The sequence below is a fragment of the Enterococcus sp. BWB1-3 genome, assembly GCF_016745275.1.
In the GTDB taxonomy this organism is placed as follows: domain Bacteria; phylum Bacillota; class Bacilli; order Lactobacillales; family Enterococcaceae; genus Enterococcus_L.
In genome coordinates this window covers 1-57,671 of sequence record NZ_JADOEP010000024.1, presented here as the reverse complement: position 1 = coordinate 57,671, position 57,671 = coordinate 1, and the positions used below count along the sequence as shown (strand labels likewise).

General features: G+C 38.3%; 44 protein-coding genes and 1 riboswitch (1 of these 45 running past the window's edge). Of the genes, 5 read left to right on the top strand and 39 right to left on the bottom strand.

All coding sequences use genetic code 11. The annotated features are described in order from the left end of the window. The 19 genes from IW492_RS14450 to IW492_RS14360 all read right to left on the bottom strand — a co-directional run. Positions 1-102: the beginning of a D-alanyl-D-alanine carboxypeptidase family protein gene (locus tag IW492_RS14450; protein ID WP_202068453.1), read on the bottom strand. It extends 486 nt beyond the left edge of the window; 102 of the gene's 588 nt are visible here — the first part of the coding sequence; the start codon lies at positions 100-102; its stop codon lies beyond the left edge, outside the window. Continuing rightward, positions 99-1,142: a D-alanine--D-alanine ligase family protein gene (locus IW492_RS14445; RefSeq protein WP_202068451.1), complete on the bottom strand. Its 1,044-nt coding sequence runs from the start codon at positions 1,140-1,142 to the stop codon at positions 99-101. Before IW492_RS14445 ends, IW492_RS14450 begins: the two co-directional genes overlap by 4 nt. Positions 1,143-1,575: 433 nt before the next feature. Further along, entirely contained in the window at positions 1,576-2,514 is a 939-nt protein-coding gene (locus IW492_RS14440) for a D-alanyl-D-alanine carboxypeptidase family protein (protein WP_202068449.1), read from the bottom strand. 85 nt (positions 2,515-2,599) lie between these two features. Beyond that, the gene (locus tag IW492_RS14435) at positions 2,600-3,706 is read right to left on the bottom strand and encodes a sensor histidine kinase (protein WP_236671934.1); all 1,107 of its coding nucleotides are present in this window, start codon (positions 3,704-3,706) and stop codon (positions 2,600-2,602) included. Then, complete coding sequence (vanR, locus tag IW492_RS14430; RefSeq protein WP_202068448.1) at positions 3,699-4,379, bottom strand: VanR-ABDEGLN family response regulator transcription factor; 681 nt, start codon at positions 4,377-4,379, stop codon at positions 3,699-3,701. Before vanR ends, IW492_RS14435 begins: the two co-directional genes overlap by 8 nt. 927 nt (positions 4,380-5,306) lie before the next feature. Next, positions 5,307-6,482, bottom strand: coding sequence for a cation:proton antiporter domain-containing protein (locus IW492_RS14425; RefSeq protein WP_202068447.1), 1,176 nt, complete (start codon positions 6,480-6,482; stop codon positions 5,307-5,309). A 129-nt stretch (positions 6,483-6,611) separates the two neighbouring features. After that, positions 6,612-6,686: riboswitch (Fluoride riboswitch) on the bottom strand. Positions 6,687-7,157: 471 nt separating this feature from the next. Then, a complete protein-coding gene (gene rpiB, locus IW492_RS14420; protein WP_330928176.1) occupies positions 7,158-7,604 on the bottom strand; it encodes a ribose 5-phosphate isomerase B in 447 nt (148 codons plus the stop codon). Positions 7,605-7,624: 20 nt separating this feature from the next. Beyond that, positions 7,625-8,485: a PTS system mannose/fructose/sorbose family transporter subunit IID gene (locus IW492_RS14415; RefSeq protein ID WP_202068445.1), complete on the bottom strand. Its 861-nt coding sequence runs from the start codon at positions 8,483-8,485 to the stop codon at positions 7,625-7,627. Beyond that, a complete protein-coding gene (locus IW492_RS14410) occupies positions 8,485-9,255 on the bottom strand; it encodes a PTS mannose/fructose/sorbose/N-acetylgalactosamine transporter subunit IIC (RefSeq protein ID WP_202068444.1) in 771 nt (256 codons plus the stop codon). The genes IW492_RS14415 and IW492_RS14410 overlap by 1 nt, the downstream gene beginning before the upstream one ends. A 28-nt stretch (positions 9,256-9,283) precedes the next feature. Then, positions 9,284-9,757 carry a PTS sugar transporter subunit IIB gene (locus tag IW492_RS14405; RefSeq protein ID WP_202068442.1) on the bottom strand — a complete coding sequence of 158 codons (474 nt, stop codon included), beginning with the start codon at positions 9,755-9,757 and terminating at the stop codon, positions 9,284-9,286. 14 nt (positions 9,758-9,771) lie between these two features. Next, positions 9,772-10,197 (bottom strand): PTS sugar transporter subunit IIA, encoded by a 426-nt coding sequence (locus IW492_RS14400; protein WP_202068440.1) that lies wholly within the window; start codon positions 10,195-10,197, stop codon positions 9,772-9,774. 426 nt (positions 10,198-10,623) lie between these two features. Further along, on the bottom strand, positions 10,624-11,385 hold the full coding sequence (locus IW492_RS14395) for a DeoR/GlpR family DNA-binding transcription regulator (protein ID WP_202068438.1): 762 nt from the start codon (positions 11,383-11,385) through the stop codon (positions 10,624-10,626). Positions 11,386-11,400: 15 nt separating this feature from the next. Then, positions 11,401-12,477, bottom strand: a complete 1,077-nt coding sequence (locus tag IW492_RS14390; RefSeq protein WP_202068436.1) for an alcohol dehydrogenase catalytic domain-containing protein — start codon at positions 12,475-12,477, stop codon at positions 11,401-11,403. Between the two features lie 168 nt (positions 12,478-12,645). Next, complete coding sequence (locus IW492_RS14385; protein ID WP_202068434.1) at positions 12,646-15,246, bottom strand: sigma-54-dependent transcriptional regulator; 2,601 nt, start codon at positions 15,244-15,246, stop codon at positions 12,646-12,648. A gap of 327 nt (positions 15,247-15,573) precedes the next feature. Continuing rightward, positions 15,574-17,565 (bottom strand): transketolase, encoded by a 1,992-nt coding sequence (tkt, locus tag IW492_RS14380; RefSeq protein ID WP_202068432.1) that lies wholly within the window; start codon positions 17,563-17,565, stop codon positions 15,574-15,576. A 229-nt stretch (positions 17,566-17,794) separates the two neighbouring features. After that, a complete protein-coding gene (locus tag IW492_RS14375) occupies positions 17,795-20,506 on the bottom strand; it encodes a cation-translocating P-type ATPase (RefSeq protein WP_202068430.1) in 2,712 nt (903 codons plus the stop codon). Positions 20,507-21,150: 644 nt separating this feature from the next. After that, the gene (locus tag IW492_RS14370) at positions 21,151-21,912 is read right to left on the bottom strand and encodes a tRNA 2-thiocytidine biosynthesis TtcA family protein (protein ID WP_202068428.1); all 762 of its coding nucleotides are present in this window, start codon (positions 21,910-21,912) and stop codon (positions 21,151-21,153) included. Between the two features lie 64 nt (positions 21,913-21,976). Then, complete coding sequence (locus IW492_RS14365) at positions 21,977-23,830, bottom strand: LTA synthase family protein (protein ID WP_442896357.1); 1,854 nt, start codon at positions 23,828-23,830, stop codon at positions 21,977-21,979. Between the two features lie 841 nt (positions 23,831-24,671). Beyond that, the gene (locus tag IW492_RS14360; protein WP_202068426.1) at positions 24,672-25,562 is read right to left on the bottom strand and encodes an ABC transporter ATP-binding protein; all 891 of its coding nucleotides are present in this window, start codon (positions 25,560-25,562) and stop codon (positions 24,672-24,674) included. A 195-nt stretch (positions 25,563-25,757) separates the two neighbouring features. On the opposite strand from IW492_RS14360, the gene IW492_RS14355 reads away from it, so the two are divergent. Then, positions 25,758-26,456 (top strand): TIGR00266 family protein, encoded by a 699-nt coding sequence (locus IW492_RS14355; protein WP_202068425.1) that lies wholly within the window; start codon positions 25,758-25,760, stop codon positions 26,454-26,456. 76 nt (positions 26,457-26,532) lie between these two features. On the opposite strand, the gene IW492_RS14350 is transcribed toward IW492_RS14355, so the two are convergent. The 7 genes from IW492_RS14350 to IW492_RS14320 form a co-directional block, all read right to left on the bottom strand. Next, positions 26,533-27,495: an LCP family protein gene (locus IW492_RS14350; RefSeq protein WP_202068424.1), complete on the bottom strand. Its 963-nt coding sequence runs from the start codon at positions 27,493-27,495 to the stop codon at positions 26,533-26,535. A gap of 337 nt (positions 27,496-27,832) precedes the next feature. Beyond that, positions 27,833-28,219: a hypothetical protein gene (locus IW492_RS14345; RefSeq protein WP_202068423.1), complete on the bottom strand. Its 387-nt coding sequence runs from the start codon at positions 28,217-28,219 to the stop codon at positions 27,833-27,835. Between the two features lie 553 nt (positions 28,220-28,772). Next, on the bottom strand, positions 28,773-29,738 hold the full coding sequence (locus IW492_RS14340; protein WP_202068422.1) for a DUF975 family protein: 966 nt from the start codon (positions 29,736-29,738) through the stop codon (positions 28,773-28,775). Between the two features lie 271 nt (positions 29,739-30,009). Further along, the gene (locus IW492_RS14335) at positions 30,010-30,717 is read right to left on the bottom strand and encodes a hypothetical protein (RefSeq protein WP_202068421.1); all 708 of its coding nucleotides are present in this window, start codon (positions 30,715-30,717) and stop codon (positions 30,010-30,012) included. A 97-nt stretch (positions 30,718-30,814) separates the two neighbouring features. After that, positions 30,815-31,051 (bottom strand): hypothetical protein, encoded by a 237-nt coding sequence (locus tag IW492_RS14330; RefSeq protein WP_202068420.1) that lies wholly within the window; start codon positions 31,049-31,051, stop codon positions 30,815-30,817. Between the two features lie 1,152 nt (positions 31,052-32,203). Next, positions 32,204-32,533: a nucleotide pyrophosphohydrolase gene (locus IW492_RS14325; protein WP_202068418.1), complete on the bottom strand. Its 330-nt coding sequence runs from the start codon at positions 32,531-32,533 to the stop codon at positions 32,204-32,206. A gap of 212 nt (positions 32,534-32,745) precedes the next feature. After that, the gene (locus tag IW492_RS14320) at positions 32,746-34,350 is read right to left on the bottom strand and encodes a hypothetical protein (RefSeq protein ID WP_202068416.1); all 1,605 of its coding nucleotides are present in this window, start codon (positions 34,348-34,350) and stop codon (positions 32,746-32,748) included. Positions 34,351-34,876: 526 nt separating this feature from the next. Here IW492_RS14320 and IW492_RS18550 point away from each other — a divergent pair. Then, positions 34,877-35,302, top strand: coding sequence for a restriction endonuclease subunit S (locus tag IW492_RS18550; RefSeq protein WP_330928182.1), 426 nt, complete (start codon positions 34,877-34,879; stop codon positions 35,300-35,302). A 438-nt stretch (positions 35,303-35,740) separates the two neighbouring features. Here IW492_RS18550 and IW492_RS14310 read toward each other — a convergent pair whose 3' ends face one another. The 12 genes from IW492_RS14310 to IW492_RS14255 all read right to left on the bottom strand — a co-directional run bounded on the left by IW492_RS14310 (position 35,741) and on the right by IW492_RS14255 (position 52,463). Then, positions 35,741-36,457 carry a Fic family protein gene (locus tag IW492_RS14310; RefSeq protein WP_202068414.1) on the bottom strand — a complete coding sequence of 239 codons (717 nt, stop codon included), beginning with the start codon at positions 36,455-36,457 and terminating at the stop codon, positions 35,741-35,743. A 342-nt stretch (positions 36,458-36,799) separates the two neighbouring features. Then, on the bottom strand, positions 36,800-38,290 hold the full coding sequence (locus tag IW492_RS14305; RefSeq protein WP_202068412.1) for a hypothetical protein: 1,491 nt from the start codon (positions 38,288-38,290) through the stop codon (positions 36,800-36,802). 87 nt (positions 38,291-38,377) lie between these two features. Then, positions 38,378-38,578 (bottom strand): hypothetical protein, encoded by a 201-nt coding sequence (locus IW492_RS14300; protein ID WP_202068410.1) that lies wholly within the window; start codon positions 38,576-38,578, stop codon positions 38,378-38,380. Positions 38,579-38,659: 81 nt separating this feature from the next. Then, positions 38,660-39,247 carry a hypothetical protein gene (locus IW492_RS14295; RefSeq protein WP_202068408.1) on the bottom strand — a complete coding sequence of 196 codons (588 nt, stop codon included), beginning with the start codon at positions 39,245-39,247 and terminating at the stop codon, positions 38,660-38,662. Between the two features lie 624 nt (positions 39,248-39,871). Further along, positions 39,872-40,825: a LacI family DNA-binding transcriptional regulator gene (locus IW492_RS14290; protein WP_202068406.1), complete on the bottom strand. Its 954-nt coding sequence runs from the start codon at positions 40,823-40,825 to the stop codon at positions 39,872-39,874. 84 nt (positions 40,826-40,909) lie between these two features. Continuing rightward, on the bottom strand, positions 40,910-42,562 hold the full coding sequence (locus IW492_RS14285; protein WP_202068404.1) for a glycoside hydrolase family 13 protein: 1,653 nt from the start codon (positions 42,560-42,562) through the stop codon (positions 40,910-40,912). Between the two features lie 14 nt (positions 42,563-42,576). Then, a complete protein-coding gene (locus IW492_RS14280) occupies positions 42,577-44,247 on the bottom strand; it encodes a glycoside hydrolase family 13 protein (protein WP_202068403.1) in 1,671 nt (556 codons plus the stop codon). 947 nt (positions 44,248-45,194) lie between these two features. Then, positions 45,195-47,489 carry a glycoside hydrolase family 65 protein gene (locus tag IW492_RS14275; protein WP_202068402.1) on the bottom strand — a complete coding sequence of 765 codons (2,295 nt, stop codon included), beginning with the start codon at positions 47,487-47,489 and terminating at the stop codon, positions 45,195-45,197. A gap of 26 nt (positions 47,490-47,515) precedes the next feature. After that, entirely contained in the window at positions 47,516-48,340 is an 825-nt protein-coding gene (locus IW492_RS14270; protein ID WP_202068401.1) for a carbohydrate ABC transporter permease, read from the bottom strand. Then, positions 48,340-49,203 (bottom strand): carbohydrate ABC transporter permease, encoded by an 864-nt coding sequence (locus IW492_RS14265; RefSeq protein ID WP_229441993.1) that lies wholly within the window; start codon positions 49,201-49,203, stop codon positions 48,340-48,342. Before IW492_RS14265 ends, IW492_RS14270 begins: the two co-directional genes overlap by 1 nt. A 356-nt stretch (positions 49,204-49,559) precedes the next feature. Continuing rightward, entirely contained in the window at positions 49,560-50,870 is a 1,311-nt protein-coding gene (locus IW492_RS14260) for an ABC transporter substrate-binding protein (protein ID WP_202068399.1), read from the bottom strand. Between the two features lie 732 nt (positions 50,871-51,602). Beyond that, positions 51,603-52,463 (bottom strand): DegV family protein, encoded by an 861-nt coding sequence (locus IW492_RS14255; protein WP_202068398.1) that lies wholly within the window; start codon positions 52,461-52,463, stop codon positions 51,603-51,605. A gap of 1,034 nt (positions 52,464-53,497) precedes the next feature. Here IW492_RS14255 and IW492_RS14250 point away from each other — a divergent pair. After that, positions 53,498-54,913: a gluconokinase gene (locus IW492_RS14250; RefSeq protein ID WP_202068396.1), complete on the top strand. Its 1,416-nt coding sequence runs from the start codon at positions 53,498-53,500 to the stop codon at positions 54,911-54,913. 364 nt (positions 54,914-55,277) lie between these two features. Continuing rightward, a complete protein-coding gene (locus IW492_RS14245) occupies positions 55,278-56,699 on the top strand; it encodes a helix-turn-helix domain-containing protein (protein ID WP_202068394.1) in 1,422 nt (473 codons plus the stop codon). Positions 56,700-56,803: 104 nt separating this feature from the next. Here IW492_RS14245 and IW492_RS14240 read toward each other — a convergent pair whose 3' ends face one another. Further along, the gene (locus IW492_RS14240) at positions 56,804-57,175 is read right to left on the bottom strand and encodes a DUF7006 family protein (protein ID WP_202068392.1); all 372 of its coding nucleotides are present in this window, start codon (positions 57,173-57,175) and stop codon (positions 56,804-56,806) included. A gap of 205 nt (positions 57,176-57,380) precedes the next feature. Here IW492_RS14240 and IW492_RS14235 point away from each other — a divergent pair. Continuing rightward, positions 57,381-57,671 (top strand): hypothetical protein (locus tag IW492_RS14235; RefSeq protein WP_202068390.1); only part of this gene is annotated, 291 nt, incomplete at its 3' end.

The window sequence follows — 57,671 nt, the reverse complement described above, 5'->3', positions numbered from 1 at the left end:
AGAAAGAGGAGCCTGCACCAGGTCAGCAGGAATGAAATCCGGCTGCAGTTGGTTCTCACTATTTACCAAAATCGGAAAATCGATAGTTAGTTTATTTCTCATTTTCCTCCCTCCTCAGCCAGTTGAATCAGGCGTTCAACAATTTCTCTATAGGACAGCCCCATATTCATCAGCATACTTGGATAACGTGAATGTTCCGTAAATCCCGGTAATGTATTGATTTCATTTAACAAAATTTCACCGTTGTGTGTAAGAAAAAAATCAATACGTGCCAAGCCTCGACACCCCAATAGTCGATATAATCTTTCTGCCTGAAATTTAATTTCACCTTTTAACGTTTCGTTGATACGAGCAGGCATGTGAATCGTCGACGAAATCAACTGATACTTTTCTGTATAATCGAAGAAGCCGCTTGCCAGTTCAATCTCATCAACTTCACCAATAACCAGCTGTTCATTCCCAAGGATTCCACAGCCAACCTCAAAGCCATTCACTCCCTTTTCCAAAATAAAATGAGTATCAATTTCTTTTACTGAAGCAATCGCTTTGGAAAGCTCTTCCAGTTCATTCAGCTTACTGATCCCTTTCGATGAACCGCCTCTCAATGGCTTGATAAACAGGGGAAAGCCTTCTTTACGAATGAATTTCTTTATAGCATTCATATCCAGTTCTGCAAGCGAACATTGTATTGATGGCGCTGTTTTTATTCCAATACTGTTGGCAAAGCGATGTGTCAGCTTTTTATTCATACATACAGCAGAGGAAGCAACTCCGCAGCCAACATAAGGAACCTCCATCCATTCAAAGACTCCCTGAATTCGTCCATCCTCCACAAATTCACCATGCATCACAGGAAAAAGAACATCCACAGGCAGCGGTTCCTGATTTTCCAGTAAAGTAAATCCTTTCCAGCTTTCGCCAATTGCCGGAGTCAGCTGTCGGCAATTTTCTTCCAGCCAGCAATCCGCCGAAATTGATTCATTATCGCCGATATACTGATACCACTCTCCGCTTTTTGTTATGCCGATTTTAATGACTTCATATCTTTCCTGATCCAATGCATCTAAAACTGCTGTTGCAGATTGCAGCGATACCTCGTATTCTGATGATTTCCCTCCAAATAATACTGCAATTGTTTTCATTGTTCTTCCTCCCTGTTCTTTAAAGCAACTCAAAATATATTCATCTCTCCCTCCAAATCCTTGATATGAAAAGGGTTATAACCTGTTATTGTTCTCCTCCTTTTTATGTTATCTTAGGCGGCGAAGCGAACACGTTACAATGAGCAGTATTGAGCTTCAATAGTTGTTCCAGCCTATTTCTTTGCTGCACTTTTATTGCTGAAGTGCTCAACGATGGCAGCTCTTTGTCACGTGCTCTGATTATTTAATCAGGTCAGTTTTTCATAGATTCTTTTGAGTTGTCCTCTTTAATTAGGACATGTCTGAAAATTCAAGCGGCGAATAGTTTGATGATTTTTATCGAACTCATCGTCATAAATACTCGCTTATGATCCACATAAGCTGTGTTTTCTTCCTTGATTTCAACAAAAATCACTGAAAAATTCGAATGCCACTAACTTTTCAGACACGCCCTAGTAAACTTCTGATAGATAAATCGGCTTTCACGAATATTTAACTGATCGCTGCCTGGACTTCCTTCTGCACCAAGTAAAATCATAATGTATTCTTTTCCGTTCACAACTGCAAGACTGGCCAGACATTGTCCAGCATCAAGTGTATAGCCTGTCTTTCCGCCAATAATCTCCCCCTGCTCCCAACCTAATGCTTCTCCAGTCATCAATAAGGTACTATTCAATTGAAGTCCTTCCGGTTGTAAAGCCGTTGATAGCGTACGATACGTCAAGGTGGTAAACAATCGATAAAATGTTGGATTTTCAAGTGCATACTCAACCAGCTTCACCAAGTCCGAAGCTGTTGAAAAATGACTTGTGCTGTCCACACCGGTTACATTTGAAAACTGTGTCTGGTTCATTCCCAACTCTTTCGCCTTTTGATTCATCCATTCAACAAAAGCCTGCTCTGTTCCTGCAGCATAGATTGCTCCGGCAAGGGCGGCTTCAGCCCCGGAAGGCAGCATAATTCCATAGAGAACAGCCTCCAGAGAAACAACTTCATTCTGCTGGAATCCGGCTGTTGCCAATTCCTCCTCCCAAATATACGGGAAAATATCTGATGGAATAATTACTTGCTGGTGTGTATCTGGAAAAGCCTCTATCAGACATACAGCTGTCATAATTTTAGTCAATGAAGCAATCGAGGTTTTCTGTTGACTGCTTCTATCATATAAAACTGCTCCCCCGCGTTCTTTTAAAAGAATCTGCTTCGCAGTAATTCCTTCGATTCCTTCTTTGTTTTGTGAATAGACTTCTTTTATATGAGACTGAAGAAATGGTAAATGATTTATAGTAAGAACATCGGCTTTCACTAATAACCCGATAACGCTTAAAAGAAAAATCCAGAAACCCAGCTTTCTACTTCTTTTTTTGTACATAAAAAACTCTCTCCTTTATGGTTCCATTAAACCAATAAAAGAGAGAGCAGATTTTAATTTATACTTAGGTTCATCTTAAGCTTTCTTAAGACTTGGGTAAAATGACTTCAAACGTTGTAATGCTGTTCTCACTGCCAGCTGATATTTTCCCGCCATGCGCTGTTACAATTTCTTTCGCAATTGCCAGCCCCAGCCCGGCGCCGCCTGTTTTTGCAGAGCGGGCATGATCCAGCCGGTAAAATTTATCAAAAATCATTTCCAGCTGTCGTTTTGGAATTGTCGGTCCTTCATTTTTGATTAGCAGCTTAATTGTAAATTCCGCTTCACGCAATTCCATTTGAATCACTGAATCCGGATTTCCATAGGTCAATGCATTCTTCAACAAATTATTAAATACACGTGCCAACTGTTCACTATCAGCTTCTATTGATAGGCTTTCAGATCCTTCAAAGCTGATTTCCTGATTCTTGTCGCTCAACAAGGGATAAAACTCTTCGATCATCTGCTGACTGAGCAGTACCAAATCCATCCTCGTTTTATACAGATGGATTTCCTGTAGACTGAACCTTGTAATATCAAAAAATTCGTTTATAAGCTCTTCCAGGCGACCGGCTTTATCCAAAGTAATCTGCTGATACTTTGCTCGTTGAGCAGTTGTTAATTCAGGAGAATCAATCAGTAAATTCAAATACCCAATGACTGAAGCCAACGGTGTCTTTAAATCATGAGCCAAATAGGTAATCATATCCTTCGTTCGCTGTGTTTCACGTTTCAGCAGTTCTTCATTTTTCATGTTCTCTGCCTTAATTTTCAACAATTCATTGTCCAATGACAGATCACCGGTTGTAGATACATTCTCTGTTTTTAAAAACTTAGGAATCTTTTCTGACAGTTTTTTTACTTCCATAGTCACTGCCCGTCTGGAAATTAAATAGCTGAGTACGGCAACAAGAATGACAAGGAAAATAAATGCCGCTGTTAAAAGCAGCTTAAGTGCACTCAGGTTTACCATCGTCTCATTATAGATCATACCGTCCTGCTGATAACTGCGATTGTAGACAAGATATTCATAAAAAAGAGTTCTAAATATCTGGCTGAAGCTGCTTTGAATAAAGAGAAAAAACAGCATCAGAATAGCCAAACTGATCAGACTGATTCTAAACAGTAATTTACGGTTTTCTATTTTACTCAATTTTATACCCCACTCCCCAGACTGTTTTTATATATTTCGGTTTCTCTACAGAATCCTTCATCTTTTCTCTGAGATGGCGAATATGCACCATAATCGTATTGTTTGAGCTAGTATAATACTTTTCACCCCAAATTGTTTGAAATATTCCCTCCGAGCTGACTGCCTGCCCTTTATTTTCACAAAGCAGCTTTAAAATGGAAAATTCCAGCGGCGTCAAATAGATTTCTTCATCATCTAAAAGGACTTTCCGTCTATCCAAATCAATAAACAACCCACGAATACTCATTACAGAGTCTGTGCCGCCATTATAGGTCGTCACCCTCCGCAACTGTGCTTTCACACGGGCAATCAGCTCCAGCGGCTTGAATGGCTTCGTCATATAATCATCCGCACCGATTGTCAGCCCCGTAATTTTATCTATTTCTTCTCCCTTTGCTGTCAGCATGATAATCGGATAAGTCTGTGTTTCTCTTATTTTCCGACAGATTTCAAACCCATCCAGATCAGGAAGCATGACATCCAAAATCGCCAAATGAATGTTCTGTTTATCCAGCTCTTCCAAGGCTTGTGTACCTGAGGCACAGCTGATGACTGTGTAATTTTCATTTTTTAAATAGTAGCTGACCAAGTCAGCAATTTCCTTCTCATCTTCAACCAATAAAATCGTTGTCATTCTTTCCACACCTTTCCCATCTTCAGTGTAGCAAAATACTGTCGGCAACTAAAGATGGAAATACTTAAGATTTCTTCAGAATTATATTGATTTGAAAGATGGTAAAAATTCAGATTCCTTTAAAAAAAAATCATTGATTTTTTTCTTAAAATAGAAATTATGCCTATGTTCAAAAAAACAATTATTTGATTTAAGCTTCATTTAAAAATAAGAACTGCAATCACAGATGTTAAAAATTACATTTAAGATCAGTTCAATACCCTTTTAGGAAAATATAAAAATTTAAAGTCAGTTGAATCAACTTCTCAGTGCTTGGTAAGTTTCTAGAAATCACATAAAAAAGAAGCCGATTGACAATTTATAACTGAGACAACCAGAGATAAACTCAAATACCTCTATCCAAAATTTTAATTTTGTCAAAACACTCGCATTATTTTCAGAGAATATTCTTCTATAAAACGCAGCTGTGAGAATCGTCATGGTCAAGAATTCGGGTAGCTAAGTTTATAGTCTCTTATTACGTTGCCTTGAATTGTCAGTCTATTTAGTGTGACGATTAAATGAATGACAATTCCTCACAGAGGTGGTCTTAGTATTAGCTAGCTCTTAGTAATGAGTGAATTTTTGCAAATTCAATTTATTGTCGCCACACCTATCATTCCACTACAACTTTTTATATAAGTGGAACTGACAAAATCAGCTATAACTATCCTTATCATACACCTGCTACTTCCCGATATACCTTTGACACTGCAGAAATTCTTGACCATCCGATCCTTTCTTTTTTCACTAACTCAAAGATAAATCCTATCCTTTCTTGATAAGAGAGCTTTCTTTTACCAGACTGCTCTTGTTTAACAGCAATATAGTGAATTGACGTGCGGATATAACACTGGTTTGCGTATAAACGATAATGATTTATCTAGTTTACTCTGTATGATTCAATAATTTTTTATACGTAGAATCAAGAATCAACGCTCCGACTGGTGCACAGAATAAGATTGAGATTACTGCTATCGCTAAAATAATGCCCCCATTTGGCAAGCCCATGGCTAAAGGAATACCACCAATTGCTGCCTGAACAGTCGCCTTTGGAATACCTGCAAAAATACAGAACAAACGCTCTTTCCAATTAAGTCCAGTGCCGATTAAACTTAATAAAATCCCTACAGCTCGGAATAATAAGACCAGTACCAACAGAAGAAGTGTTTTTGCACTTTCTGCTGAGACATAAGTAATGTTTACACTTGCCCCAACGAGAACAAATAATAAGACTTCAGCTGCCACCCAAACTTTGGAAAATTTTATCGAAATTCGGTTTGCCACATTAGGTAATTTCGCTAATAGCACAATACCAATCACCATAACTGTTAATAAGCCGGAAAATGGAATCACTAACACCTCTTCAACAGTGACTAATAAAAATGCCACACTTAATAAAATAATAACTTTTATTGAATCACGTAAATGAAAGTTTTTAAACCCCAACACTAAGCACCAGCCGACGATAATCCCAACCAACACGCCAGTTGCAATTGAAATCGGAATCTCTGAAACTTTAAAAGCAGAAACTACCTCACCATTGGTTAAGCCAAGTAACGATGTAAAGACAACGATGTTAAACATATCATCGACTGAATCACTAGCTAACAACAACTGTGGAATCTTTTTATCCGTACCATAGCCTGTTTCAATTAGTTTTATCATTCGCGGAACAATCACAGCCGGCGATGCTGAGGCCACAACTGCTGCTAAAATACCTGCATCTAATAAAGGCAGATTAAAAAGCATTCTGGCAACTAACACTGTCCCACTCATTTCGAAAATTGCGGGAAAAAAACTCATTAATACTGCTGGACGACCAATCATTTTTAAATCTGAAATATCTAACGACAGCCCAGCTCGCATTAAAATTGTAATTAAAGCTACTTCTCTTAAATCTGCTGAAATCGACAAAATTGACTCATCTAACAGATTTAACACGTAAGGACCTAAAATGATACCTGTCAGTAGCATTCCAATTAAACTCGGCAATCTCAGTCGCTGAAAAACTGCCCCTAACATCATACCAATCAAAAACATATACGCCAAACTTGCTAACATTTCTTCTTCCTCCATTTTCCATTCATTCTTAAAGTCTCCACAAAAAAACCGTTGAGCACTGCTTTGCAGTCATCAACGGAGTATCTACTATTCGAACTTCAAATAGAAAAAAGATAGACTGGTGGCTTCTGCAAAGCAGAAGTCATCAGCTTAAATAAGCGGTTTAGGTCGAAACCAAGGGAGAACCTCATTCCCTATTTTTTCATTATAGCGAACTCCTTTGGATTGTCAACATTTTGTAGTTTTGAATTTACCAAAAAAATAAGCCCAAAAGAAGAAAAGTCTAAAGAAAGCAGATCGTTCTTCTGGCTTCTCGTCTTAAAATTTGCGGATAAAAATAGCCTCTGTATATTGACCACATTAAAAATAAGTTATAATTCTAAACCAAGAAATATGGAGGATATTCAGCAGTCTCCGTTTAAACATTCAATGATTGTCATCTGCATACCATTCTGTTAAATGGATGTTTACTACAGAAAATCCTTGTATTTATGGGTCCCACTTTGTATTTATTTGGAAAAGCATTGGTATATCTTGTATAACCTTCAGACATGCAACGAGCATTGGGAAAGTATAGGAGAAAGTCCTTTGTTTTCAGTCTCATCCTAATTTCAGCACTAAAAGAGTACAGAAAAAAATGATTCATTCTTGAGTAATCTTTTCTGCACTCCAATACTATTTATTTTTTTCAAGCCTATTTATTTTATCTATTCTTGTCTGATGCCTTTCTCCCGCAAATTCTGTATTAAGCCATACATCAACAATCATCAATGCAAGTCCTTCACCAATGACACGCTGTCCCAGACAAAGAACATTTGTATCGTTATGCTCCCGTGTTGCTTTTGCTGAAAAACAGTCGCTGACCAGAGCTGCCCGAATCCCCCTAATTTTATTTGCCGCAATACTCATACCGATACCTGTACCGCAAATTAAAATTCCTTTAGCATCTTCTTTATCCAAAACTCGAGAACAGACTTTTTCTGCATAATCCGGATAATCAACACTTTCATACTGATCAACACCAAGATCCTCAACAATTACTCCTTCTTGCTTCAAATATGATTTAACTGCATTTTTATATTCCACGCCGCCGTGGTCGCACGCCAGATATACTTTCATCATTTTACCTTCTCTATCTCTTATTAGTAAACGTTCGTCAATATTCCTAAAGCAGCCAGAATTCCTCCGCCGACAATCAAAATCAGAAGAACGGTTGTCGGCTTCATTTTTTTCTTAAGCAAAATATAGGTCAGCATTGTTGCCCCCAGAGGAAGCAGCCCCAACAGCAACGTATCCAATACATCCGTCTGCATTGACAGAACCTTGTCCCCACTTAATTTGATAGAAGTATCCGTTCCAACTTTTACAAAAGAAGCAGCCAGTGAACCAATAACAATTGCTCCTAAAGTCTGAGCAAAGGTCATCACATATGGCAGCAATGAGCCGGAAAGCATTTTTTGAATCCCTTCTTTTCCTGTTTCGTATCCTTTCATCCATAGAAAATAGGCAATACTTGTCATGATGCCCAAATGGAGAACGAAAAACGCAACAGGTCCTAATAAGATATTTCCTTCTGCACCAAACGCTAATGTAAATGAAAGCAGAATTGGAATCAATGTTCCCTGCCAAAGCGTATCTCCAATACCGGCAAGTGGTCCCATCAGCCCAGTTTTCAGCCCATTAATCGTTGCATCGCCAATTTCTGCTCCATTCGCTTTTTGTTCCTCCATCGCTATTGTCATAGACAAGATCGGTCCGCCAAATGACGGCTCAGTATTAAAAAACTGCATATGTCTTTCAAGCGCAGATTTCATTTCATCAGAATCCTTGCCATAAAGCTTTTTCAATACTGGAGATAAGGCATGAACCACTCCTGTTGCCTGTAGTCTTTCATAGTTGTAATTTGCATGAGAAAAGAAAGTCCAACGCCAAAACGCAGAAACGACTTCACGTTTGGTCAGTTTTTTCTCTGGTGTATATTGTTCTACTACATTTTCCTCCATTAGACAGTCCTCCCGTTCCCATTTTTCTTAAGATAAAGTTCAGTAAATACATAGGCAATCACTGCAGCAAATACCGAAATCGGCAGTGTTGGCAGTCCTGAATAAATTGAAAACATGAAGCCCAGCAGGAAGAAAATCAATGTACCTTTTCCATTCATCGAACGAAGGTTCATCGCAATCCCCAAAGCGGGAAGAATTCCTCCGATTGTAGAAAGAACTTCCAACGGTTTTCCTCCCAGCTGATCCACCACACCTGCAACTGCATCTGCACCTAAATAAGAAGCCAACGCAACCGGAATCACTGTGATTACCAGTAAGAATAATTGGGGCGGAACAATATGAAGCATGTTAATCCGGTCAATGTTTCCTTCTTCCGCCGCTTTATCTGCCAAATGGACAAAGGTAATATCGACAGTCATGTGAGCCACCCAGACTAATGTACCCAATAAACCAAGAGGTACTGCCAGTGTCACAGCTACTGAAGGTTCAACATTGGCAGCCATAGCCAGTGCTGTGCCCAGTGTACCTGCTAATGCCGGGTCCATTGCCACGGTTCCTCCGGCTGAAATAAATGCTAAATACGGTAAATTAATTGCTGCTCCAATAATACAGCCCTGAACCGGATCACCCAGAATCAGTCCGACAATTGTTCCATTTACAAGTGGTCTCATCCAGCCGTGCGTTCCAACCAATGTAATCCAAGGTGTGCCGTTAACGCCCAAGTAATACACAAGACCAATCAAAATTGCCTGTACAATATTAATTTGCATAACACTTTTCCTCCTATCTCCTTGCTAATTATAAAATCCCTTTTACTGATACAGCTTTTTCGTCTGGAATGATGTGAATACTCATTTCCACGCCATGATCAACAATCTTTCTGAATGTTTCTCTTTCATTATCTGAGGCAGAAATATTTTTATAAAACTTGCTTCTGTTTTTATTTACACCCATTCCGCCGATAATGATCTTCTCCAAAGCAACACCTTTTTCAATCAGCTGAAGATACGCTTCCGGTCCTTTTGTCAAAATGATAATTTTGTCATTTGCCGGAGCATTTTTTAACAGCTCTGCTCCATCTTCAATGCCTGCAATTGATAAATCAATACCTCCAGGTACAGCCATAGAAATGATTGATTTAGTAAACTCGTCTGCTGCAGTCGGTTCATCAACAATAACGATATGGTTTCCTCCTGTATACTGCAGCCATGCTGTCATTACCTGTCCATGTATTAACCGATCATCAATTCTTGCTAACACGATTTTTGCCATTCTTATCTTCCTCTCTACTTTTTCGCCTGTACTGACGTCAGTTCTTCAAAAAACTCTTTGATACCGTCTTTACCTGCCTGCATCACATTTTTATACATATTATCCAATACTATCCCCAGCATCCGCTGGTTAAATGCTTCAATGACCATTGGAAGATTGACTCCCGAAATTAGGCGATAATTATGTCCCTCCAATTTTTTGAAGCTCATTGCCGTTTGATTGTATGGACTGGCTGAGAAAAGATCAACCATCACCAGAACACCATTTCCTTTATCTAATTTTTTTATCTGTTCCTGAATTTGATCAGCAAATAAATTAATATCATCTCCGTGGCACAAGCTTAAGGTATGATAATTCTGCTGCTTTCCCATAATCAGTTCCAGACTGTCCATGATGCCATCTGCCATTTTTCCGTGCGTTACAATCAATATTCCTGTCATGCCCCATCACTTCCTTTCACCTTCTTTATAAGCAACAGGCATGCCAACTTTTCTGTGCCAGCTTATTACTCTTGCTTCTTTTCGTGATTAGTCTGCTTTTGAAAAAAGAAGCCCTGATACTGCTATATTTCCGCCTGCTATATTTTCTTCCTCAGTACAAGTATTACAAGAAAAAATAACTCTTTTATCCTTGAAAAAAGCTGAAATAGCACACTTTTTAAACTTCCAGCACAAAAAACACCCAAAAAGAAGCACTCACTTCTGCTCGTTCATACTGAATATATCTTTTTCAGCACACTTCGCCAAAAGAACACATTTTCGGCACACTCGCAAAACTATAAAAAACGTCTGAGCACTTTGCTCAGACGCCTTTCCACTTACCCTTTCATATTACATTCGAAGTCTTTATTCAGCAAATCATTCTGTTTAAGCCTGTTCAATCTTTAAGCCTTTCGACTGAAGCAGCGCAATACTTTCAGAATCAGCCTCTGTATCTGTAATCAAAAGATCCATTTCTTCAATCGGCCAAAATGCATGCAGCGCTTTTCTTCCCAGCTTTGTATGATCCGCTACAACAATAACATTTTGAGCGGATACAAGCATCTCTTTCTTTGCCGGAATCAAATATTCATCAAAATGATTCAGCCCTGTTGTCAGATCAAATGCTGGGGTCGCAATAAATGCCTTATTGACAAATAAATTTTTAAGTGCAGCATCTGTCAACATCCCATTCAGCATATAGCTGTTATGGTGAACAACGCCGCCCGTTACAATGGTTTTTACTTCCCGGTTATTTCTTAAAACTGTCGCTATATTAATATCATTTGTGATCACAGTTAAATTTTTCTGATTTGTCAAATGTCTGGCAATCTGTAATGTCGTTGTACCTGAATCTAGAATGATACTGTCGTAATCCTTGATTAAGCTTGCTGCATAACGCCCAATTCGTTCCTTTTCATCAATATTCTCTGTCTGCCGCTCATCAAAAGGAGATTCATCTTTTTTTACATCTGACGGAATCACACCTCCATGAATACGGGCAACCAGTCCCTTTTCCTCCAAATCATCCAAATCTCTTCGAATGGTTGTTTCGTGAACAGAAAACGCATCTGCCAGATCATTGACTGAAACGAACTGCTTCTCTTTGATTAATTCAAGTATCTTGTATCTTCTTTCATCTGTTAACACATTACCGACTCCTGTCTATTCCCATTTGAAGTTGATAACTGTTTTTTTCCATCCATGATTTGCAGCAACTCGATCCATCACCTCTTTGAACTCAGCTCCATTGGATACATCATCCATTTTGACAGGAAGAATCCTTTTTAGCGCCTCCTGATAGGACAGATTCTTCATTCCTTCAATCACTGCCTGAAAATCTGCTGTAGATGAGCGGCTGCTGCCATGCAATGTAAGCCCCTTTTCCAGAATGTCTCTGGTGTTAATTGGAACCCGGGCTTCGGTCACTCCCATCAGAATAACATCCGCACAGGAATCAGCAATATCAATCGCCTGATTTAGTGCATTCTCACTGAAGGCGCCGCCTGTACATTCCAGCAATATATCAAAACACATCTCGCTGTTTTCAAAATCATAGGTTGTCACGTTTTCTGTCTGCGCAAAGTCAAATTCTGCGAGTTTCTGCTCGTCTGCACCAAAAACAACAAAACGTTCTTTCTCAACTTCATACATATATCTTATCATAGAAGCGGTGAAATAGCCTACAGGACCGTCGCCAAACAATGCAATTTTCTTTGTTTTATCGAGTAGTTTTGAGCGTATGTGGCTAATAGCATGAAAGGAAACAGTTGACAGCTCTGCGAGAACCGCAACTTCGTCTGGAATTTCATCAGGTATTTTCACAAGACATTCTGCCGGATGAACCAGCATACTTTGCGCAATACCATCATAGCCGCTTCCCAAAAATGAATTCCCTTTTGTATAGTTAACCGGCACTTCTGACTTTTGTTCAATTTCCGGATGAAGAACAGCACCGGGAATGTTAGGTACAATCACGACTCGGTCACCTGCTGAAAATTCTGGCGCATTCGATTCTTCAACAACTGCAATTCCTTCATGCAGCAAAGCCATCGGTAATTTTTTTGCCAGTGCTTCAGGTCGACGTTTTCCAGAAAAATATCTCAGATCTGCATGACATATACTGGCGAGTTTAGGTTTTACAGCAGCCCATCCCTTTGGAATGTTCCATTCTGTACTGACCTCTTCAATAACACCCGGCTGGATCAATCGATACATAACAGATTCTACAGTGCTTTTCATAATGCTTCCCTCCAAATTTCATCGCTCGAAACAACTCGTTTCTAGCTCGATTACGAGTTTACCACCTTTCCCAAAGCTTGTAAACCCTCGTTTAAACTCTATGCAGAAAAAAACCTCAAAAAAAGAGCAAAAACAAGCAATTTCACACTTGTTTTTGCTCTTTTAAATTCAGTTAATAAATTTTTTCAGAAGTAATTCATTTTTCTTTTTACCCGCCTGATCATCATTGATATTTGAAAAATAGAAAATTTCTGCTACATAGGCAATTTCATCCTTGTCTATCTGAATACCAAAAGAAGCCTCAATAACCTGAAATTCTTTCTCAATAACTTCATAGATAGATTCAAATTCACTAATTTTTTCATCAAAATTATAATACCTCAGTGTATTCTTTTGAATAGCCCGTTCCAGCATTGTTACTGTATGAAATATATATTTGATATACAACGAATCTGTATGTTGAATCTTAGCTTGTTCAAGAATTTTTTGATACGCATCCTCCAACAGTTTACTGACTTTATCAACATTGATGAATGTCGTTGTTTCTTCAATCAGATGAAAAATTTTCTCTTTTATTTTTGGTTTTTGAGTATCAACCTCCGGCAGTCCATGTCGACTTGACGCAACATAGCTGTATTCTTTTCCATTATCCTGCAGAACATTGAGAATTTCATCAATATCATACGAATTACTTAAAGCTAAGCGGGTAGCTTCAAGGACATAAGGAGTACTTACACAGCTCAGTGTTCTGGTCAAACTCCCTGTTTCCTCTGTGATTATTTCACCAAAAGTTGTCAGCGACCCCATATCGACCAGCAGCAGAACTCCTTTACCTTCATCAATTTGACGAACCATCTCAATACTTTGCTCTAAAACCTCACTGACACTTGCTTCCAGCGGCATACAAATAGCATGACAATGCTTGACCTGCAGCAGTTTATTTGCAACAGCAGCCATGTCTTTCGCTGCATAATTTCCATGAGCAATAACCAAGATCCCTACGCGTTTTCCCTCATTTTTCAGATCAAGTGAGTTGAGAAAAAGCGCAATCATACTTGTTTCATATGCCGGCACAGAAATATGATAATGCTGACTGATCTGATGAATAATTTTTTCTGCCATAATTTGATAGGACAGTGCCTTACTTTGCTTCACTTCACTGCGCGAGTGACTGTTATAGCTCCCGCCCTGAATTTTGCTGATAACATTTTTCAGATGCATCATCAAACCGATCATCGCCTGATTATTCAAATATATCTTCTGCTGAGACAGCGTTTCTTCAATCACCCTGAACAGAAAATGGTATTCCTCTTCCGGAATAATTTTATAAATTGGTTTTTCCTGTTCATTTTCTCCCTGGTAAATTCTTCGATTTTCTGCATTGCCAAAGTATTTCATCGTTTCTGTATCAACATACCTGCGTATTTCTTCAGCAGCAATTCCTTTTTCAAAATACTTCTTGGAATTTTTCTCCAATTCTTTATAAAATGCAGATTCCTGTTGAAAATTAGTAACCAATTCTTCAATTGAGCTGGGTGCATCATCAGGATAAAAATCAAATGCTTCTTTTCCATTCCAGTCGAAATAATGCTTTCTCTGTTCTTCCAGAATCAGAAAGAAATTAAAATGATGCTTTGGCAAATTCCCCACTTCAATGTTTAAACACTCTGTTCCGCTTACCAGACTCTCAGAAAAAGCACTTGCTGTTGTCAACTTAATATCATTAATCAGCTGACCAAGATTATTAACACAGTCATAAAACAATAAAAAATTTATCACATCTGTTGAGACAGTAATCTGCCGATTAATCGCTTTGGCTTCACTTTTAAAATACAGATAAATCAGTTCCAGTCTTTCTTCCATTGAGCGCTCTTTCAGTGATGGAATTTTGATAACGTTGGGAATTCTCCGCAAAAAAGTCTTTAAAATGGCTTCATCTGGATCTTCTGTTGTAGCTGCAATAATCAGTACATCGGCTTTCTGATGTGTGGCAGACTCGCCCAGTCTACGGTATTCTCCCCGATCCATTAATGAAAACAGCATTTCCTGTCCTTCAGGCGGCAAACGATGAATTTCATCAAGAAACAGAATACCGCCGTTTGCTTGAGAAACAAGGCCCCGCTTTTCTTCCTCCGCTCCGGTAAAAGCTCCTTTGACATGACCGAACAGATGGGATAACAGCAGCTGAGGATTACCGGAATAGTCTGCGCAATTGAATAAAATATAAGGCGCATCCTCTGTAAATTTCTCATTTGCTACCGCAAAACGATACATTGCATTAGCAAAGGTTGTTTTTCCTACACCCGTCTCACCAATCAGCAGAGTATTCAAGCCAGACGGCGGGTAAAGTATTCCGGCAATAGCTTGTTTTACCTGTGTTTGCATGCTTTTGTCTGAGCCAATCAAATCTAAAAACGCATTCTCTTTTTCATTATCAGCAAGCTTTTCCAATTCCTTGCCGTTCCGTACCGATTCAATGAATTCAGGCAATGATGAAAATGTATTTCCAGCTAGCTGTTCACTGCTGTAGCTTTTTAATCCAGGTAATTTACGACTTAGAAAAAGAACCGGTCTTCCGCCAATTCTAATGGCTCTATTTTCAAGAACCAGCTGTTTCAGCTCTCTGCTGACATTATTTCTTGAGTAGCCAGTTTTCTCTGATAGATCCGAAGCAGTAAAGCCTACCTCCAAGCTGTCAATTTGTTCATCATTAATCAGTACACAGCATTCCTCCAACGCTCCCAAAATATGATCAATTCTTTTCTCCATCAAAACAACTCCTTTCAACGGAATGGTAAACGCTTACAATTTGTGATAAAATCAGATATTTTCACATCCGCTCTTATCTCTATGAGACCATAATTCATTTAGTAATTCAATAAAAGAACAAACTTTTTTTCGAATCATTCACTTGTTATAAAATAGTTTCTAATTAGTCAATAATTATGGTTTTTCAAAGGTTTTCCCCTCAAAAAAAATATCATAGTGTTATTTTATGAGTTTATTAAATAAACCCTCCCCTTTTTCAGACCCATACAATTAAGCTGAAAAAGAGAGAGTATAACATTAAAATAAAGAAATTCAAGTTTTATTTTTTCACAAAGATCGATATTTATTCACAACATTTTCCACTGTAAAGCCAAATGACTCCATAAGCAGCTCTGCTGGGGCACTAGCTCCATAACGGTCGATGGACAGCACCTCGCCTTCTCTGCCAATGTATTCTCTCCAGCCAAATTTGCTGCCCATTTCAACAGCCAAACGTTTGGTGATTTTTTCAGGAAGAATAGACTCTTTATATTCTTTACTTTGCTTTTCAAACCGGTTCCAGCTGGGCATTGAAACTACCCGGACAAAGCTCCCTTCTTCTTCCAGTTTTTTCTGTGCTTCAATTACCAGATGAACCTCCGAGCCTGTCGCAAGCAGCAACCCGTCTATTCTGTTATTTCCTGCTTCAGAAACAATATAGGCTCCCTTGGACACCCCTGCATCAATGACTTTCTGATCAGAAGAAAGTGTTGGTAAATCCTGACGGGTTAATGCCAAAATCGTTGGTTCTTCCCTGTTGGAAAGACAAGCTTTCCATGCTGCAATCACTTCTTTTCCTTCAGCTGGTCGAATCAGATCTACATCCGGCATTGCACGTATTGCTGCCAAGTGCTCAATCGGTTCGTGCGTTGGTCCATCTTCTCCGACCGCAATACTGTCATGGGTAAAGATATATGTCACAGGCAACTTCATCAAAGCTGACATCCTAATTGCCGGACGAAGATAATCGGAAAAGACAAAAAATGTGGAGCAAAATGCCTGCAATCCGCCATGTAGCTGCATCCCATTGGAAATTGCTGCCATTCCAAATTCCCGAACACCAAACCAGATATTGCGGTTTCGGTAATTAAACGAGCTGAAGTCCCCTGCATTAGCCAGATAGGTCTTATTTGAGCTGGATAAATCAGCAGAACCGCCAATCATCGATGGAATCTGCACTGCAAGCTGATTCAGCACTTTCCCGGAGGAGACTCGAGTCGCCAGCGTTTGTCCTGCTTCATAGTCCGGATAGGAGAGCTGTGACAGATCATAAGAAAAGTTGATTGCCTGCTCAAATTCTTTCGCTTCTTTTGGATATTTTTCCTGATATTCTTCAAGTTTCCGATTCCATTCTTCAACAAGTTTTTTCCCAGTTGCAATCTGAGCGCGTGTATGTTCAAGAATATCTTCTGGAATAACAAATGGCTCTTCTGACCAGCCATAGTTGTCTTTTGTTTTAGCAGCTTCTTCTGCCCCCAGAGGTGCGCCATGGGAACTGGAAGCTCCGGCTTTATTTGGTGAGCCGAATCCGATTGTTGTTCTGATTTCAATTAGAGTCGGCTGTTCAAGATTCGCTTTGGCTTCTTTAATCTTCTCATCAATGGACTCAATGTCATTACCGTTCTCAACTCTTAGGATCTGCCAGCCATAGGATTCATACCTTTTTTGAACATCCTCAGAAAAGGAATGGCTCAATTTACCGTCCAAAGAAATATCGTTGCTGTCATAAAGAACAATCAGCTTTCCAAGTTTCAAATGACCTGCCAGAGAAGAAGCTTCGCTGGTAACTCCTTCCATTAAATCCCCATCACCGCATAACGCATAGGTATAATGGTCAATGAGATTCAGCTCTTTCTTGTTATAAGTTTCTGATAGATGCGCCTCAGCAATAGCCATCCCCACAGACATGGCAATTCCCTGTCCCAAAGGTCCGCTTGTAGCATCAATTCCGGCTGTATGCAGATATTCAGGATGTCCAGGTGTTTTACTGCCCAGCTGTCTAAACTGTTTCAGCTCCTCAACAGTCATCTCTTCATAACCAAACAAGTACATTAACGAATAAAGCAGCGCAGAACCATGTCCAGCAGCTAAAATGAATCGATCCCGATTAATCCAATTTGGAACAGTGGGAGCATACTTCATTTGCTTTGCCCATAAAGTATAAGCCATTGGTGCTGCGCCCATCGGCATTCCCGGATGTCCCGAGTTTGCTTTCTCCACAATATCAATTGCCAAACTCCTAATCCCTGCAATAGCTCTGTTCTCTATTTCTTTTATCATTCTTACAGCCTCTTTCTGCTCTTAAGAGCTTGAATTCGCAAAAAACAACTCGTTATTGCTCATTTACGAGTTTAGCATGTTTCAATTCTGTTGTAAAGGCAATATGAATTAAAGAAAAAGAGTATAAGACCACCTTCAAACGGCTTTGTCTTATACTCAATCTAATGAACTGGAAAAAAATTTTCCTTTTCTTCTTTTTTAAAGTACTGATATCCTGATTTTTAAGAAGTTATGCCTTGCCTGTTCGTCTCTGAACCAATTTAACAATCTCAACAATCGGAATAATTGACACAGATGCCAATACCACAATCATCCACTGATAGGGATCAAGCGTAGTTACTCTGAACAGGTCATTAAAGCCCGGAACCACGATCGTTGCGGTTAGCAGCAGCGCAGAAATTAACAACGCCCAGTTAAAGGTCTTGTTCTTGAACAAACCAACTGTAAAAATAGACTCATGGATCGATTTCACATTAAATGCATGAAGCAGTTGAATCAGCCCTAATGCAGCAAATGCCATTGTTAATGCATCGCCATGCTGCAGGTCATATAGTGCCTGTGCAGATAAATTCGGCATATTTATTGCAGTATGAGCAGGATTCGTGATGGCCAGATGATACACAAACAGAATCAGTCCGCCTTGGAGTACTCCCTGATAAATCACACTGCTCAGTACACCGCCTGAAAAGAAATTGGAATTCTTTCCTCTTGGCACCTGCTTCATAACATCACTTTCTGCCGGCTCAACACCTAATGCAATTGCAGGGAAAGTATCTGTTACCAGATTAATCCATAATAAGTGAACAGGCAGTAATGTATCCCAATTCAACATGGTGGCAATGAACAGCGTCAATACCTCTGCAAGGTTCGCGGACAACAAGTATTGAATCGTTTTTTGAATATTGGAGAAGACTTTACGTCCCTCTTCCACCGCAACGATAATCGTTGAGAAGTTATCATCTGCCAGCACCATATCAGATGCCCCTTTGGAAACCTCCGTACCTGTAATGCCCATTCCAATACCGATATCTGCAGCTTTTAACGCCGGTGCATCATTAACCCCATCACCAGTCATGGCGACTACTTTCCCTTCATTTTGCCATGCTTTGACAATACGAACCTTGTGTTCAGGTGAAACACGAGCATAGACAGAATACTTACCGACAGTACTTGCAAACACCTCATCAGAAAGATTATTCAGCTCCGCTCCGGTAATTACCGCAGCGTCATCCCCTTCTTTAATAATACCAAGTCTTGCAGCAATTGCTTCAGCTGTTTCACGGTGATCTCCTGTAATCATAATAGGACGAATACCTGCTTCTTTGGCAACCTTCACTGCCGCTGCAGCTTCTTTCCGTTCCGGATCAATCATTCCAACCAAACCAGCAAAAATCAAGTCTTTTTCCACTGATTCAGAAGTCATTTCAGATGGTACTGTATCAGCATAATTATAAGCCATTCCCAGAACGCGAAGTGCCTGCTTCGCCATTTTCGTATTGTTTAAAAGTATTTCCTTACGGTCATTCTCACTAATAACCGCTGTTTGACCATTTATTTCGATCTGACTGCAGCGTTTCAGCAGTTCATCCGGTGCGCCTTTCACAGCAATCAAGTATTTGCCGTTTTCAAGTTGATGAACCGTCGTCATCAATTTCCGATCGGAATCAAATGGAATTTCAGCCACACGTGGTTCAGCCATTACTTTCTCCGTAACATTAAAGCTGTGATCCAGTCCAAACTGTACCAGTGCAGTCTCCGTTGGATCTCCAATGAGTGTACCGTCTTGAGAAATTTTTGTATCATTAGCAAAGGTCATAATCTTTAATGCCATATTATCGGACGAAACAGCCTGTGAAGCGGGTGCCAAATAATTATTCGCATACAGCACTTCAACAGTCATTTGATTTAATGTCAATGTCCCGGTTTTATCCGAACAAATAATGTCTGTACTGCCCAAAGTTTCCACCGCAGGCAGTTTGCGGACAATCGCATTTTTCTTTGCCATTTTCTGTGTGCCTAGCGCCAGAATGATCGTTACAATAGCTGGCAGCCCCTCCGGTATGGCAGCTACTGCCAGCGAAATAGACGTCAGCAGCATGTCCACCCAATCTCTGCCGTTTGCTAATCCGACAGCAAACATAATCACTGCAATAATCAGAATTGCAACAGTCAGAACTTTTCCCAGCTGGTTTAAGTTCTGCTTGAGCGGTGTTTCCTGTTCCTTTTCACCAGCAAGCATCCCGGCAATCTTCCCAACTTCCGTATTCATTCCTGTACCGACAACAACTCCTACACCACGACCATAGGTTACGTTACTGTTGGAATAAGCCATGTTCAAACGATCACCTATTCCAATTTCCTGTGCCGACTGCTCCAATGTGCCGGCTTTTTTCTCAACAGGTACGGATTCTCCGGTTAACGCAGCCTCTTCAATTTTCAGACTTGCTGCTTCCAGTAATCGAAGATCCGCCGGAACCACATCTCCAGCATCAAGCAATACAATATCGCCTGGAACCAGTTCATCACTTTTAACGGAAAGAGCATGCCCATCACGACGAACATTGGCATTTGGCGAAGACATTTCTTTTAGCGCTTCGATCGCTTCTTCCGCCTTAGCTTCCTGAACAACACCAAAAATGGCATTCAGAACCACCACTAGTAAAATAATTACCGAGTCAACAATCTCATGAGAAAATAAAGCCGAGATTACCGCTGCAGCAAGTAATACGATAATCATAAAATCTTTGAATTGTTCCAAAAATTTAACAAAAATTGATTTCTTCTTGCCTTCCTCTAATGCATTTTTTCCGTATTCAGTTAGTCTCTTTCTCGCCTCTTCTTCGGAAAGACCATCAACACTGGTGGTCATTTTCTCCAGCACTATTTCCTCCGATTGCGTATAAAATGCTTCTGATAATTGTACTCTTCTCTGTTCTGACATTTTCTTCCTCCTTGAACATTGCAGCTGCTTTCCAGTCTATTTTACCTAATTTTTTACAAAACATAAAAAAATAGACTTCTGCATGCTACTTAAAAATTAAGTACACACATAAGTCTCACTGTTTAAGACAACACCAGGGAACGAATTCCAGTGTTGGTGATGCTGCCACAGCTCTTCAGCTGCCAGTTACTCCCTCATGAAAGAATAATCTCTAAAAACAACAACTGTTTTTAAAAATTACCGTTTCTAATATTATGACTGACAGCGATCCGTTTTTCAAGTCTAAAAGTAAATTTTCATGCTTTCTTTTTTCATGAGGTCAGTAATTCACTCAAATAAAATGACTTAATTTTCTCTGGACTGTGGAATTAGTATATCTAGAAGTCTTAAAACCGAATAAAAAGCGTTCCAGTCTTTGTATGATCCGAGCATTCGTAAGAAGCATAGGAGCAAGTTCTTATATGCCCCTCAAACATACGACGAGTAATCGCAGGAGCACTTGCACGATCTTAACTGCGACGAGTAACCGCAGGAGCACGGAGCAGCTTTGTCACGACCTCAAAATAAAGAAACAGCCGCACAGTTATTCGATTTTTCAGGATTTTACCAATCTCAATTTTCTTCGCGTTAAACCGCCTGATTCCCTACCCTTCATCCTTGAATTTCAGACTTTTTGTCCAGAAATTTTCTTGCGTTCCCTGTTCCATTCCCATGATGAATTTCTCGCGAATATCCGGATACTTTTCTGAAAGCCCTGTAACCAAACGCTTTATTTCTTCCCGCTTTGTCTTTTTATCAACTGGACAGGGATTGAATATCACCGGCAGCTCTTCTCGCTTCACAAACTTGACAATATCCGTTTCATGAAGATAAAGCAACGGACGAATTAAGGTAACCGCTGTTTTTGTCAAATAGCTCTTCGGCTCAAAGCTTTCCATCGTTCCATGAAAGAGAAAGTTCATGAAATACGTTTCAATTGCATCATCCAAATGATGTCCTAGCGCCACTTTATTACAGCCCAGCTCTTTAGCACGATTATACAGAATCCCTCTTCTCAGCTTTGCACACAAAGAACAGGGGGAACGCTCTTCCCTGATGTCAAAGACCACTTTGGCAATATTGGTCGGTACAACATCAAGTGAATAGCCCAGCTTCTCCACAAAGTCCTGCATTGGGCGAATATCCATATCAAATCCCATATCCAAAGAAATTGGCACAATTTCAAACGAAAAGCCCAACCGCTCCTGCTTCGAGATAGTATCTAAAAAGTAAAACAGACTGGTGCTGTCTTTCCCGCCGCTCATTCCAATTGCAACTCTCTCTCCAGGCTGAATCATTTGATAATTTAAGACCGCACGGCGAATCGGGTTATAATAAATTGAGTTGTCTTTTTTCTTAAAGCTCATTTTAGTACTCCTCTTACCTATCATTCTATTGAGAAAAACGCAGAATTATGACCGGACATCTCGTCTACTCAAAAGCTGAATTATAAAAATCTGTTTTCAAGCTGTATTTTTCTCCTGATACCAAATCATACTGAACCATCTGGTAAGCTTCATAATAGGCTTCCTGCTCATTGCTGAGCTTCATTTCCTTACTCCACTGATCACCAACATAGTAAATTCCTTTTTCAAATGCAGGGATTGCTTCCTGAACATTTAACAGCAGCTGATAGAAGCCGGATGTTTTCAAATTGCTCTGCTCAAGCAAGGATGGTGCAAAGTAGTATGGACTCGTGATTGCATCATGTGTTGTTTTTTCAGATAGTTGATGGGCTGTATCATACATGAGAAATTCTGTTCTGTGCATTTTAGCATCTGCTTCGTTGGCAGCCTGAAGTTCCTCTGAATAAATACTAGGCAGATGATCTCCCCAAAATACAACGAGTGTTCGCCGATCCAGCTGGTTCAGCTCTTCAATAAAATCTTTCAATGCTTCGCTGCTGTATGCAATATCCTGCATATAGCTGTCGATGCTGTGCTTATTTTCAGTACTTTGAGAAGAGTAGTTCAAGGTTGTATACTTATCGCTGTATGGCATGTGCGTCTGCATGGTAACCAAATGAATAAATTGCGGATCAGACGTCCCTGACAACAAACCCATGATTTCCTTATAAGCTGCTGCGTCTGAAATATACGAATTATTTTCAATCTTGTCAGTATGTTCCATTGTGTCTTCATAAATAAATTCATCAAAACCAAGCATAGTGTAAACATCTTTCCGTTTATACATCGAGGTATTGTAAGGATGAATTGCTGTCGTTGCATAATCCTCTTCTTTTAAGAAAGAAACGATTGAAGGAAACTCCTTCATATTTGGCAAAAGCATGGTGTATGGCGTTGTCATTTGCGCATTGAAAAGCTCCATGGACAAGCCGGTTAATGCTTCAAATTCGATATTCGCTGTACCTCCGCCATAATTTTGAGAAAGCATTTGACCACTGTAAGTCTGCTCAGCAATTGACTTATATTCTGCCAGCGGGTTCTTATCAGCAGTAATTCCTTCGAGTGCCAGCGGATCAGAAAAGCTTTCACTCATTATAAAAATAATATTTGGTTTTTCCTCAACAGCTTCCTGATTCTTTTTCTCTGCTTCTGCAGTGTATGTTTCGACTATTTCTTCAATAGTCTCTTTTGAATAATTTTCCGGCTCTTCCATAGCAGTAACTTTTAGATTGTAGAGAAAGCCACCAATAAATCCGGTATTATAATAGTTCATTTTCTGACTGTAAGGAATCCAGAAGGCTGATCTGTTATATGCTTTTCTAAGCAGATTATTTGGATTGTTAAAATCACTGAAATAGAACATTAATCCAACAGAACAAATCAACAAAGCTCCTCTGATGATCTGTGTTTTCTTTGGCTTGGAAAAGCTTTTATAGATGGCCCAACCGAATAACCCCAAGCCAGCCAAACTGATTCCAATAATCACCACAAAAAGTACCGTTCCAATCATTTCCCTTAGCAGTCCAAATTCGGTTATCATTTTTAAATCATCGGGATAGATGGGTTCAAGCCGATAAAACATCTTCTGATAATCAGCAAAGCCCAGCACTCCGATAATAATGACATACAACAAGCTGCCAAAGCCTATCGACCCAGATAAAGCTACTAAAAACAGCAGGAATGTTCCAAGAACCAGGCATCCTAAAAGGAATTTTTCTGTATGCCATGAAAAAGCAAATTTAAAAGCCAAGTCAAAAGACAGGTCATTTTGACACATCTGTAAATATAAGTTGCTGATTAGAATCATTAGCGGTATGCCAACAATCAGCAGTCCTTCTTTCCATTTCATTTTTCCAAAAAAGTCTTTTATTTTCTTTATATATGTATGCACAAACAATCTCCTTTAAGTAAAATAGACACTCTATTATTCTATGTGTTCATTCTTAAAAAGTAAAGATTCTATTTTTGTCTTAAACGAAACCAAAACTATTTTTCTTCTTTCTATGATCTCTACGTATGACTCACATACAAAAAATGATTTTTCACGTAAAAAACAGATAGATAAAAAGATCGGGACAGACACTCATGAGGGTTATCACCCTCACCAAACAGAATGAAAATAAAAAATCATCAACCTACACGCTATTTCCTGTCATACTAAAGAGGACAGGAGAGGCTTGTAGGTCGATGATTAATTGAGGTCCTTCTCCAAGTTGACCTTAAGGGACAAACTAGATCGTTCTACTTATTTACTCCTGTGATTAATAGTCGTATACAACAATTTCCTGCCGTTTAGCTTCTTCATAGAATACAGATTCCCATTGTGTTCTGCCAAGATCAATATATTCTTTTTGAAATGTCAGTCGTTCTGTCTGAACATTGAGCTGCTCCTGTCAGTACCGACTATTTCTTATTTTCTGATTCAAGCAAGTATAAAATATCAACTCCTCAATATTATTATACTTCTCGTTTCCCTGATATAAAATTCCCACCCTCACCAAAATACTGAGGAAGGTTGTGTGTCTCTGCCGGACTTGCGTATCTCCAGAGCTGTTGAATTTTGTCTGCATTTGCTTTCAGCTCATTAAATCAGCCTTGTCCATACATCGGATTCTGTCCTATCGACCAGCTAAATGAATCCCAAAAGAATAAAAAGAATGATCAACAGCAATACATTTTTAGAATTTCTTTTCCACTTTATTCATTCAAGTTTTATCAGCTTAAACTGCCTGCATATTTGAAAATAGTGTAAAGTAGATCATTTCCAGTGTCTCTTTTGCCATCCTCTGTTCAAAGATCGTAATATGCTGCTCCTCACAAAACGCCTGAAATGCCAGAAGCTGTTCTGAGTAAAAATAGCCCCTTATTTTATAAGGCGAACAGCTTTGATAAGATACATTGATATTCTCCAGAAAACTACCTGCAAGTTCCTGATTTGACAGAATAAACTCATACTCCATTTCATCAATATCTATTTTTTCCTTAGGGATAAGCTTTCCTTCATGTAAAAACAGGATGTTTTCCGTAATCTTTCCTATCTCCTCCAGATTGTGAGAAGATAAGATTATGGTTATCCCTTTTTTATGGAGCTTACTTAAGATTTCTCTAACCTGCAAAATACTGCCTGGGTCCAAACCGTTCAAGGGTTCATCCATAAGAAGCAGCTTGGGATCATTCATTAAGGCAATTCCCAGAAGCAAGTGCTGTTTCATACCCAAGGAATAATTTTTTACTTTTTTCTCCATATAATCGGTCATGCCAAGTTCTTCTACAAGAGCCGTCATTTCTTCTTTTGTCTTTTTATATTCCCGCCGAATAAATTCCATATGGTCCCAGCCAGTTAAATGCTGGTACAGGATTGTCGGATCCTGAAGATATGACATATCATAAAAAATCCGATAGTCATAATTTGGTCGTCCACAAATTCTCACTTCTCCTTCATCACAATCCTCAATATCCGCAATTAAATTCAACAGGGTTGTTTTTCCGGTACCATTTGGTGCGACAAGCGCAATAATCTCAGGTGTATCAATCACAAAATTGATTTCATCAAGAATTTCCTGCGTTCCATAGCTTTTGGAAAGACCGGTTAATTTTAGTATTTCATTCATTACTTTCACTCCCTACCTCATTTTCTCCCAATATCCTCTTATAGTTTATCTTGAATCTATTGAGTTATTATGAATTTCCTGATTCTAAATTAGAATTTTCTTTGAATTATCTTGGAATAAAGTTATAATTATTTGCACATGCGTTATTAAAAATAGTTAAATTTTAATTAAGGATATTCGAGGAGGAGATTACTGTTGGAATTTAAAATGACAGAAAACACGTTGTTTCCGTTGGTTGAAATTTCTTTAAAAAATGGAGAAATGATTCAATTAGAACGTGGTGCAATGGTTTATCACAATGGGCAAATTAATTTAGAAGGAAAAATGAACAGCAATGGCCAATCAGGTCTGGGCGGAGCAATTCGTGCGTTAGGGCGTTCCATGGCAAGCAGCGAAAGCTTTTTTATTACACAGGCAAAAGGCTTGAGTGATCACGCCATAATCGCTTTGGCTCCGGGAACTCCGGGAGCAATCAAAAAACTGGATGTTGGTTTGGAACATTGGCGTTTAAATGACGGTGCTTTTCTGGCAGCCGACTCAACAGTTTCGTATCAAATGAAACGTCAAAAAATAAGTACCGCATTCTTCGGTGGCACCGGTGGATTCTTCGTTATGGAAACATCAGGAAAAGGAACACTTTTAATTAATGCATACGGTGACATTGTAGAACTTCAGCTTGACGGCAGCCAACCATTTATTATCGATAACCAGCACGTAGTAGCTTGGTCTGAGTCGTTGGAATACAATATTAAAGCGGCTTCCGGTATGTTCGGCTTCACAACAGGTGAAGGTCTGGTTAATGAATTCCATGGCAGGGGAACTGTTCTTATTCAAACAAGAAATGTTGAAGCTCTGGCTGGAATGCTTTCTCCATTCATTACTTCCGGTAAATAATCGTTTGATGCAAAAAGACCCTTTGACGACTTTCAAAAAGCTCCGTCAAGGGTCTTTTATTTATTTTTACTACTTCCTATTGTCTGCTGTCAGCGATCTGCTGATCAGTGTTTTCAGCAGTCTGAGTACCATTTAAGAATTCTTTTATTGCCTGTGCATTCATGGCTTCATCAATTTCAATCACACTTCCTGAAGAAGTATAATTGTTAAAATTCCAGCTTCCTTCAACAGGCACTGATAAAATTTCCAATGGTTTGACTCTGCCAATCAGAAAATTCTTCGCCAAATCAATAATCAAATCCGTCGGAACATTCGTATCAAGCTTGCCGGCTGCTTTTCCAGCTGCTTTTGGCAGTTTTAGTAAAGGAACTAAATCCTTAGACTGATCCGCTAAAGCAACCATTACCTGCTGCTGGCGACGCACACGACCAAAGTCGCCTTCTTCATCCATTCTAAAACGGGCGTATTGCAGCAATGTCTGACCATCCATCACCTGCTCACCCTGGTATATATCAACACCGTCCAGATTAATATCTTTCTCAGCATCAATAGATACCCCTTTTGGATAAAGCTCATCAATCAACCCGCTAAACTGACTGAAATCAATCACTGCATAATAGTTTATTGGAAGATCAAAGCTTTCATTTATCACTTCTTTTATCACCTTTGCTCCACCATATGCATAAGCTGAGTTAATCTTGTCATAGCCGTATCCCGGAATATTCACATAGCTGTCACGCATTATCGAGATTAGCTTCGGCTGCTTACTGGTAGTGTCGTAGTGCGCAATCATCAACGTATCTGAACGACCACCATCTACATCGTCATCTACGTCAACATCTCGTGTGTCTGTTCCAATCAGCATGATTGTCAGCTCTTTATCATTCTGTAAATCATCCCCTGTAAAGTCATTATTCTTTGTTGCTTCTGCATTTTCTTTGGCGCTAAAAAAAGTAAGTGCTGCATAGCAGCCTAGTGCATCCAAAATAAAGACAGCCGACAAAAAAATAATGATACTCATTCTAGCTTTTCTTTTCATTGGTTAAACCCTTTCCAGTGTTTTTCAGCCATTGTTCTAAAATAAGTCCTTTTTACTATACGGCTGTACAACTAAGTATATTCGTAAGAAACCCCCAATTATATTTATTATTTCTCTAATTTTTTTCACTTTCTTACTATACCCACATCAAAAAATGAAGTCAATAAAATAATAGTTAAAATTTCATCTGTTTTTCACACGAGAAATATTTAGATAAAATAACAATTATTATTAATTTATATCAATAAAATTTACCGTTCATACAAATACAAAAAAAGCCGATCTGAAGAGGATCAGCTCCATAATTGATATTCATTCTTAATACATCCCTGTATTCTTAATGAACCTTTTTTTTCAAAAATCTCACGATAATTCCAAAACTTACAAGAATAAAGAAAAGCAGCAGCCAGCCATACCAGCTTTGAAAAAGCTTTAGGAAGATATAGATCAGCAACAAGATTTTTGACAGAAAAAATAACCCTGAGAAAAGTTTTATCCAGCAAGGCTTTGTCATCAGCAGCACCAGCAAGCCGGAAGCTGAACTGATAAACGGAAGATAAATGATTAGCTTAAAAATGGAAAATCCAACAGACGCTTCTGCCAATGACACAGCAAATACAAGCGGATAAAAAAGCATCAGATTTATCAGCACCTCACTCACTAAAAAAAGAATGACATTTCCCTGTTTGAATTTATTCTTTAATGCTTTTATATTCAGTTTCATTTATTACACACCTTTCATACACAATTAAATACTATTTGTACAGAAGGGGAACTATACCGCATTCCCTAAAAACCGAATAAACGATACTCCACTTTATATACCTCTGTGATTAGCCATCTCCTATTTAAGAGTGAATATCTGCACATTTATGAGATCGTCAGTTCGCATACAGCTGTCCTTTTATATAGAATAAAATTTTGACAAATTTATCCCCATCAGAGCTGCGCATACCTTTCCACTTGATGTTCCTGTAACAGTAAGACTGGCAATTCTGATAACTGACTTTTTACTACAGAAAACCCTTGTATCTACACGTCCCACATCAATACAAATACAGCTCATCTATTTAGAAAAGTGTTGGCATGTCTTATATGATCCTAAGACATGTGACAAGCATTCGGAGAAGCGCAGAAGCAAATTCTTACATAACCATAAGACATGCGACGAGTAGCCACACCCTTTTTCATTCTGCTAATTATACCATCTTTCAAAAAAAAACGATTCTGAGTGGTAAATCAAGCTCTCCCCAGAATCATTTTATTATTTATACTCTTTAGAAATCTGTAAATCCTGCTTCCAGTTCATGACTGAACAAATGGTGTTTTTCGGCAATCAGCTGATCAAAGAACAACGCCTCTGAAACACTGAAGTATGGAATAATATGGAATAATGAAATACCTATACTGAAGAAAGCGGAGAAATACCAAAGAGCGAATGACAGAGTAAACATAAAATATTCCATCTTATATCCCTTCATTAACTCCATACTCAACGCGATAGCTTCCTGTGCCGTCAACTTTTCATCTTTTCGCAGCAGATAATTTGTCATGCTGTAGGAAACTCGTTTCACAATTCCTGGAATATAGAATAACAGCGCCCACAGAAATGTGTAGAGCCATACCAGCAAGTTTGCTTTGACTACACGACTTCGATTTTCATTAAAGAATTTATTAAAGGTCAGCTTTAAACTAAATGGTTCTCCTTCAATATTATCAACAGCTGCCCATTTAATCATTCCCTGATACAAGACCATGACAATCATAATCAATAGCCATACTAGAAAAACAAAGAACCTTCCAATGAAGCCTGATCTGTCCCCATAATTATGATAAGAACGATACATGCTGCTTTCATTTGACAAAGTTGCTGTCGATGTACTCAATGGAACATGGATATTCAGCGGACTTTCTTCATCATCATAATAATAGTCATCTTCATGATATGCATCCCAGCCTTCATCCCAACCATCGTCCCAGCCATCATTATAACCATCATCATAGCCATCCCAATAATCACCGTATGTATTATTATTTGTTCCGCCATCCTGCCACGAACGATAAACATTGCTGTCATCATAATAGGTATGACTGCTGATTGTAGCCGCTGCGATGGAAAAAATCATTATAAAGAAGAAATAAATCCCCAATAAAACAAAAGGAATTACCACAAGCGTGCTCCAATGTCCATAATTCTTATGCAATAATTGTTTGGCTTTCTTTTTTATCTCGCTGCTAATCATTTTATTTCCCCTTTTCTTTTCAACAACCAATTTCTGAGTCCATCCAATATAGGCATTCTATTGTTGGATGGACCTAACTTTACTATATCGAATATCGGAGAAATGCACAACAGAAAAAGCTGATTTTAGTTTTCATAAAGCAGTTAATGAAGCTCATTCATTTTGTATCCAATCCTCTCAAAAAGGGCTGCTTCATAAGCTTATAAGCCTTCCTTAATCAGGACCCAGCATATTTTCTTAATAAAACTACTTGCAAAGTCCTCAGTCATTATTATAATTTATTGATAATCGGAACAGTGTCGGAGTCTTCAATTCTTTGTTTTTTTCTTATATAGTAGCAATACTCCAGCTTTGCCGCCCAAAGCAGTTCTGCCTGAGGAGGAAGAACAAATTGTCTGTCACGCTCATTCCAACAGCTGTCAGCTTGTCTGCAACCTTGCTCTAAGATACTATTTAGCTGATTAACCTTATCAAAGATCGCTGAAGAGCTGTTATGAAAACTTATCAGCTGATCGAGCTTTTGTTTCAACTCTGCCTTAATTCCTCCATAGGTTCCTAAAATCATCATATTTTCACTGATCTGAAAAGCTTTATTTCGTGGATCCATAGAAGAATCAGCCAAAGCTCTCAGCCTCATTTGACTTGTCGTAATTTGCAGCTCCCATAATTTGATTTGTTCTTCCAGCTCAGCTGAGTTCAAGCTGCAATCGTCTATATTTTCCAGATATTCTTCAATAAATCGCACATTCGCCTCTACAATAAGTTCACTTAGCAAAGCCGCTCCTTTGACTAAAGGTAAAAGGACAGCAACAAAATACTTTTGTGTCGAATCATACATCGGTGACTCCCGACTAATTGTTATACTTAAATGCTTAATTGTTTTTTGTAACTGTTCGTAAACCTGTAATTGGCTCCGACACATTTCCCGTATACTTTCAACCTGCAATCTTGCCAGTGTTAAATCCATTTCTATAACCATAGCTCTCTCCTAAAATTTCTGTCGTCCTGGATAACGCACAGCGATACTTTTAACAGATTAATCCTGCACTAATTAAACCGACCAACCAGTATTTATCCTAATACGTGTCATTCCAATTCGCTCTCAATTCCAACTCTCTTAAATGAAAAATAGATTTACTTGTAATCAAATGAATCTCTTTTGCTGTTTTTAATGCAATATTGACAGATTCCTGTGCACATTGATTGCCATTTATCGTGGTAACCTCATCCCTATTTATAAAATACTCTCTATCCAGAAGCTCTAATACTGCTAAAGAATTCTCTACGATCAGCTCTGCCTGTTTTTCTCTCATGAACATAATCACTCCAAATTATAAAGAGGAAGCATCCTATATGTATAATTTATTATTTTGGTTCTATGCTTCTCTTTTAAAAATATTTACCCTTATTCTTCTCTTGCTATATCCAAGCAGCAAAGATATACATAATATAAGAAAATAATAACACTAAAAACTGTATTATCTTATCAAAATTTTACAAAAAGGATAAAAGTCGTGAGAAAAAAGGGCTATTTTGAATATGAAATTACAGATTCCCCTAAAATAACAGGCTGTTCTATTCCATTTAATCAGAAAAATATAGCACAATGATTTGTTCAACATCACTTTAACTATTCGCAGAAACAAGCGATTATCACAATCTTTATTGAAGATCTATATTCACCAAAGTCGACTCTTTTTCAAAAAAAAAGAACTAAAGGAAAATAAAAAAAATAGTTACTTATACTTTATTTCCCTTTCCTCACCATTTTCATTTTTCTCACTTTTTGTCTTGCGTTTTTATTTAGTTCGTTTATACTAATAGGGTAGGATAGAAAGTATAATTTAATAGTAACATTGGCTCTTTTGATTTGGCGCCAACCATTTCATAAGAATGTTGAGACAACCACAATTGCCCGACCTGTTGCCAATAGTATCAGTAATCCGCTGCCTGAATTGTATACCAATTAGCCTGCAGTTCTCCATTACCCTGTGCTTTTTTAGGTGCACCTGTAATAGGGGAGAAGTGTGATTGCTTTTAATAAAACTATTGTAAACGATATTGGGATATTTCCAGTATCGTTTTTTCTTTCTATCCTGCCTTTTTTCAAAAAGAGGTAAAATAAAAAAAGGGCATCTCAAAGATCGGCGCCAACCAATCTTTGAAACCCTGTTTAGACAGCCACAACCCTCTAAACAAGTTTGCCCTAACCAGCACTTAAGCACTGGCTTCTCTATTGTACCGAACTTTACAGAGAATTTCCAGTCAGTATTTCTTTGTTCACTCCAATTTGAGACTAAACTTTCACATTTAGAAGTTTGGCTGGACCGTTTCTTGAGACAACCTTTTCTTTTTACTTCTTCTGAAATCAGGTTGAGTTGCAGTATCAGCAACTCAATAATTGAAAGCACCCTGTACGGATCGACTAACTTTTCAGTAAATCGTCTGTTCAAGGTGCTTTTTGTCTATAATTCTGTATATTTCTCTTTAGTTCCTTTACTTTTATCCACAGGATATTTTATTGCATTCAGCTTCATCTTGCTTCGGATAATTTCTTTTACATCCAGATTTAAATCAGAAGCCAGCATCAAACTGTAAATCAACACATCTGCCAGCTCTTGTCGGATATTTTCTGTATTTTCCTGAAGCGCCTCACCATCAGTCAACCATTGAAAATTTTCCAATAATTCAGAAGCTTCCAAACTGATTGATATCGCTAAATCCTTTGGATGATGAAACTGACGCCAGTCTCTTTCATCTCTAAAATGATTTATTTCATTGATTAAATCTTCCATGATTCATCCTCTCCTATCATTTATGATTAAAGTTCCAAAAACAATTCTTTATTTATTTTACTCTATTTTTCAAATACTGTCGGTAATTTTCTTTGGCATAAAGAAATAAGGATAGCGGCTGAGGTGGATATTCTCCAAGATTTTATTGCACAGCCGTTCAAAGAGGCAGCACCAAACCTTTAGTTCACTACTGCCTCTTTGTTTAATCTCTCTTAATCTGCTTCAACTTTTACAATACCCATTGTCCTGCCATTTTCGTCAAACACTTCTGTTTTACCGTTTGAATGAACGATCATCACCCGGCGTTCTCCTATCAACAGCTGCTCATCTTCTGACCCTTTGTATAGAAGTGCACCATCAATATTGGTGTAAATAACCTCTGATGTATTATTGTTTTCATTTAGGCGTTCAATTACAAAAATATTTTTGATCTGATTAATACTAATAACTATTCCGTCTTCAATTGGGAAAAGTATCTTCCCCTTTTTATCAAGCAGCCCTTCATCATATTCTTCATTGGCGACAACGGAAAGTCCATTCTTAGTAAAAGGACCGATCTCAATAATCTCTTCTTCTGCGGCCTCCTCCTGTGAAAGAAGCTCTTTCCCCGTTGAAGTGATTAAGGCTGGCGATTCATCATTATAATTTTTTCTGACTGACAGCAGATCCTGGCCCAGATAACTTGGTTTAGATATTTCTTTATTCTTTATGGTTGAGAGAATCGTCAGCTTTTCATCAATCATACCATATGTTTCTTTCCCATCATTTAAAAATACTGCTATCGCTCTCCCATCCGGGTTAAATCCATAAATATTATGAATTTCTTTCTCGCTCAATTTTAAGCTGCTGGCTGCTATTTTACCAGTCTCATCAATAATCACCGCTTCATCTTCCAGTGTTCGAGCGGAAGCATAACCGTTGGAGCTGAAATTGCTTATATAATGAAACAGAAGTTTATTTCCTTCTTCATCTCTGACAATTTTCCCTTCTCGATCAATTATTCCATCCATTCCCTCAACAGTCGAATAGAGAGCAACCGGTGCAGCCCCATATGAATTAATAAAATTTATTCCTTCTTTTTTTACTTCTTCGGGCGATAGGATTAATCCTTTCTCAGAGTGGAAAATACCAAACTCCTCTTTATTTATACGAGCAGCTACTACATTTATATGCTCGTTAAATGTATCAAGCAAAACCACATCATCAAACTTTTTGCCTAACAGTTCGCCTTCTATATTAAAAACCCCCTGCTTTCCATCAGCAAATGAAGCCGTCATAAAATAATTATTCTTACTTGTTAACGTTTCGAGTCCGCTGAGTCTTCCAGGCTCAATGATATTCTTTCCATCTTTACTAATAAGTCCATAGTTTCCAGTTTCCCTATTATAATAAGAGCTGTAATTTGATTCCACAAAAGAGGTTTCATCCATCGAAAATTCTTCTGTCCTTATTCGCCATTCATTTTTTGTATTAAAATAAAATCCTGTGTAGTCCCCTCTGGAACACTTAAACCAGCTGCTGTTTGGAAGACTTTCAATCATTTTTACTCTTTCTGTCTCAGCATCAAGAACGATTTCCCCGTTTTCATCCATCAATCCCATAAAACCATCTGAATGATACACAAGAAATTCATCCTTCAGCTCCTGATCAGATGTCTTTATCTTGGTTTCCATTGCTCCCTGACTATTTCTGCCAGATCGGCTCTCACTCTCTTCATATTTAAAAAGCCAGAGTCCGCTCACCGCAGCCAGTGTTAATCCGGTAATCACTGTCCCGGAAAGAATCAGTTTTTTATACAGCTTCCATACCTTCCTCATAAGTCACGCATCCTTTTTATAATATCTATACCTTCCGATGTTTGAATCACAGCAGTCCTTGTCTTCCAGATTTATTTCTCTCTCCCATTTCCCCACTTTTCTCAAATTATATTATAACAATATTTCATTAGAAAAATCTCTCGAATTTTCATTTTTTTCTAAACAAATGAGAAACTTTCTTGAAACATAAAAAGCCTGCTGGCGGACTCTTTGGGAAGATGACCGGGCAGGACTAATATTTTTCTGGAGCAACTATCATTTGTAATAAAAAAACAAGTTATTTGAATAAGGTGTCGTGGAGTTTTTTTAAGATGGATAAATTCCATTTAATATCCTACAGAAAAGAATTAGTTACTGAATTCCATTACCGTCTTTATTTCTGGCAATTAATTTTTTCATATGATTTTGTTATTCAGAAAAAAATTTTTCGATGCATGGGAACTGCATGAGTCATCTAGCCTGATGTCATTTTCAAATAGTATTAATGCCCCAAAAGAGAATTATGGTAAAGGTCATAAGATGATATATCCTTGATGATCAGCCTATAAAGTATGAATATATTCGAAATTCTGTTCAAGTTGATGCAAAAATTGAAGCAAAAAATAAAATTGAGTATGGAGCTTTAGTCTTCGTTAGGTCATCTGAAGTTCCAGAAGAAGTAAGATGGGCTAAAGCCTATTTAGAGGAAGAATATGCTTTATATAGTGGATTTTCTATTCGAAGGAAGAAGATAAATGAGTTTAATCCACATTTCGTTGAACTTTCATTAAATTCTATCAACAGAAAACAAATAGAAAAAAAGGCAGGCGGTAGTACCCGTTTTAATGTTAGTCAAACTATTTTGAATAGCTTAGAGCTACTGATGCCGAAAATTGAAGAGCAGAATAAAATTGATAAATTCTTTAAACAACTTGATAATACTGTCGTTCTTCATCAGTATGAGTATTTATAGCATGATTGTATCATGAGTAAGTAATTTCTAACAACTTCCTTTTGTGTTTAATTGATCGAATTTAGAATCTATTATTTCATTTTAAAATATTACCAAACAGGGTACTAATCGTTTATTTATGATAATTAAAAGTATCAATTTCCCCTTGTAATAGATAACATAAATTGATACCAAATAGAATATCTTTTAAAAACTATTATTTCAAAAAAACAACTGGCACATTACCAGTTGTTTTGGGTTATAGGATAGTTATATTGGACTGCTAAGTGATTAGTCAGCTTTTTTCTGTTCAGCATCTTTTTCACTCTTCATTCCTGTACTCTTCTTTTCTGAAAGTAAGTTTGCTTACTCTCTTAATCACTCAATAGCCTCAATAATACAATCTTACCTTACTTATTTGTTTAGACATCTTATGAAGCAGCTATTTATTCACCTACATCAATTAAATCGTTCAATCAATTCCCTGTAATAGTCCTGTTCATTTAATAACGTATCTATCAAATATCCTTGATTTGTTTCATACTCTTGCAGCCCTCTTATATAATAAGCTCGATTTTCATCCCGAACAACCAGTGGTATTCCATCTATCCTTAAAAGTTCTTTATACAATAATAAACGCCCTATTCGACCATTTCCATCAGAAAAAGGATGAATTTTTTCAAAATCATAATGAAATTTGGCTATTGATTTTCCTTCATCTTTGATATCTTTGTACTTTTTAAAATAAGTCGTCATTTCTTTCTCAACATCTTCTACTGAGGTCGTTTGAGCAGCATTTAAGCTTCCTATTTGATTATTAAATCTCTTATACTCGCCAGTGCTGAATAATTCACTGCCTTCCTGGCTGGTATTCTGCTTTAACAGTCTATGTAAATGCTTAACAAAATCATGAGTTAATGATTCGTTTACATGTACTAAAATATAATCAAACGCTTTAAAATGATTTAATGTTTCCAAAATATCATCTGTTTTTATTGGTTTACTGCCATCAGGGAAAAAAGTTCCACTATCAAAAATTTGTTTGGTTTGTGACTCTGAAAGCTGACTTCCTTCCATATGATTGGAATTATAGGCAAATAAAATCTGTGTCCAATAATACAGACCCCCAGAAAAATTTCCACCTTTTTCCTGTGTCAATCGTGCTCTTAAGTTCACTTTTGCCGCCTCCTAAAATTCCTCTATTTCTTATTTAGTACTACATTCTGCTTTTCAAAGTATACTTTTCTTTTTTGATTGGTTAACTAATACTTTTTTTCTTCCATAATAAATTATCAAAGGTCACATATTAACCCATACCTCTCAGCTTTCACTATTCGATTATCAAAATTTTTTCCATTATCACTTAGTAAAATTCTCAAAATCACTCGAAAGAAACCTTTCCACTATTATAATAGCACTCATTCTATTTTAGCATGAAAATAAAAGAACTGAATGATACAGTTTTCTTTGCTGAATCTCTGCCATCTCAGTTCTTTCTCTCACGTTTTATACTTGCTCTCACCCCAAAAAACGCTCTACCTTCAATTCTTCAAAATCTTCTCCAAGTCTCTTCAACTGCTCTTCCTCATTTTCTGTGAACTGCACAAAAAATCTTCGGTTCCACTCCTGATGCCAGAGATTGATCCGAATAATGATCTCTCTTCGGACATCGTCATTCAGACTTTGCGGATATAAGGTAAATAAATCGATCAAATACTCTTTACGTGTATCTCCTGTCATCACTTTAATCACACTAATTTGATGTTTTTCCAGATCGGTTTGATTAAATATAACAAACAGTTTTTCTTTCACTGTCGGAGTAAAATGTGAAACGAGTAATTCTACTGCTTTTTTGTGAACATATCTGGAAATATCCATAATTCCCAGATACAGCAACGGCAGCTGCTCTTCTTCTGACAGACAAACTGACCAGTTTATTACAGCTGACCGCAGCTTTTTCCTGGCATCATGTATCAACGGTACCAGCAACTCCTTATCACTTCGGTTCTGAAGCATGCTCAATCCTTGGACGGCTATAACAGGTTCCTTTGAAAGCTTCTCCAAATAGAAGCTGCGAATATTGATATCTGGAAAATATTTGCTTATGTAATCTTTCGCCAGATAGCGTATACTGGTAACGGAATCCATCAATTTTGGAAGCATTGCTTCTTCCCACTCAAGATGATTATAGCACCATTCACATGCTAGCTTTCTGATGATTGTTTGCGGATGTTCCATTAGTTCCCTGACCCGAATCTCTGCATCAACGGTTTGCTTCATCAATTCTCGGAAGGTCCTGCCCAGTGTTAATTTATCCTTTTTCAGAAGCCCATTTTCCATGCTCTTTTCTTTAAGTACTCCATCAGATAAATAGCTCAGCTCGAAAGCATAACGATAAATGAATGGATCTTCGCTTTGCTGCGCACTCAACAATACTTCCGGCTTTTCAAGAAGCAATTGATTTAGATATTTTTTTATTGCTTCATTTTCCATCTGCTTTAGTCCGGACAGTCGCTGAATGAATGGTAAGCTGAAAATCAACTCTTCATCAGTTGTCTGCTCAGCTGTTTGCAGGATCATCGCCTTCGCCATGCTTCGAATTTCCGGAATATGATCGTTTAGAGAAAGCAGACAAACAATCATTTTTCTTCTTACAGGCTGCATATACAATTTGCTTAGAGCAAATTCTCTAATATAGCCATTTGGATGGCCAGCCAGCCAACACCAAACTTCCGGAGGCATATCGCCAACTTTGTTAAGTTTTCTTTCATTCAAATCACTCCAATTCCAATCCTGCGACTTTTTTGAATAAAAGTACTGAAACTTTCGTAATTCTTTATAGGTTATTAAAAATTCTCTAGGAGTTAAACATTCGATATAGTCTTGAAAAATCCCCACATACTTTTCTTTATGTGCCAAGTCTAAAAACAGTTTATTGTAATAATATTTAATTTCCCCTGCACTCGAGATTGTTCTCGTCTGTTGACCGAATTCTTTAAGTATCGCCATCCTTTTTCCTCATTTCCATACAACATTTTTTATTTTCTATAAGCAAAATAACGCAATCTCATAGTCTTATTCTGCCATTGTTCTTACCTATTCAGCTTTCCTGGAATAATATTCCGTCAATTTATGATTCCCAGAACAGCAATCAAAGTACACCATTTTTCCACACGCTTTTCCCTGTTCCTTTGCACAACGGAACAGATGATCAATAGACTGCTTCCCCTGATAAAGAGGATGAATCACTATTTTTTCCAGATAAAAGACTGCTTCAGAAAGTTCATAGCTCTCCATATCTTCGCACTCAGTCAAAACCATGTCGCCAATAATTTCACGCTCAGATACTAATAAAAATTCCTGACATATTCTTCTCCCTTACCAGATAATGATTTTTTCATCCACAATTAGTTTACCGGTCTCAGTATCTGTTGCTTTAATCACGATTACAGCAGGAATAAAACTTCTCCCTTTATACTCTGGCTGGCAGTTAAAAGAAATCTTTGTCCCGTTTCTTAGAAGACCTTCTAAAAGAGTATCAAATGAATCCTTGATCTTAGCTATACCAACCGGAACAAAGACAGTATTTTCAATGCCTGTGCTGCCTCCAAAGCGTTCATCAATCAGGTACAGCGATTCTAAATTTCCCGCTCTTGCCTCTTCTAACGCTTTATCCATAGATGTAATAGATGAAAAATCTGGTTTATTTAAATAATCTTCACCTAACACTTTATTCTGTTCTTTCTGCATTGCTTTCTGATCTATTATATTCTTCAATGCCTGTACCAGTTTTGTCATCTCTATTTTTGGAAGATTCGGAAAGTTCTCAGCGAAATTATGTAAAGCAGCTGCTTCGATTTCACGCTTCACTGCGGGTATCTTTTTATCCACTGCCTTTTGTTGCCCAGTTGAAGGTTTTAAACTAACCTCTTCTTCTCTGCCAAATAGCTTCTTAAAAAAGTTCACTTCTTTTCCTCCGTTCATTGTTTAATTTACTGAGAGAATTCCTCTTTTTACAAGTCTTCTTTTTCTAATTTTATCACAGACACTCAGAAGTTCGTTCGATTTTTTTCCAAGCAAGAAAGCTGTTGATATAAATCCCACGGCTCTTGGCAGTCCGGACATTAATCTACTCTATTGCTGTTAAATAAGAACAGTCTAGTAAAAGAAAATTCTCCTATCAAGAAATGATAGGAGTTATGTTTGAGTTAGTGAACAACAAAAAGATCGGATGGTCAAGAGTTTTTTCAGTACCAAAGGAAAATTGGGAGTTAACAGCTGTTTTCAAGAACAAGTACAGCTGATTTGACTCGATTCAGCAATGGCATCGGACAATCGCTTTTCACAGCTAAGCAGCTTGCGGCTCACTGCCCGAATGATTGAACATGGCGATTCTTACAATTGTATTTTATAGAAGAATAATCCCTGGACGTAATACCCGTCTAAAAGAATCTACAGCTTAATTTACGTATTCTAAAAGTTCCATCATATTTATTCTCTTTCATCAATAAAAAAGGGATACTTTTCATTAATGAACAAGAAAAACAGCAGCTTCAATCAATCAGCTGCTGTTCTGTTTCATTCTCTGTTCTATTTCCTCTTTGTCGAATCTCTGATAATCAGTTCAGGTAGAAAGCGTCTGTATCCCTGGCTCTGACCATCTTCTTCAATCTTTTTAATCAGCATCTCTCCGCAGACTTCACCCATTTTCACAATCGATTGTTTTGCTGTGGTCAGCTTGGGCGAGCTGACCTGATCCAGAAAAACACCATCGAAACCAATAATACCAAAATCATGTGGTATTTTCCCGCCGCTGTTGGCGATTCCCCGCTCGATTCCGATTGCCAGCCGATCTGAACTGCAAATAAAGCAGGTATTAGGCGAAAAAGTCTCCCAGTACGCTTCAATAAACAGCTGACTTAGGGTTGATCGATTATTGAAACGCTCAATTCTGGCAGCTTTATTATTTAGCTCCATTGTTTTCAGATATCCCTGTTCCCTTGATTGTTCGAAGGACTCATCCACATCAATTCCAATATAAATGATTTCATCATAGCCGCAGGCAATCGCATAGTTGGTCGTCATTTCTGTTCCATACTGATTGTCGCTGTCTACATAATCATAGCCCTGACTGTTTTCGCCAAAGAGAACTACAGGTTTTTCCAGTGTACGAATCCAGTCAAAATCATTTGCCCGAAATCCCGTAATAATGTAACCATCGCAGGTGCCGGTATCAAAACCATCCTTTGTAACGAGCTGTAAAGAGTAATGCGCTTTTCCAACCGATCGTGCAATTCCCATCAGCAGATTCATATAATAGGGCTCTGTTGTATCAATTTCTTCCAAAATAAACAGTTTAATAATCTGAGAACGATTTTTCACAAGAGCCTTGGCCGCAATGTTTGGATGATAATCCACTTCCTTCATTGCATGATAAACCAGTTCCTTCAGTTCATCCGTCACTTGTTCCGGATGATTGATTACTCTTGAAACTGTCATTTTTGAAACATTTGCCAATTTTGCCACATCAGAAAGTGTTGCCATTTACTCACCTCGCCCTTCATAGCCTGCTGCGCTGTCTTCTGTGCCAAAAGCACTGCCCTTTGATTATACATGAAAAACAGTTTTTTAAACACGTACAACCCACGCATCATAAGGCTTTAATTGTATAGATGATGAAGCAAATGAGACAGAAGAAGAGTTGCTGATTATAAGCTCCTGAACTGTATCTTTTAGCTCAAATGTATGTGACTGACTGGAGAAATTCGCCGCAATCAGCCAGCGCTCTCCTTTATATTCTCTGTAATAAGCAAATACCTCAGCTTTTGTTGTATTAACCAGCTCGTAATCTCCCCAGACAATCAGCGGATGTTCTTTCCTAAGCTGAATCAGCTTTTGATAGGTATAAAAAATAGAATCCGGATTCTCCAATGCTTTTTCTGCATTAATTTCGTGGTAGTTTTCATTCACCGGCAGCCAAGGAGTTCCTTCGGTAAATCCTGCATTCTTTGAATCATCCCATTGCATCGGTGTCCGGGCATTATCTCTGCCTTTAACGTTAATGGAATGAATAAGTTTCTCCTCTGAATGCCCTGCAGCAAGCCGTTCATTATACATATTGACACTCTCAATGTCTTCCACTTCCTCAATCGAAGTAATCGGACGATTAGTCATGCCCAGTTCTTCTCCCTGATAAATATAAGGTGTTCCCTTCATCATGTGAAGCAGAATCGCAAACATTTTCCCGCTCTTCTCACGATAGTCCCGGTCATTTCCCCATCTTGAAATGATTCTTGGCAAGTCATGATTATTCCAAAAAAGACTGTTCCAGCCCTGACTGCCTAAAGACGTCTGCCATTTGGACAATACTTCTTTTAGTTTCTCAACAGACAGCGGCTGCAGGTCCCATTTATCTTTTCCTTCCTGCTGATCCAGACCCATATGTTCAAACTGAAAAATCATGGATAATTCCTGACGTTTCGGATCAGAATACAGTTTAGCAATTTCAGGTGTTGCTCCCCAGGTTTCGCCTACTGTCATCACATCATATTTTCCAAATGATGCCTGATTCATCTCCCGTAAATAAGTGTGAAGCTTTGGTCCATTCGCTGTCAGCATGTCATCCGGCAGCTTGCCGATCAGGTCAATCACGTCCATTCTAAAACCGCCAATGCCTTTTTCCAGCCAAAAATTCATCATTGCATATACATCTTTACGAACAGCTTGATTTTCCCAATTTAAATCCGGCTGTCTTTTACTGAACAGATGCAGATAATATTGACCGGTTTCTTCATCTAACTGCCAGGCACTGCCGCTGAAAATGGATCTCAGCTCATTTGGTTCTTTTCCTTCAACCGGATCACGCCAAATATAATAATCGCGGTAAGGATTATTTTTTGATTTTCTCGCTTCCACAAACCATCGGTGCTCGTCAGAGGTATGATTGACAACCAAGTCCATAATAATCTTGATGCCGACCTCTTCTGCTTTTTGAATCAGTTCCTCCATATCAGCCATTGTACCAAACTCCGTCATAATTTCCTGATAGTCACTGATATCATAACCGTTATCATCATTTGGCGACTGATACACCGGGGAAAGCCAGATGGCTGTAATCCCCAATTTTGCCAAATAATCAATCCGCTGAATAATGCCCTGAATGTCACCAATGCCATCCCCGTTGCTGTCCTGAAAGCTCCTTGGATAAATTTGATAAACCACAGCATTTTGCCACCAGTTTCCAGTTGATTCTTCTTGAAGTTCATTATGTTCTTTTATCATTTCCCCACCTGCAATCAATTACTATTTTTTTCATTTATTTTCAATTGATAAAGTCTTGCTTCATAGGGCTGCAGTGTACTTAGTTCAGAAAGCTTTCCAGTCTCGAAATAATTGCCTAAAACCAGCTGCCAGTCTTCCCCCAATTTCTCTAATTGTTTAGAATGTTTATAAGCTGCCCGTTCACCTGAAAGATTCACAATGATTAGAAATACGTCCTCTTCAAGAAGTCGAAGGTATACATATAACTGTTCATCTTCAGGTAACAGCTCTTCAAAGCTGCCATAAATCAATGCCTGATTTTCTTTTCGAAGCTGAATCAGCTGTTGATAAAAATGAAAAACAGAAGTCGTCTCCGTTTGTTCTTGTTCTGCATTAATTGTGGATTTATTTGGGTTTACAGACAACCAAGGTTTGTTTTCTGAGAACCCGCCGTAGTGTGTATCATCCCACTGCATCGGTGTTCGGGCATTATCCCGGGAAGTAGCCCGGATAACTGCCATAGCCTCTTCTTCCGATTTTCCCTTTTTCCGCAGTTCATGATAAAGGTACTTGGAATCCAACGCATCTACCTGCTCAATGCTTTCAAATGGCATATTCGTCATTCCAAGCTCCTGTCCCTGATAAATAAACGGGGTACCCTGCAAAAGCATGTACACCAACGCAAGAGCCTTCGCAGAAATTTCTCTGAGCTCCTTAGAATCGTTACCAAAAGCTGAAACAGAACGGGGAACATCATGATTTTCCATGTACAAAGCGTTCCAGCCTTTGCCGTCCAATGCATATTGCCAGCTTGACAAAGCTTCTTTAAACGCTTTTATATCAAATTCTTCTGACTCTTCCTGCTTCCAAAGTCCAATATGCTCAAATTCAAAGATCATATTGAAATAGCCGTCTTTCCCTGCCCATTTTTCCGCTTCATGTGCACTCACTCCGCTGGCTTCGCCTACAGTCATAATATCGTAACGATCAAATACTTCTTTAAGCTCATTTAAATGACTGTCAATACCTTCAATATTCTGGTATCTTGCTGCAACCTTTGTTTCGTGTGCCGGTAAATCATGAGCGGCTTTCTTTATATGAGAAATCGCATCTACCCGAAATCCGTCAATTCCTTTATCCAGCCACCAACTGATCATTGAAAACAGTTCTTTTCTCACTTCTTCATTTTCCCAGTCCAAATCCGGCTGTTCTTTCGCAAATGCATGAAAGTAATATTGTTCTGTTGTCTCATCATATTCCCAGACAGAGCCGCCGAAAATCGCCTGCCAGTCAGAAGGCGGTCCGCCGTCCACTCCATCTTTCCAAATATAATAGTCTCTGTAAGGATTATCCTTGCCTTTTGCGGACTCTCTAAACCAGTCATGCTGATCAGAGGTATGGTTGATCACCAGATCCATAATTATTTTTAAATCCAGCTGATGCGCTTCTTTCAGCAGCAAGTCAAAATCTGCCATTGTACCAAAATCCGCTAAAATCTCATGGTAGTTGCTGATATCATACCCATTATCTATATTTGGAGAATCATAAACCGGATTAATCCAAATAAAGTTGACACCCAGCTCTTTTAGATAGGGAAGCTTTTCTCGAATACCATTCAAATCGCCAATACCATCCCCATTACTGTCTTTAAAACTTCGAGGATAAATTTGATAACCAACTGCTTCTTTCCACCATTTTTTTTCCATAGTTTCCTCCCTGCTTTGAAGCTTTTTACCTGCATATTCCTTTGGAGTCATCAAGCTTCTGCTGCTATTCCTGAGAATAACGATAGAGAGCGGAACAGAAATAAAGTTCCAAGCTCTCTTCGTATCTCCCCCCCGAATGAACGGCGGGACAAAAGGGACTGTGACATAAGTATGTCCGAGACCCCTAAAACCGAATAAACGGTGTTCCAGTCTTTGTATGATTCGAGCATTCGAAGAAGCGTAGGAGTAAAGCCCCTCCATGCTTCGAGGATCGGAACGAAGTCCTTCAATTCTTAATGGCTTTGCCGTTTAGAAATTGATGAGATCGAAACGAAGTCCTTCAATTCTTAATGGCTTTGCCGTTTAGAAATTGATGAGATCGAAACGAAGTGTAGTGTAGTGAGAACCGTAGACGCAGAAAAACGGATACAGCGTAATGTTTTGTCTCGAGAATCGTTAGACTCGTAGAGACAGCAGTTCTTCTACGTAATGTTTTGTCTCGAGAATCGTTAGACTCGTAGAGACAGCAGTTCTGGAAATAAATCACTACGATTGACTCGTCAGAGTAGATGATGCATGATACCTACCTGGTTCTTGAGACAGAACACTTCTGTCACAACCTCGACGAGTAACCGCAGGAGCAGCTCCTTCACCGGGTAAGTAACAGGACGTCATCTACTCTGCTAAAGCAAGCCTAGTGAAGCCTGTCAACTCTAGTATGTTTCGTACGTAGAAGTTGATGTGATCAAAGTACAGTGTAGTGTCTCAATTCTCAGCTATTCATTCTATGAATAGTATTCCTCAACAATTTTCGGATATTCCTTCTTAATTCTCAGAGCTGATCGCTTTTGTCCCGACCTCAGATCGTTAGAAGCTTTCCTTCCACATAAAGTTGTTCCGCTGCTGTCATAATATAGATACGCATTTCCTGAGCAACTCCGCTCATTTTAGTCAACCGTTTCTTCTTTACGAATCGGGACTGTAATTTTTTCTCTTAAAGTCATTTCTTTTTCATAAATCGACAGACTCAGTTCTTCCCCTTCAACCAATTCCAGCGCAACTGTTTCTGAATTCACTGCGATTGAGATCAGACGTCCGCGGTAGTTAATGGCAAATGAGTAGCCCTGCCACATTTTAGGAAGAAACGGATTAAATGTCAATTGTCCATCGTAGGTGCGCATTCCTGCAAAGCCCTGAACAATTGCCAGCCAGCTGCCGCTCATGGATGTGATGTGAAGCCCATCATCTGTATCGTTATTGTAGTTGTCCAAATCAAGGCGGGCAGTTCGTTTATACAAGTCCACAGCTTTTTCTTCCTGCCCCAGCTCTGCAGCCAGAATTGCATGGACACATGGAGACAGGGAGGATTCATGTACCGTCATTGGTTCATAAAAATTAAAGTTCCGCTCTTTCTCTTCCCTTGTAAACTGATCACCGAAGAAATAAACACCCTGCAGTACATCAGCCTGCTTAATAAAACAGCTGCGCAGAATGCGATCCCATGACCAGTGCTGGTTTAATGGACGCTCTTCAGGTCTTAAGTCTGAAACCGGCATCAAATCTTTATCGAGAAATGTATCATGCTGAACAAATACATCCAGTTCCTCATCATAAGGATAATACATATGGTCAATAATGTCCTGCCATTTTTCCTTTTCATCTGCCGACACATTCAGTTCATGCTTTGATTCAGTATATGCACGGTCAATATTATCCAGCGCATATTTTAAGCACCATGAAGCAATATAGTTGGTAAACCAGTTATTGCTGACATTATTGTCATATTCATTTGGTCCTGTCACTCCATGAATCATATATTTCTGAACACGTTTCGAATAATGAACGCGGTCAGCCCAGAAACGGGCAATATTTACTACGACTTTGATTCCATCTTTTAGTAAATAGGTTTCATCTCCTGTGTAATTGGTATAATCAGCAATCGCATGAACCATTGACCCATTTCGATGAATTTCCTCAAAGGTGATTTCCCATTCATTATGACATTCCACCCCTGTGAAGGTCACCATTGGGTATAAAGCGCCTTTCAGCCCTTGACGCTGCGCATTGATCAGCGCACCATCAAGCTGCTTGTATCGATATTCCAGTAATTTCCGGGTAACCTTCGGCTCAGTAACAGACAGATACATCGGAACGATATATGCTTCCGTATCCCAGTATGTTGCTCCTCCATATTTTTCTCCGGTGAAGCCTTTAGGACCAACATTCAGACGTTCATCTTCTCCGTAGTAAGTGGAAAATAATTGAAAAAGATTAAAACGAATACCCTGCTGCGCTTCATCATCTCCTATAATTTGAACATCTGCTTTATGCCAGCGTTCTTCCCACGCTGCTTCCTGTTTTTCAAGATGCTGATCGAAAGTCTGAGAGAGACCAGCTGTTAAAAGCTCTTTCGCTGCTGTCAGCTGATTTTCTTCTGGAACATCCCTGCTTGTTACGACAGCGATTGTCTTTTCCAATGTAAACATCTGTCCGATATTTCCCGACCAGGTAAACTGATCACCAACCAGCAGTATTTCTGAAACCCTCTGTCCTTCAACAGACTCGCTGACTTTATTTTTCATTACTGTAGTAACAGTAAATCTGGGCACCTCAAATGCATTGGGAATGGTTTCCATCATCAGGTAGTTTATTCCATCCTGATTTTCCCGCTGCTTTTCTTCCCAGAACATTTCGTCATAGTTGCTGTCTTCGTTTCGGACATTTCCATCTACTTTTGAAAAGACACGAATTTCCGGATTTCCTGACAGCACTTCTGCTTTAACACGGACAAAGCCCAGTTCTTTATCAACAATACTGACAAAACGCTCAAAAGAAAAGGCAACCTTATTTTCTGCTTCCTCATAGACAAATGTTCGTTTCAGCAAGCCGTTTTTCATATCCAATTCCATATAGAAGTCTTTTACGTCCTGCTTTGCAAGATCTAATACTGTTCCGTTAATGGTAATATCAACAGTAATAAAATTGACTGCATTAATTACTTTTCCAAAATAGTCCGGATAACCGTTTTTCCACCAGCCAACTCGAGTTTTATCCGGATACCAGATGCCTGCCAGATACAACCCCTGATGTGAATCACCGCTGTATGTTTCTTCAAACATTCCTCGCATGCCCATATAACCATTGCCAATGGATGTCAAGCTTTCCATCAGTCGTTTATTCTCACGATCTAACTGGTTGGTCGCTATTTTCCAAGGATCAATCTCAAATAATCGTTTATACATTTCAGCCCTCCAACTGTCGCCTGTACCTATTTCACAGCACCATCGGCAACTCCTTTAATAATTTGTTTTTGCATGATAAAGTAGAAAATAATTACCGGAAGTATTGCAAGTACCAGACCAGCCAATGCTAGATGCCATTGTTTTGTATATTGTCCGAAGAAGAAAAACATTTTCAACGGAATCGTCTGTGTTGTCGGTGAATTAATAACCAGTGAAGGAAGCAGATAATCGTTCCAAATCCACATTGTATTCAATACAATCACTGTTACAGTCGTTGGCTTCAGCATCGGGAAAATCACTTTCCAAAATACCTGAAATCGGTTGGCTCCATCAATAATCGCCGCCTCATCCAATGCCTTTGGAATACTCTTCAATGCGCCATGGTATAAGAAAATTGACATACTCGCACCAAACCCAAGATACATGAAAATGATACCTGTCTGATTCAACATTTGTGCTTTACCAAATAGTGATACTAATGGAATCATAACAGACTGGAAAGGAACCAGCATTGCCGCCACGAATACCATGAAAATAAATGTACTTAATTTCGTCTGCATCCGCTCCAGTGCATACGCACAAAGGGAAGAGAAAATTACAATCACTGTTACACTTACGACAGTGATCAGAAGAGAATTAAATAAAGTCTTAATAAAGTCCAGCTGACTGAAAGCTTCAGGATAATTTGCCCATGTAAAGTTTTCAGGAATACCAAGCGGATTGGTAAATATTTCCTGTTTTGATTTGAATGAGTTGCTGATCATTAAGTAGAAAGGAATCAGCCAGACCAGTCCCAGACCGATCCCCAGAATCATTCGAAGTATTCTGCTGCTTGATTTTTGTTTTTCCATTATACTTCGACCTCTTTTCTCTTCGTCAGATATACTTGCGCCAATGAAATAACGGCTACAATAATGAAGAAGATTACCGCTTTGGACTGTGCATAGCCCATTTTATTTTCTACAAAGGCGCTGTTATAGATGTTCATAGCCACCATCTGCGTTGAATTGTATGGTCCTCCATTTGTCAAAGACAGGTTTTGATCATACAATTTAAAGCTGTTGGACAGTGTCATGAACAGGCTTACCGTAAAACCGGGCATAATCAACGGGAATTTTACATGCCAGAATTTTTGCCAGGAAGTTGCTCCATCCAGATCTGCTGCTTCCAGCAGAGCATCATCCACATTTTGCAGATAAGAGATATAGATAACCATGATATACCCAGACATCTGCCAGCACATCACAATAATCATCGCCCAAAAACCAGTCTGTGAAGTGGACAGCCATGTTTTAAGTCCTTCATTTCCAATCAGATCACCGATTGCGCTGAATGCATTAATAAAAATAAACTGCCAAATAAATCCAAGAATCAACCCGCCGATAAGGTTTGGCATGAAAAAGACCGTTCTTAATAAGTTCGCACCTTTAAATTTACTGGTCACCAGCATAGCCAGTCCCAGTCCAATCACATTGATTAATACAATCGATACAACAGAAAATCGAACTGTAAACCATATAGCTGACCAAAAGCCACTGTCAGATAATAACTTTTTATAGTTCGCTAAACCAACAAACTCTCCTCTGGCAACTGCATCCCAGTTTGTGAATGAATAATAGACACCATATAAAAACGGAATGACGACCACTATCGTCAATGCCAGCACAACCGGTGCAGCAAATAGATAAAACCACGTTTTCTTTTGATGTTTCATTATGTGTTCCCTCCTCTTATGTAAAAGGGACTGTGACATAAGTATGTCTGATATCCCTAAAACCGAATAAACGGTGTTCTAGAAGCTGTCTCTTCGGAAATAAGTCGAACTATACTGAAAATATGAGTAGCTATTTTCGTATATTCCGACTTACTTCTTGAGACAGAACACTTCTGTCACACCCTCACACAAAGCTTGATTTTCAGTTTTCCAAAACCATTTCTTTTGGAAATAAACTGTATTCTTTTAAACAGCACCTGAAATCAGCTGAATAGTATGGCAGCCTGATTGTCAGTTCTACTGTTCTATTCTGTTCTATTGGTCCTTCTTTAAAACTATATCCCCTTAATACAGTCTTATTCTCTTTCTTCTGCCCATTTATCCTGAGAAACTTTTACTACTTCATCCCATGTTGCTTCTCCGGCAACATATTTTTGAATTTGAGCACCTAGTGTTTGTTCGCCCCAGCCGGCAGGATAGCCCATAAAGACCCAGCCAGTCGTGTTTCCTTCTGTGTAGTATGTGTACACTTCTTTAGAAAGAGGATCAGAAATTTTATCTGTATCATAGCCTGCATATGCTGGCACAAATTTGAACTCTTCCAATACAATTTGTTTTCCTTCATCTGTTGTATACAGATAATCGAGGAAATCTTTCGCTGCCTGAACTTCTTCATCAGAACCATTTGGATTTACACCCCAGTACATTGGTACACCAACTGGAATTGTTCCTTCCGTTACACCATCAATTGGAATTGGCAACAGACCAATATTTTCGTTTGCCAGTTCTTCGTCAAGTTCTGTAATGGTTGGATAAACCCAGTTCCCCTGTTGTGTCATGGCAACTTTTCCATTTGCAAACAGCTGTTCAATTTGTTGAGAGTAATCCAGACTATTTGTCGGCTGTACAGAGTATTTATTAGAGATATCGATATATTTTTTAAATTGATCTCCATAAGTAAACTCCACTTCTTCCGCTTCATACGCCTGCATTACATCATTGTTAAACTCAGCATTTAAAAATGCATTTGACCCGTGCAAGCCTGTAATCCACTGTTCTTTTGCAGCCAAAGCGAATGGCGCTTCAATGCCCAATTCATCCTTTTTAGATTCCAACGTCTTCGCTGCATCTTCTAAATCAGATAAGGTAGAGATGCTTTCTGCATCAATGCCTGCCTTTTCAAAAATTTCTTTATTGTAAAGAACACCATAGCCTTCAATATTGTATGGAAGCCCAAGTACTTTGCCGTCTTTTGTCGCACCAGTCAATGTTCCTTCAAGTGCCTGCTTTGCAGATTCGGTATCGCTTAAATCTGTTAAATTATCCAGCCACATATTTACATCTTCCGGACCACCGATATTGTAGATATCAGGCTCATTACCGGAAGAGAATTTAGATTTCAGTGCAGCACCATAGTCAGAACCGCCGCCAACTGTTTCTATATTGATTTTTACATCCGGATTTTCTTCTTCATACTTTTTTGCCAGAGCTTCAAATTGATCTTTGAACTCTACTTTAAATTGAAAAATATCGATTTCCGTTTTGTCTGATGAGCTATTGCTTGAACTGCCGCTATTATCAGCAGAATTCCCGCATGCTGCCAAACTTAATGCGATTCCCGACGCCAATAAACCTAAACCAATTTTCTTCCAGCTTCTTTTATTCATTTTGGTCCCTCCAAAGTTATTTTCTTAACATCTATATTGTGCAATCGATTTCGTTATTTTGCAAGCGTTTTTATCCTGTTACCGATAACAAGATTATTTCACCCTATAAACACATTCATTCCATACCATTCCCCATTCATTTAAAGTTAAAATCACTGTAATTATGATTGCTAATCTATTTTTATTTTACGCAAACGAATGCAGAAACTTAATATGGGAGATACGGGATTTAAATTAGACTGCGACCGCAAAAAAGACCTCCAAATTTGGAGATCTTCGTTAAATCAGCCGCTCATTTTTATTATCAGGTTCGTTTTATATCAGATTCAACAGCTCTTCATCACCTATCAGCACATTAATCAAATTGCCTACGCCTACCCCAATACCCCTGTCTCTTTACCAAGGTTCGTTTCTGGAATAACGACTCCCAGAGAGCATCACTCACCAGCTGATTGAAGATGAGGGAAGCTTGCGTACGATTCCTAACATGAATATTTTTGACTGTTTACCATCAAGAACTTCACGGACAGAATACATTTTTTCAACACTAATTTTCACTCTTTTGACATACGAAAAGCTCCCAACATAGTAGTCTAGAAATTTTTATTTTTTCTAGTTCCTATTATGTCGGGAGCATATCAAACCTGAATTTCCTTCTCTATCTTTTTCACAGCAGGCAAAAAATCAAAGTACTTCTACAGCTTTATTATTCAACAAAAAATCAAGAGACTTTTATAGATTATTCTCGGAAAAACCGACAATACCAAATGCTCCTGGACCTCCATGACTAGAAACCACACAACCGGTAGGAATCCAATGTACTTTTTTAACCCCCGCCTCTGCTGCCAACCTCTCTGCAGTTTTGCGAATTTCTTCCGACAGACCCTCACTGTATACAAAGGTTAATTCTTCTCTATCTAAATTATACATTTCTATATAATAAGCAAATAATTTTTTCATCGCAAGCATCATGGAACCACGATATTTTTTTGTTGATGTCAGCTTTCCCTCTTTCATTTCAATCAACGGCTTTAAGTTCAACAGTTTTGCACCAAGATATGCAGGGTTGCTGACTCTGCCTCCGGCCTTCAAATACATCAGCGTTTCAGGCATAAAACACATTTGGCAGGTATCAATCAGTTCATTTATTTTATTGATAACTTCATCATACTCCGCTTCCGGATGCGTCTCTATAAATTCAGCGGTTTTAATCACAATCATTGCCTGTCCGGCAGAAACCATTTTTGTATCAATGCTAGTAACATACGGCCGATTCTCCGCAGCAATCTTTGCACTTTGAAAAGACACAGTTGTAATGGAAGAATAAGCCAGATAAAGAATATGCTTATTTGGAAATTCCTGATGAATACGGTCAAAAACTGTTTCAAAATCATTAGAATTACTACCAACTGTTGTCGGCAATTTTCCTGTCTTATCATAATAAGCAAAAACTTCTGAAACCAGGATAGACCCATCATCAAAGAATTCATCACCCATCCCTACATGCATGGGAACTACTCCTATATTATATTTCTCTACATACATCTGGGGGATATCCGCTCCGGATTCTGCTACCAAAACATAATCTTTCATCTTACACTTCCTTACTTCTTTTATTATAGGTTCTCGATTCCGAACAACGATCAAACTTATTTGAATGGCACCCCTATGCTTCAGCAAGAACAGGTTCCAAGGCATGATCTATAATAATGTACGTAATCCTCCTAAGCATACCATATGAAAGGCATTATCGCTTTATATTTTTTGCTTAACAAAAATAAAAAGAACCTGATATATTCCTCTTAATCTTTTTAGACTTCAGTTCTTCTCTACTCTGTCTTCTTTAGAAATATCATTCTAAAAAAGATCTCGCATCAAAACATTCAATGTTCCACAAAATTGAGCGTATGCTTTTATCCAACAAAAAAGTCTTTTATACTGACTCACTGGAAAATTTATCCTAAAATGATGTATGATATAGGTATCTACCTGAAAAAACACTATGGGAATGTACCTTGGCTTGTCAGTGAAAACAACATGAGCAGAAAGAACAATATATAGATGAAAATGGCATCGTAGAGGATAATTCGTATTGAATTCATTTTACAGCAGCTTGCATAGCTTCTGCGGGAAATTGAAGAAGGAATCAACTTTGAAGATTACATACTTTAGCATTTACAGACCATGCTTCTCCAATGAATGCTTTTAAAAAGCGTTATGGACTTCATACGAATCGAATTGGATAACAATTAGACAAAAAGCTTAAAAACAGCACACTGTACAAGCAGCTGATTAATGAACGTGAATTCACACTCGCAGACAACGCTGCTGTAAAATAAGCAAAGCTCAATTTAACTCTGCTTATCTTAAGAGACGTACTCCTTCTCTGATTTAAGCAAAGCGAGGTAATTGGTTTAAGGAGAGTCTTTATCCCATGGAAAAAATCCCTTGAATTCTCCTAAAAGAAGCAACTATTTCAAAGACTGTATAGGTCAAAAGTACTCATACGATGGCTTTATCCTAAAAATTTCTTCAATCACTCTGTAAAGTATAAAAAGTTAAAATCATTAAACTTTTACCACACAGATTGTTTAAAGCACATAACGACCATTGAAAGGAGCAATAAGATGTTACATCAAACAATAGTGACCATTGATGTTGGCACCACCGCAATTAAATTTACTCTCTACCAGAATCACAATCAGATTCTGACAACAGAGCTGCGTATCCAAACTTACACTGAAAAAAGCGGAAAAAAATATCAAAAACCTTTGGAAATACTTGATTTATTGCAGACAGGAATCCACTCCATAATAGAAGAGTATCCTTACCCTATCCATTATATCGCCTTAAGCACCGCAATGCATGGACTGATGCCAGTCTATGAAGACGGGAGCTGCGGGGAACTGCTGATCTGGTCTGATAATCAAGCTGCCGAAACAGCTGCTGCATTTAGAAAGTCAGCACTCAGCCAATCTTTTTATGAAAAAACTGGGACGCCTATCCACTATATGTCCCCTTTCTCAAAACTTTTGTGGTTAAAGGAAACAGAACAGCTGCCGGATAATGTTATTAAATGGATTGGACTAAAAGAACTGGTTTCAAATTTCTTCACGGGTGAATATTACCTTGATTATTCAGCGGCCTCGGCAACAGGGCTGTTTAACAGCCTTGTTCTTGACTGGGATAATGAAATCTTGACCTACCTCTCAATTAGCAGAAGACAGCTGCCTATACTGGTTGATACAAATACAATTTTAGCCCTCTCTGATGAAACAAAAAAAGCGTTGGGACTCTCGCCTCAGACGCAGCTCTTAATTGGTGCAAGCGACGGCTGTTTAGCTGCGTACGCCGGTTATTTGAACACGGAACTCTCAGTTAGTCTTACTTTAGGAACAAGCGGCGCCATCAGAAAGATCACAGCAGACCGAGAGTTAGATTCTGAAGGAAAAACATTTTGCTACTATCTGAAGAAAGGCTTATGGGTTGTAGGCGGTCCGACAAATAATGGAGGAACTGTTTTGGAATGGCTAAGCAAGCTGTTTTTCAATCATCCAACAGCCATTTTTGAGCACCTGGATAGCGCCCTTGAAGCAAGTTCTCCGGGAGCAGAACATTTACTCTTCCTCCCTTATATTAACGGAGAAAGAGCACCTATGTGGGAGCCATTTCTGACAGGCTCCTATCAGGGGATCACAGCACTGCATGGACAAAATGAATTTATCCGTGCTGCCGTCGAAGGACTGCTTTTTAACCTAAAAGCCATTATGGACGCAAGCCCCTTTCCTGATCAGGAAATTTCTATTAATGGCGGTGTTTTTCGACATCCGGCATTAAGTCAGCTTACTGCTGATATTTTAGGCAAAGACTGTCTGCTATCTGCCAATAATGAACCGTGCTTTGGACTTTTAGGACTAATAAATCAGAAGGCTCTTCCACAGTCAGACACTAACTGTCAATATATAAAAAAAGACACTAAAAATGAAAGCCAATATCTCTCCTTTTATCATTCTTTTCTAGAAACAGCAAAAATAAATCGATAAATATTTTAACTCTATTCCAGAGCAGCCCAATGAAGTATTTTTTGGCACTCTGGTTTTTTATTTTTCACTTAATGAACAGATGGGGTTAAAACACTTAATTTCTCTTGAAAATCAAGCAAAAAAACACTATAATTAATGATCGTTAAATACAAAAAATACATTATTTTTTAACATGTATTCAATTAATTTTCTAAGTGGAGCGGTAATCTGAATTGAGTACTACAACGACAAAGAGCTGCAGCTATTTTCTAGTATCTCTGGATTATACTGCATAAATTACCGTCATTTTATTCAGCTTATAGGCTTTTAACAAGAGAATCTTTTGAATCCAATGTCAAATCTAATTTGTCTATGAGGAGAACAAATGATACACACATATCTAGAAAAAAAGTTATTACGAGCCATAGACGTTATCGACCTGCTGTTCGGCAGTGACTATCTTTCTCCTGCAGAACTTTCCAGTAAACTCAATTGCACTATTTTAACTTTAGAGAAAGATATTGCTTATCTCAGAGAAGAGCTGTGCATCCCTGTCACAGAGGATAAAACGGGAAATCTTCGTATCGATCCTTTTATTGCAGGCAATCAGGAGAGGCTTAGCAAGGAAGTCTACTCCCACTCACTATTTTTGCGAAGCCTGAATTTTTATCTCGTTCCCTCTGATAAAAAATATATTGACTTTATTGATGAACATTTTATTTCAGTTTCCAAGGGATATCAATTAAGATCAGATGTGGAGCATTTTCTAAAAAAGATTGGATTACAATTAACTGATAATCATGTCACTGGTGATCTGTCCAGAATCCGTTTTTTAATTTCCGAACTGGATAGACAGTTTGGTGCTGAGCTGTTGGTCTTCGATCCGATTGTTACTCAGAAATCAAATCGGATACTTGATCATTTTGAACTGAATATGGGCATCTGCTTCTCTGAATACGAACGGACTTTCTTTCATTCCTTAATGCAGACAACAGTTGGAGAGGATCTGCCAAAAACTCCATTGATTTTCTCAAAAGAAGCAATTTACTCTATCAGCAAATATACTTGTCCGGAAAACTTTGAAGAGTTCGTGAAACAACAGTTTGAACCGATTTGGCAAGAACGCTTTAATGACGAATACAAATTCACTATACTGGCCTTAATTGTTATTAACACACATATTTTTGATCATACAACAAATAAAGAAATTTTGGCAGCTTACCGTGAAAATCTTATCAGCAATTCCTGTTTTCAAAAACTGCTGAGGCTTTTCACTGAAACATTCTCTGTAGATTATTCGAACGAGGACTGGTTTCTATCTGCTGTATATATTTTTTTAAAAGGCTCAACATTTAACTTACACCCAATGATTTCCATAGAATATTCAAAGCCTAATAAAATTGATCCATACTTTTTTAATCAAATAAAACAAATTGTGGATAAATGGAATGATTGCGGACTAATTATTACGGAAAAACACTTGAATGCCTTATGCTCTCGGCTGAGTCCGTTCATACTGCAAAAGCAAGCAAACACGATTGCACTTATTACAGAAAACAGTTTTGACTACCACATTACAAAACAAGCAATTCAACGGTTTCTTCCGGAAACCATCGAATTTTCAACGTATACTGAATTAACCAGTGAAATTATTGAGAATGATGATGTTGAAAATACATTGTTTATCCTTGATAAACGGGCACCGCTAGCCGGGAGTATTGAGAGTGTTAAACATTTCCTGTTTATTAACTTCCCTCCCGGAATCGAAGAACTTAAGGAAGTGCTGGCCTTTACACTTATAAAATAAAAAAGCAGCTTGGAATAAATGGTTATTTGAAAGATAGCCTTTCAAAAATACTTTTATTCTGTCTGCTCTTTTATCATATTTATTCATAAATATTCTGACTTGCTTCATCCAATTTGAAACAACAATGAATCTTTTTCAAACGGCTTAATCTCAAAGCTGGCCAGTCGATCAAAATGAGTCTTTTTGTATTCTGAATCTGCCAATTCAATTAGTTCTTCACACCTATATTCTTCAATTATTTCTTTGTTCGAAAAAAAGAAGGAAACAATTCGAAGCTTTGCATCAAACTTCATCAGCTGAGGAAGAACTTCATAAAAGTTTTCTCCGTTAATTTGCTGAACTAATTCGTTCGCTTCTTCACGAATCTTTGCAGAATAATCCATCAATTCCCTATATTTTTCTCTATCCTCTTCCTCAAGAATATCCAACGAAAAGCATTTCTCTGAATTCCATAATCCGCACCATATATTTTTCAAGCTCCTACCTCCTCTACCCGCATATGATTTCGGGCAATCTTTATTCTACTTTGGCTCACTGCCTATTTTACCTGTTTTAATTACACTTATTTTCCACATTTATTTTTAGAAAAATAGAAAATAATGGTAAGATTTCACAAATATGTAAGAAAACAAATAAGAGCCTATTTCATCGGAAAAATAATTAACAATTTGAGCTTCAATTATGGTAACAATCGGCTTTCTTTCCTTAATTACTAGTTCTGCTCACATAAGTACTCTAGCAGAAAGGTGGGCGAAAGGCTCTATACTTTATGATGTTGGTGAAAAATCATTGGCATCTTTTTTAGTAAAAATATATGGAAAAGACACCCTGCAATCCTTTAAAATAAAGGGCTCTATAATATCTAGTGTTGGTGGCGTGATTGTCACTGACACTTTTTTCATTTTGAAAAAAAACAGGAAAGACATCTTGAAATCCAGTAGAATTAAAGTCGACAAAAACCAATTCAAAGGA

Coding starts and splice junctions, on each gene's coding strand:
- IW492_RS14445 (WP_202068451.1), bottom strand. CDS start 1,142: ATGAAAACAATTGCAGTATTATTTGGAGGGAAATCATCAGAATACGAG.
- IW492_RS14440 (WP_202068449.1), bottom strand. CDS start 2,514: ATGTACAAAAAAAGAAGTAGAAAGCTGGGTTTCTGGATTTTTCTTTTA.
- vanR (WP_202068448.1), bottom strand. CDS start 4,379: ATGACAACGATTTTATTGGTTGAAGATGAGAAGGAAATTGCTGACTTG.
- IW492_RS14425 (WP_202068447.1), bottom strand. CDS start 6,482: ATGTTAGCAAGTTTGGCGTATATGTTTTTGATTGGTATGATGTTAGGG.
- rpiB (WP_330928176.1), bottom strand. CDS start 7,604: ATGATGAAAGTATATCTGGCGTGCGACCACGGCGGCGTGGAATATAAA.
- IW492_RS14415 (WP_202068445.1), bottom strand. CDS start 8,485: ATGGAGGAAAATGTAGTAGAACAATATACACCAGAGAAAAAACTGACC.
- IW492_RS14410 (WP_202068444.1), bottom strand. CDS start 9,255: ATGCAAATTAATATTGTACAGGCAATTTTGATTGGTCTTGTGTATTAC.
- IW492_RS14405 (WP_202068442.1), bottom strand. CDS start 9,757: ATGGCAAAAATCGTGTTAGCAAGAATTGATGATCGGTTAATACATGGA.
- IW492_RS14400 (WP_202068440.1), bottom strand. CDS start 10,197: ATGACAGGAATATTGATTGTAACGCACGGAAAAATGGCAGATGGCATC.
- IW492_RS14390 (WP_202068436.1), bottom strand. CDS start 12,477: ATGAAAAGCACTGTAGAATCTGTTATGTATCGATTGATCCAGCCGGGT.
- IW492_RS14385 (WP_202068434.1), bottom strand. CDS start 15,246: ATGGAGAAAAGAATTGATCATATTTTGGGAGCGTTGGAGGAATGCTGT.
- tkt (WP_202068432.1), bottom strand. CDS start 17,565: ATGATAAAAGAAATAGAGAACAGAGCTATTGCAGGGATTAGGAGTTTG.
- IW492_RS14375 (WP_202068430.1), bottom strand. CDS start 20,506: ATGTCAGAACAGAGAAGAGTACAATTATCAGAAGCATTTTATACGCAA.
- IW492_RS14370 (WP_202068428.1), bottom strand. CDS start 21,912: ATGAGCTTTAAGAAAAAAGACAACTCAATTTATTATAACCCGATTCGC.
- IW492_RS14360 (WP_202068426.1), bottom strand. CDS start 25,562: ATGAATGAAATACTAAAATTAACCGGTCTTTCCAAAAGCTATGGAACG.
- IW492_RS14350 (WP_202068424.1), bottom strand. CDS start 27,495: ATGAAAAGAAAAGCTAGAATGAGTATCATTATTTTTTTGTCGGCTGTC.
- IW492_RS14345 (WP_202068423.1), bottom strand. CDS start 28,219: ATGAAACTGAATATAAAAGCATTAAAGAATAAATTCAAACAGGGAAAT.
- IW492_RS14340 (WP_202068422.1), bottom strand. CDS start 29,738: ATGATTAGCAGCGAGATAAAAAAGAAAGCCAAACAATTATTGCATAAG.
- IW492_RS14335 (WP_202068421.1), bottom strand. CDS start 30,717: ATGGTTATAGAAATGGATTTAACACTGGCAAGATTGCAGGTTGAAAGT.
- IW492_RS14330 (WP_202068420.1), bottom strand. CDS start 31,051: ATGAGAGAAAAACAGGCAGAGCTGATCGTAGAGAATTCTTTAGCAGTA.
- IW492_RS14325 (WP_202068418.1), bottom strand. CDS start 32,533: ATGGAAGATTTAATCAATGAAATAAATCATTTTAGAGATGAAAGAGAC.
- IW492_RS14320 (WP_202068416.1), bottom strand. CDS start 34,350: ATGAGGAAGGTATGGAAGCTGTATAAAAAACTGATTCTTTCCGGGACA.
- IW492_RS14305 (WP_202068412.1), bottom strand. CDS start 38,290: ATGGCGATACTTAAAGAATTCGGTCAACAGACGAGAACAATCTCGAGT.
- IW492_RS14300 (WP_202068410.1), bottom strand. CDS start 38,578: ATGGAGAGCTATGAACTTTCTGAAGCAGTCTTTTATCTGGAAAAAATA.
- IW492_RS14290 (WP_202068406.1), bottom strand. CDS start 40,825: ATGGCAACACTTTCTGATGTGGCAAAATTGGCAAATGTTTCAAAAATG.
- IW492_RS14285 (WP_202068404.1), bottom strand. CDS start 42,562: ATGATAAAAGAACATAATGAACTTCAAGAAGAATCAACTGGAAACTGG.
- IW492_RS14280 (WP_202068403.1), bottom strand. CDS start 44,247: ATGGAAAAAAAATGGTGGAAAGAAGCAGTTGGTTATCAAATTTATCCT.
- IW492_RS14275 (WP_202068402.1), bottom strand. CDS start 47,489: ATGTATAAACGATTATTTGAGATTGATCCTTGGAAAATAGCGACCAAC.
- IW492_RS14270 (WP_202068401.1), bottom strand. CDS start 48,340: ATGGAAAAACAAAAATCAAGCAGCAGAATACTTCGAATGATTCTGGGG.
- IW492_RS14265 (WP_229441993.1), bottom strand. CDS start 49,203: ATGAAACATCAAAAGAAAACGTGGTTTTATCTATTTGCTGCACCGGTT.
- IW492_RS14260 (WP_202068399.1), bottom strand. CDS start 50,870: ATGAATAAAAGAAGCTGGAAGAAAATTGGTTTAGGTTTATTGGCGTCG.
- IW492_RS14255 (WP_202068398.1), bottom strand. CDS start 52,463: ATGAAAGATTATGTTTTGGTAGCAGAATCCGGAGCGGATATCCCCCAG.
- IW492_RS14250 (WP_202068396.1), top strand. CDS start 53,498: ATGTTACATCAAACAATAGTGACCATTGATGTTGGCACCACCGCAATT.
- IW492_RS14245 (WP_202068394.1), top strand. CDS start 55,278: ATGATACACACATATCTAGAAAAAAAGTTATTACGAGCCATAGACGTT.